The organism is Komagataeibacter intermedius TF2 (assembly GCF_000964425.1).
Lineage (GTDB): Bacteria > Pseudomonadota > Alphaproteobacteria > Acetobacterales > Acetobacteraceae > Komagataeibacter > Komagataeibacter intermedius.
The window spans coordinates 51,518-109,188 of record NZ_BANF01000027.1; the positions used below are offsets into that span (position 1 = coordinate 51,518).

48 protein-coding genes (2 of these 48 running past the window's edge) are annotated in these 57,671 nt (G+C 60.9%); 33 read left to right on the top strand and 15 right to left on the bottom strand.

Annotation, left to right across the window (positions count from 1 at the left end):
• Nucleotides 1–1,065, top strand: the 3' portion of a protein-coding gene (locus B7449_RS04820) for an aminotransferase-like domain-containing protein (protein ID WP_039734443.1). 327 nt of this gene lie to the left of the window's left edge; 1,065 of the gene's 1,392 nt are visible here — the last part of the coding sequence; its start codon lies off the left edge, out of view; its stop codon occupies nucleotides 1,063–1,065.
• Nucleotides 1,066–1,402: 337 nt separating this feature from the next.
• Nucleotides 1,403–2,887: an amino acid permease gene (locus B7449_RS04825; RefSeq protein ID WP_039734411.1), complete on the top strand. Its 1,485-nt coding sequence runs from the start codon at nucleotides 1,403–1,405 to the stop codon at nucleotides 2,885–2,887.
• A gap of 226 nt (nucleotides 2,888–3,113) precedes the next feature.
• Here the strand turns inward: B7449_RS04825 and B7449_RS04830 are convergent, their stop codons facing one another.
• The gene (locus tag B7449_RS04830; protein WP_039734410.1) at nucleotides 3,114–3,686 is read right to left on the bottom strand and encodes a phosphatase PAP2 family protein; all 573 of its coding nucleotides are present in this window, start codon (nucleotides 3,684–3,686) and stop codon (nucleotides 3,114–3,116) included.
• 322 nt (nucleotides 3,687–4,008) lie between these two features.
• Here B7449_RS04830 and B7449_RS04835 point away from each other — a divergent pair, with 322 nt between their 5' ends.
• Nucleotides 4,009–5,124 carry a PepSY-associated TM helix domain-containing protein gene (locus tag B7449_RS04835; RefSeq protein WP_082084763.1) on the top strand — a complete coding sequence of 372 codons (1,116 nt, stop codon included), beginning with the start codon at nucleotides 4,009–4,011 and terminating at the stop codon, nucleotides 5,122–5,124.
• Nucleotides 5,125–5,380: 256 nt separating this feature from the next.
• On the opposite strand, the gene B7449_RS04840 is transcribed toward B7449_RS04835, so the two are convergent.
• The 3 genes from B7449_RS04840 to B7449_RS04850 form a co-directional block, all read right to left on the bottom strand.
• Nucleotides 5,381–6,160, bottom strand: a complete 780-nt coding sequence (locus B7449_RS04840; protein ID WP_039734409.1) for an acetoin reductase — start codon at nucleotides 6,158–6,160, stop codon at nucleotides 5,381–5,383.
• Nucleotides 6,161–6,288: 128 nt separating this feature from the next.
• Complete coding sequence (locus tag B7449_RS04845) at nucleotides 6,289–7,845, bottom strand: carbohydrate porin (protein WP_039734408.1); 1,557 nt, start codon at nucleotides 7,843–7,845, stop codon at nucleotides 6,289–6,291.
• A 427-nt stretch (nucleotides 7,846–8,272) separates the two neighbouring features.
• Nucleotides 8,273–8,899: a glutathione S-transferase gene (locus B7449_RS04850; RefSeq protein ID WP_039734407.1), complete on the bottom strand. Its 627-nt coding sequence runs from the start codon at nucleotides 8,897–8,899 to the stop codon at nucleotides 8,273–8,275.
• A 314-nt stretch (nucleotides 8,900–9,213) separates the two neighbouring features.
• On the opposite strand from B7449_RS04850, the gene B7449_RS04855 reads away from it, so the two are divergent.
• From B7449_RS04855 to B7449_RS04925, 15 genes are read left to right on the top strand one after another with little or no spacing between them, the layout of a single operon-like run.
• Nucleotides 9,214–9,648: an NADH-quinone oxidoreductase subunit A gene (locus tag B7449_RS04855; protein ID WP_039734441.1), complete on the top strand. Its 435-nt coding sequence runs from the start codon at nucleotides 9,214–9,216 to the stop codon at nucleotides 9,646–9,648.
• The gene (locus B7449_RS04860) at nucleotides 9,645–10,280 is read left to right on the top strand and encodes a NuoB/complex I 20 kDa subunit family protein (protein ID WP_039734406.1); all 636 of its coding nucleotides are present in this window, start codon (nucleotides 9,645–9,647) and stop codon (nucleotides 10,278–10,280) included. Before B7449_RS04855 ends, B7449_RS04860 begins: the two co-directional genes overlap by 4 nt.
• A gap of 4 nt (nucleotides 10,281–10,284) precedes the next feature.
• Nucleotides 10,285–12,051, top strand: a complete 1,767-nt coding sequence (nuoC, locus tag B7449_RS04865; RefSeq protein ID WP_039734440.1) for an NADH-quinone oxidoreductase subunit C/D — start codon at nucleotides 10,285–10,287, stop codon at nucleotides 12,049–12,051.
• A complete protein-coding gene (gene nuoE / locus B7449_RS04870) occupies nucleotides 12,038–12,529 on the top strand; it encodes an NADH-quinone oxidoreductase subunit NuoE (protein ID WP_039734405.1) in 492 nt (163 codons plus the stop codon). The genes nuoC and nuoE overlap by 14 nt, the downstream gene beginning before the upstream one ends.
• Complete coding sequence (locus B7449_RS04875) at nucleotides 12,526–13,824, top strand: complex I 51 kDa subunit family protein (protein WP_039734404.1); 1,299 nt, start codon at nucleotides 12,526–12,528, stop codon at nucleotides 13,822–13,824. Before nuoE ends, B7449_RS04875 begins: the two co-directional genes overlap by 4 nt.
• Before the next feature lie 22 nt (nucleotides 13,825–13,846).
• Entirely contained in the window at nucleotides 13,847–16,579 is a 2,733-nt protein-coding gene (gene nuoG / locus B7449_RS04880; RefSeq protein ID WP_039734403.1) for an NADH-quinone oxidoreductase subunit NuoG, read from the top strand.
• Nucleotides 16,576–17,532, top strand: a complete 957-nt coding sequence (gene nuoH, locus B7449_RS04885) for an NADH-quinone oxidoreductase subunit NuoH (protein ID WP_039734402.1) — start codon at nucleotides 16,576–16,578, stop codon at nucleotides 17,530–17,532. The genes nuoG and nuoH overlap by 4 nt, the downstream gene beginning before the upstream one ends.
• 25 nt (nucleotides 17,533–17,557) lie before the next feature.
• Nucleotides 17,558–18,070 (top strand): NADH-quinone oxidoreductase subunit NuoI, encoded by a 513-nt coding sequence (gene nuoI / locus B7449_RS04890; RefSeq protein ID WP_039734401.1) that lies wholly within the window; start codon nucleotides 17,558–17,560, stop codon nucleotides 18,068–18,070.
• Between the two features lie 5 nt (nucleotides 18,071–18,075).
• Nucleotides 18,076–18,576 (top strand): NADH-quinone oxidoreductase subunit J, encoded by a 501-nt coding sequence (gene nuoJ / locus B7449_RS04895; RefSeq protein ID WP_039734400.1) that lies wholly within the window; start codon nucleotides 18,076–18,078, stop codon nucleotides 18,574–18,576.
• A gap of 1 nt (nucleotide 18,577) precedes the next feature.
• Nucleotides 18,578–18,889, top strand: a complete 312-nt coding sequence (gene nuoK / locus B7449_RS04900) for an NADH-quinone oxidoreductase subunit NuoK (protein WP_039734399.1) — start codon at nucleotides 18,578–18,580, stop codon at nucleotides 18,887–18,889.
• Between the two features lie 4 nt (nucleotides 18,890–18,893).
• Nucleotides 18,894–20,801 (top strand): NADH-quinone oxidoreductase subunit L, encoded by a 1,908-nt coding sequence (nuoL, locus tag B7449_RS04905; RefSeq protein WP_039734398.1) that lies wholly within the window; start codon nucleotides 18,894–18,896, stop codon nucleotides 20,799–20,801.
• Nucleotides 20,798–22,300 (top strand): complex I subunit 4 family protein, encoded by a 1,503-nt coding sequence (locus B7449_RS04910; RefSeq protein ID WP_039734397.1) that lies wholly within the window; start codon nucleotides 20,798–20,800, stop codon nucleotides 22,298–22,300. The genes nuoL and B7449_RS04910 overlap by 4 nt, the downstream gene beginning before the upstream one ends.
• Complete coding sequence (locus tag B7449_RS04915; protein ID WP_039734396.1) at nucleotides 22,297–23,772, top strand: NADH-quinone oxidoreductase subunit N; 1,476 nt, start codon at nucleotides 22,297–22,299, stop codon at nucleotides 23,770–23,772. The genes B7449_RS04910 and B7449_RS04915 overlap by 4 nt, the downstream gene beginning before the upstream one ends.
• A gap of 24 nt (nucleotides 23,773–23,796) precedes the next feature.
• A complete protein-coding gene (locus tag B7449_RS04920; protein WP_039734395.1) occupies nucleotides 23,797–24,297 on the top strand; it encodes a CBS domain-containing protein in 501 nt (166 codons plus the stop codon).
• Nucleotides 24,298–24,311: 14 nt separating this feature from the next.
• On the top strand, nucleotides 24,312–24,635 hold the full coding sequence (locus B7449_RS04925) for a Na+/H+ antiporter NhaA (RefSeq protein WP_235721062.1): 324 nt from the start codon (nucleotides 24,312–24,314) through the stop codon (nucleotides 24,633–24,635).
• Here B7449_RS04925 and B7449_RS04930 read toward each other — a convergent pair.
• From B7449_RS04930 to B7449_RS04940, 3 genes are all read right to left on the bottom strand, one after another.
• The gene (locus B7449_RS04930) at nucleotides 24,599–26,071 is read right to left on the bottom strand and encodes an NCS1 family nucleobase:cation symporter-1 (protein ID WP_039734393.1); all 1,473 of its coding nucleotides are present in this window, start codon (nucleotides 26,069–26,071) and stop codon (nucleotides 24,599–24,601) included. The genes B7449_RS04925 and B7449_RS04930 overlap by 37 nt on opposite strands.
• An 88-nt stretch (nucleotides 26,072–26,159) precedes the next feature.
• Nucleotides 26,160–28,655, bottom strand: coding sequence for a TonB-dependent receptor (locus B7449_RS04935; RefSeq protein WP_048883402.1), 2,496 nt, complete (start codon nucleotides 28,653–28,655; stop codon nucleotides 26,160–26,162).
• A 146-nt stretch (nucleotides 28,656–28,801) separates the two neighbouring features.
• Entirely contained in the window at nucleotides 28,802–29,557 is a 756-nt protein-coding gene (locus tag B7449_RS04940) for an aspartate/glutamate racemase family protein (RefSeq protein ID WP_235721063.1), read from the bottom strand.
• Nucleotides 29,558–29,734: 177 nt separating this feature from the next.
• Here B7449_RS04940 and B7449_RS04945 point away from each other — a divergent pair, with 177 nt between their 5' ends.
• The 4 genes from B7449_RS04945 to B7449_RS04960 all read left to right on the top strand — a co-directional run bounded on the left by B7449_RS04945 (nucleotide 29,735) and on the right by B7449_RS04960 (nucleotide 34,621).
• Nucleotides 29,735–30,421 carry a GntR family transcriptional regulator gene (locus tag B7449_RS04945; protein ID WP_039734390.1) on the top strand — a complete coding sequence of 229 codons (687 nt, stop codon included), beginning with the start codon at nucleotides 29,735–29,737 and terminating at the stop codon, nucleotides 30,419–30,421.
• Nucleotides 30,422–30,773: 352 nt separating this feature from the next.
• Complete coding sequence (add, locus tag B7449_RS04950) at nucleotides 30,774–31,814, top strand: adenosine deaminase (protein ID WP_082084764.1); 1,041 nt, start codon at nucleotides 30,774–30,776, stop codon at nucleotides 31,812–31,814.
• 218 nt (nucleotides 31,815–32,032) lie between these two features.
• The gene (locus B7449_RS04955) at nucleotides 32,033–33,490 is read left to right on the top strand and encodes an adenosine deaminase family protein (RefSeq protein ID WP_158003653.1); all 1,458 of its coding nucleotides are present in this window, start codon (nucleotides 32,033–32,035) and stop codon (nucleotides 33,488–33,490) included.
• A gap of 42 nt (nucleotides 33,491–33,532) precedes the next feature.
• The gene (locus B7449_RS04960) at nucleotides 33,533–34,621 is read left to right on the top strand and encodes a purine-nucleoside phosphorylase (protein WP_052279991.1); all 1,089 of its coding nucleotides are present in this window, start codon (nucleotides 33,533–33,535) and stop codon (nucleotides 34,619–34,621) included.
• Nucleotides 34,622–34,715: 94 nt separating this feature from the next.
• On the opposite strand, the gene B7449_RS04965 is transcribed toward B7449_RS04960, so the two are convergent.
• A complete protein-coding gene (locus tag B7449_RS04965; RefSeq protein WP_039734389.1) occupies nucleotides 34,716–35,411 on the bottom strand; it encodes a hypothetical protein in 696 nt (231 codons plus the stop codon).
• A 384-nt stretch (nucleotides 35,412–35,795) separates the two neighbouring features.
• Between B7449_RS04965 and B7449_RS04970 the strand changes: the two genes are divergently transcribed.
• A complete protein-coding gene (locus B7449_RS04970; RefSeq protein WP_039734387.1) occupies nucleotides 35,796–37,364 on the top strand; it encodes a glycoside hydrolase family 32 protein in 1,569 nt (522 codons plus the stop codon).
• Between the two features lie 405 nt (nucleotides 37,365–37,769).
• Nucleotides 37,770–38,825 carry an NAD(P)-dependent alcohol dehydrogenase gene (locus tag B7449_RS04975; protein WP_039734514.1) on the top strand — a complete coding sequence of 352 codons (1,056 nt, stop codon included), beginning with the start codon at nucleotides 37,770–37,772 and terminating at the stop codon, nucleotides 38,823–38,825.
• A gap of 135 nt (nucleotides 38,826–38,960) precedes the next feature.
• Here B7449_RS04975 and B7449_RS04980 read toward each other — a convergent pair whose 3' ends face one another.
• Nucleotides 38,961–40,199 carry a cation:dicarboxylate symporter family transporter gene (locus B7449_RS04980; RefSeq protein ID WP_039734516.1) on the bottom strand — a complete coding sequence of 413 codons (1,239 nt, stop codon included), beginning with the start codon at nucleotides 40,197–40,199 and terminating at the stop codon, nucleotides 38,961–38,963.
• A 476-nt stretch (nucleotides 40,200–40,675) separates the two neighbouring features.
• On the opposite strand from B7449_RS04980, the gene B7449_RS04985 reads away from it, so the two are divergent.
• From B7449_RS04985 to B7449_RS05020, 9 genes are all read left to right on the top strand, one after another.
• Entirely contained in the window at nucleotides 40,676–41,590 is a 915-nt protein-coding gene (locus tag B7449_RS04985) for a carbamate kinase (protein WP_039734517.1), read from the top strand.
• A 63-nt stretch (nucleotides 41,591–41,653) separates the two neighbouring features.
• A complete protein-coding gene (locus B7449_RS04990) occupies nucleotides 41,654–42,502 on the top strand; it encodes an oxamate carbamoyltransferase subunit AllH family protein (protein ID WP_048883406.1) in 849 nt (282 codons plus the stop codon).
• A 17-nt stretch (nucleotides 42,503–42,519) separates the two neighbouring features.
• Nucleotides 42,520–42,927 (top strand): heme-binding protein, encoded by a 408-nt coding sequence (locus tag B7449_RS04995; RefSeq protein ID WP_039734520.1) that lies wholly within the window; start codon nucleotides 42,520–42,522, stop codon nucleotides 42,925–42,927.
• 105 nt (nucleotides 42,928–43,032) lie between these two features.
• Nucleotides 43,033–43,818, top strand: a complete 786-nt coding sequence (locus B7449_RS05000; RefSeq protein ID WP_039734521.1) for an IclR family transcriptional regulator domain-containing protein — start codon at nucleotides 43,033–43,035, stop codon at nucleotides 43,816–43,818.
• Between the two features lie 191 nt (nucleotides 43,819–44,009).
• Nucleotides 44,010–45,536 carry an ABC transporter substrate-binding protein gene (locus B7449_RS05005; protein WP_039734522.1) on the top strand — a complete coding sequence of 509 codons (1,527 nt, stop codon included), beginning with the start codon at nucleotides 44,010–44,012 and terminating at the stop codon, nucleotides 45,534–45,536.
• A gap of 13 nt (nucleotides 45,537–45,549) precedes the next feature.
• Nucleotides 45,550–47,091 (top strand): acyl-CoA synthetase FdrA, encoded by a 1,542-nt coding sequence (gene fdrA, locus B7449_RS05010; RefSeq protein WP_039734523.1) that lies wholly within the window; start codon nucleotides 45,550–45,552, stop codon nucleotides 47,089–47,091.
• Nucleotides 47,084–47,260 carry a hypothetical protein gene (locus tag B7449_RS21235; RefSeq protein WP_167335738.1) on the top strand — a complete coding sequence of 59 codons (177 nt, stop codon included), beginning with the start codon at nucleotides 47,084–47,086 and terminating at the stop codon, nucleotides 47,258–47,260. The genes fdrA and B7449_RS21235 overlap by 8 nt, the downstream gene beginning before the upstream one ends.
• Nucleotides 47,261–47,281: 21 nt before the next feature.
• Nucleotides 47,282–48,547, top strand: a complete 1,266-nt coding sequence (locus B7449_RS05015; RefSeq protein ID WP_039734524.1) for a YlbE family protein — start codon at nucleotides 47,282–47,284, stop codon at nucleotides 48,545–48,547.
• Nucleotides 48,544–49,803: a YlbE family protein gene (locus B7449_RS05020; protein WP_039734525.1), complete on the top strand. Its 1,260-nt coding sequence runs from the start codon at nucleotides 48,544–48,546 to the stop codon at nucleotides 49,801–49,803. Before B7449_RS05015 ends, B7449_RS05020 begins: the two co-directional genes overlap by 4 nt.
• Nucleotides 49,804–49,843: 40 nt before the next feature.
• Here the strand turns inward: B7449_RS05020 and B7449_RS05025 are convergent, their stop codons facing one another.
• The 6 genes in view from B7449_RS05025 to B7449_RS05050 are tightly spaced (at most 14 nt apart) and all read right to left on the bottom strand, a layout consistent with a single transcriptional unit that may run on beyond the window.
• A complete protein-coding gene (locus tag B7449_RS05025; protein WP_039734526.1) occupies nucleotides 49,844–51,337 on the bottom strand; it encodes a gamma-glutamyltransferase family protein in 1,494 nt (497 codons plus the stop codon).
• Nucleotides 51,338–52,078 carry an SDR family NAD(P)-dependent oxidoreductase gene (locus tag B7449_RS05030; RefSeq protein WP_039734527.1) on the bottom strand — a complete coding sequence of 247 codons (741 nt, stop codon included), beginning with the start codon at nucleotides 52,076–52,078 and terminating at the stop codon, nucleotides 51,338–51,340.
• Nucleotides 52,079–52,092: 14 nt separating this feature from the next.
• Nucleotides 52,093–53,292: a cytochrome P450 gene (locus B7449_RS05035; RefSeq protein WP_039734528.1), complete on the bottom strand. Its 1,200-nt coding sequence runs from the start codon at nucleotides 53,290–53,292 to the stop codon at nucleotides 52,093–52,095.
• Complete coding sequence (locus B7449_RS05040; protein ID WP_039734529.1) at nucleotides 53,289–55,022, bottom strand: hydantoinase B/oxoprolinase family protein; 1,734 nt, start codon at nucleotides 55,020–55,022, stop codon at nucleotides 53,289–53,291. Before B7449_RS05040 ends, B7449_RS05035 begins: the two co-directional genes overlap by 4 nt.
• Nucleotides 55,022–57,124: a hydantoinase/oxoprolinase family protein gene (locus B7449_RS05045; RefSeq protein ID WP_039734530.1), complete on the bottom strand. Its 2,103-nt coding sequence runs from the start codon at nucleotides 57,122–57,124 to the stop codon at nucleotides 55,022–55,024. Before B7449_RS05045 ends, B7449_RS05040 begins: the two co-directional genes overlap by 1 nt.
• A protein-coding gene (locus tag B7449_RS05050; protein ID WP_039734531.1) for a mandelate racemase/muconate lactonizing enzyme family protein crosses the window boundary here: on the bottom strand, nucleotides 57,121–57,671 show its final stretch. It continues 607 nt past the right edge of the window; only the last 551 of its 1,158 coding nucleotides appear in the window; its start codon lies off the right edge, out of view; its stop codon occupies nucleotides 57,121–57,123. The genes B7449_RS05045 and B7449_RS05050 overlap by 4 nt, the downstream gene beginning before the upstream one ends.

Genomic DNA, 57,671 nt, shown 5'->3' on the forward strand with positions numbered 1-57,671 from the left:
GTCATCAAGGCAGGATGCGGGTGGCTGCCATCCGACATGCTGTTTACATCGGCCGCCCGGCGTGCGCTGACAGAACTGTCGCCACAGAAACTGGCGGCCATGCTGGAATACGGCAATCCCTACGGCCATGCCGGATTACGGCACAATATCCGCCAGATGCTGGCACGCCGGGACATTGCCTGCACCGAAAGCAGCATCATCCTGACCCATGGCGCAAGCCAGGCGCTGGAACTGGCGGTGCGCTGCCTTTCAACGCGGGGTGATACGATACTGGTGGAAGATCCGGGGTACTGCAATCTCTACCCGGCCCTGCAGGCGCTGGGCCTGCAGATCGCCAGCATTCCGCGCCTGCGCGACGGCCCATGCCCCGAACAGCTGGAGCGCATGGTGCGCCGGTACCAGCCACGCCTGTTCATAACGACCTCCATCCTGCACAATCCCACCGGCACCTGCAGCACGGCCCGGAACATGCATGACGTCCTGCGCATTGCCCGGCAGCATGATGTAACCGTGATTGAAGATGACATCTTTCTTGATCTTGCCCCTGATGGGCAGCAGACGCTGTCGCAACTGGGCGGGCTGAATGCGGTCATCCATATCGGCAGCTTTTCCAAAACCATCGGACCGGGGCTGCGCGTGGGATATGTCGCCTGCGCCCCGGATACCGCGCAGCGGATCCTGCGGCAGAAAATGGCCAGTAACCTGACCACCGCCCCCCTGAATGAGGAAATTGTCCATAACATTGTCAGTAGCGGACTGTACCGTCCCCATCTGGCGCATCTGCGTGAAAGCCTGATGCGGGCACAGGCACGGGTCTGCACCCGTCTGGAACAGGCGGGAATGCAGCTTTACTTCCACCCCGCCGGCGGCATGTTCGCCTGGGCCCGGTTTGGAACCGACAGGGATGTGCGCGCCCTGGCGGAACGTGCCTGTTCATATGACATCATGCTGGCGCCCGGTCACCTGTTCCGCCCGGATGAACAGCCCTCGCAATGGTTCAGGTTCAATGTGGCGCATTCGGACAACCCGCGCCTGTTTGATTTCCTTGGGCGCATGACGGGCTGATATACTGTCTGAATATGCACCACAAATAAGCCTGTATCTCCTTAATTATCTGTACAGGCATCAATAACACGAGGACCCGCTCCAGACGTTGACTGCCGCATCAGGATATATCTTTGGCCCTGTTGCGCCCGAAACAGGCCAGGCACCTTGCGGTCCGTCAGATCAATTCACATTTCACGATCAGGCAGACAGGGCATCCCCCTACCCTGCGGTCATTCGCATTAGCATAAATGCGGCATGCCCGTCCCATGCTTGCACATATCGCGTTTATCCATAGGTTCCTCCCTGCAGGGCAGGGTATAATGCCCGGCAGGGACAGGACGGGGAAACCGGGTGGATGAAGTTTGATCGCGTGAAATCGCTGGACGCAATCATTGCGACATCAAAAAATAAATCGCTGAACCGTTCGCTGGGGGCGTTCCAGCTTACGATGCTGGGAATTGGCGGGATCATCGGCACCGGCATTTTCGTGCTGACGTCCGAAGCCGCGCAGAAGGCGGGACCGGGCATGATGCTCAGTTTCATCCTTGCCGGTTTCATCTGCATGTGTGCTGCAATCTGCTATTGCGAACTGGCGTCCATGGTTCCGGCTGCCGGATCGGCCTACACCTATACCTATGCCGTAATGGGGGAACGGCAGGCATGGATGGTGGGGTGGGCACTGATCCTGGAATACGCCATCGGGGCGGCCGCCGTGGCGTCAAGCTGGTCGGGATATATGGTGGGACTGGTCCGGAACCTGTTTCATGTTGATATATCCCCCCTGTGGGTCAACAGCCCGCAGGCAGGGGGGTACGCCAACCTGCCTGCGGTCGTCATTATCCTCATGATCACATGGCTTCTTGTTCTGGGCACGACCGAAAGCGCACGCGCCAATGCCATTCTGGTCGGAATCAAGGTCATGGCCCTGACGCTGTTTGCCGTTCTGGCCATTCCGGTCATGAACACCAGCCACTTCACCCCGTTCATGCCAACCGGGATCACCGGCATGGCCGGGGCGGCCGCGTCCATATTCTTTGCCTATGTCGGTTTTGACGCCGTCTCCACTGCAGCGGAGGAAACGGAAAATCCACAACGCAATGTTCCGGTCGCGCTGATCGCCTCCCTTGGCTTCTGCACCGCATTCTATCTGCTGGTCGCCCTTGGGGCCATTGGTTCCCCCCTGGGCGCACAACCCGTCATGGCGGCGGATGGCAGCGTGCTGGCCCCCGGCACGCTGGCGCTGGCACATCGGTGCCAGGCAATCGTGGCAGGCGGGGCACCGACCCCGCTGCCGTGCTCACACGAAGCACTGGCCCATATCCTGCGGTCCATAGGGTGGAACCGGGTCGGGAACCTGATCGGCCTTGCCGCGACCATGGCCCTGCCATCCGTCGTGCTGATGATGATATTCGGTCAGACACGCATCTTTTTCACCATGGCGCGCGATGGCCTGCTGCCCGCAGGCCTTGCCCGTGTCCATTCCCGCTACCGCACGCCGCATGTCGTCACCATTGTCACCGGCATTGGCGCGGCCGCGGGTGCTGCTTTCCTGCCGGTGGGTACCCTGGCTGACTATTCCAATTCCGGCACGCTGTTCGCATTCGCCATGGTGGCGATATCCGTCCTGATCCTGCGCCGGACAGACCCCATGCGTGCGCGTCCGTTCCGCGCGCCCGCCATCTGGATCATCGCGCCACTTGCCATTCTTGGGTGTCTTTACCTGTATCTGTCGCTGGATCTGGTCGCCATACTGGTTTTGCCGGCATGGGGCATGATCGGATTGGCCATCTATTCCGGTTACGGTCGTGCGCGCAGCCATGTAGGCCAGCGGCCCCCCTAACCCCCGGAGCGATCAGGTACGATGCCGCGTCAGCGCGCGGAACCAGATCAGTATAGACGGCTGACTGAAAATCATGTCCTGAAAATACCATGTAATAATAAGACCGTTTTTTGTAAATATTTACAAGGCGCCGTCATTTTAACATAAATATATGCCAAAATTTTTATAATTTTATCAATGTATTATTTTAAACAATCCTAAAAGACAGAGAAACAGGTCCGGTCCATTACAGGTGATCGGGAAACAGCTCTTCTGGCGAAAAAACCCGACGGATCGTCGCTTCCGCCCCAAGATGGAACCCGTGGAACAGCAGGGCGACACCAGCGATACAGGGCAGCATATATCCCCATAGCGAACGGGGCACCGGACCACATTTCATTCCCAATACCAGTCCGGCAATACACCCGACGCATGTGCCGACCATGACTTCGGCCATGGTATGGGCCTGCAATCGCCAGCGGGTATATCCCACGACACCCGCAACCCCCAGCAGGGGGACAAGCATGGTAACCGGGTGACGGACAAGCACACGCCGCAGCAGCATGACCAGCAGACCGCCATATGTGACGCTGGCAGCGGCCACATGACCACTGGGGCTGAATACACGGGAGTGCATGAACCATGCATAATACAGCCCCGCGATCTTGAGCAGCAGCATCGTGCCCAGGGCCAGGCCGATAACAGTGCACCAGACCCACATGCCCCGCCACCATCCCCGCACGCCCATGATACAGGCAGCCGTCGCCACGACCGGCAGAATATCGGCCTGATCGGCAAAATCGGTAATGAAGCGCATCATGGGGACGTGGCCTGCCCTAGCCTGTTCACATCTGCCATATCATACGTTTGGCAGGGGCACCAAAAACCGCCCGTAACATGACCGATATCCCCATCCCGAAAGGGGCACCGCCTCTTTCCTCCCTGCCACGGACATGGGCCACGTGCGACACGGCCTGATCGCACGCCGGTTGCGCCAGATCGGTTCGGACCGGGTAACAGGAGGGAACTGAAAACCGGCAGGGCAGATGATACCTTTTTTTACTTCAAACCGGGAGACTGCATTATTGGTGCCCCCGATTATGTCATGATACCATTGCCACAGGCACGGACATATGGGGAAAATGAGCAGCGCATTTCGTAAAATCCATCGCTGGATGGGACTTTTCCTCATGCTGCCCCTTGCATTGCAGGGACTGACCGGGACACTGCTGATCATCCTTCCCCTGCTGTTGCCAGAACGCCCGCATGTTACGGATAGTGGTGCGCTGGCCGGGGCTGAAGCCATGGTCGCCGCCTCCCGCCCCCATGCGCCCGCGGGCATGATCCCGCTGCGCCTCAACCCCGCGCGCTGGAATGGCGATAGCGCCATGGTGACCTATGGACCGGCAGGGGAACGGCATCCGACCTTCGAGGTATTCGTCAATCCCTACCATCCGTCCGTCATCAACACCTACGTTGTGCCGACATATATCCGCTTCCTGCACAATGTGCATGCAGACCTGTTCCTGCTGCCCTATGGCCAGACGGCAACAGGCATCATGGGCGTTGTACTCAGCCTGCTGGCCTGTACGGGGCTGATCATATGGTGGCCACATCCCGCCCTGTGGCAGAACGGGAAATGGCGCAGGACCATGATCGTCAGCCGCCGCGCCCGTGGATTGCGCCTGTGGCGTGAAATACATGTCAGCCTGGGGTTCTGGCTTTCCTTCATTCTCCTTTTCCTGTCACTGAGCGGGGCCATTCTGGCATTTCCTTTCGCGCGCCCGCTATTTGGCATCAACGGCCCCGACCACCACCGGCACGGCCACCCTCACCATACGGCTCTTCCCTCCGTTGCAGGGGAAACGGGGCTGGATACCGGGCTGGCTGCGCTGAAACGCCAGATGCCTGAAGCAGCCCTGTTATCTGTCCAGCTGGGTGAACAGCCGGCACAGCAGGCATTTGAAGTGGTCCTGCCCGCGTATGGTCCCAATCACCCCGCCACCGTCCAGTATGATCCCCATACGGAGCACGTGCATATCAGCCGTGATCCGGGCCAGATACGCCGGGGGGAATGGACCTTCCAGTGGCTGCACATGATGCATGAAACGAAACTGGTGGCCCCAGCCCCCATTGCCGTCATCTGGAAAACGGTCGTTGGGACAGGCGGCATAGGCCTGATCATGCTTGCATGTTCGGGGGCAGGCCTGTGGGCCATGCGTCGTTATGGCGCAGCCCGGCGGGAAAGCAACAACTGACCCCGTCACTATGGCGGGAACGAGGGTCGCATGGTCCGGCGACCACTCTTCCTGCCATCCGCCTGATAATACACCCCTTTTTCTGTTCCCTGCACCATGCGCCCCGTTATGAAAGGACAGTGTCCTGAGGGCAGCTGAACAGGATATGGATCCGTTAAAATCTATTACGTGACATAATTCCGATCCCATATCCTCTCAGGGCGCCATACAACCAGCCACCCACCACAGATCCGGCACGAATAATCAGGGACCATGATCAGCGAAACACAAGCCCGCCATCAATCAGGACCGATTGGCCTGTCATATAATCTGAATCCGCGCAGGCAAGCCATGCGACAAAAGCGGCGACATCATCGGGAGTTTCCGCCCGACCAAGGGCGATGCCGTTAACATATTTCCGATAGGTTGCGCCGATTTCCGCGCCGGTCGCTTCCGCCATGCGCCTGTCTATCTCCACCCACATGTCGGTTCCCACCACGCCGGGGCAATAGGCGTTTACCGTAATGCCATGGGGGGCCAGTTCCTTTGCCGCCGCCTGCGTCAATCCCCTGACTGCAAACTTGGTGGCGGAATAGACGCCCAGAAAAGCATAGCCTTCATGTCCTGCAATGGAACAGGCATTGATGATCTTTCCCCTGCGCTCCAGTTTCCTGAATGCCTGGGCGGCTGCCTGAATTCCCCATAATGTTCCATTGACGTTGATCTGGAAAATCCGCCCCATATCCTCCGGCGTCACATCCACAAGTGCCCTGACCTGCGCCACGCCAGCATTATTGACCATGATGTCAACACCGCCAAAGTGCTGCACCGCCTGCTCAATCACGGCAAAGACCTGATCACGCACGCTGATATCAGCTGCAACCGCAATAACCTTGCGGCCAAGCGCCTGTATGTCTTCGCACACCCCGTCCAGCCGATCCTGCGCGATATCCACCACCACCAGATCCGCCCCGTCACGCGCCAGACGCAACGCAATGCCACGCCCGATACCCTGTGCCGCACCCGTGACAACAGCCACCTTACCGACAAGAGACATGAAAGCCCTCTTTCTTTTTCAGATCACACGCCACAGAATGCGGCAGGTCAGTAAAAAAATGCACAATTCAGGAAAAAGATTTAAAAAGTTATGTAATTTAATAAAAATATCAAATAAAAGTAAACCTGTCAGAAAGCAACATTCATGGCGGTGCTCAGCACCACGGCATCCCTGAACACCGTCGTCCCCCCGACATGATTGACATACTGGAAATCGGGCTTGATCGACAGGCCGTCCGCAATATGGAACCCATAATAGGCTTCATAGATCGTTTCATGCCCCTGAATGCCATACGGCACGCCGAAATTTCCCCCCGGCAGGGCAAGGCCGCGGCCTGCCGCCGCTTCCTGCGACAGGATGGCTGAACGGCTGAAACCAGCCCACAGGAACGCAATCCCCACGCTATCCAGCGGACGATGCCACAGGGCGCCCGTATCCATAAGGACCGCCATAAAGCTGTGGTTGATCTGTGATGTCTGCCCCGAAGCATAGGCATAGTATCCACCAAGTATCAGACCATTCATCTCCCCCGCCCCCCGCCGGACAAGCATCTGGTCCACGATGACCCAGACCGAGGTCTGACCGCTCTGCCTTCGGGCTGGCTGTCCCGTCAGCACCCATGAATTGCCGTGGATGTCTTCATACAGGTCATCGTAGCGCGCATTATCATACATGGCGCCCAGCTTGTAATGCCCCGCCAGGTGGTCCCGGCCAAAGGCGGGGATCCAGCCGATTTCAGCCTGTGTCGACAGCTTGCCCAACCCGTCCTGCGCCCATGACCAGCCCGAGATACCCCCGTTGTAGTTATGGGGGGATACGGCAAACAGTCCCCCCATGACATAAAGCTGCTTTATCGGCATGACACGCAGGACACCGCCAATATTTCCCGAAGGCCAGCCCCGTCCCCCGCGCAGGAACTTGGTCGGACTTTCCCCGCCACACAGCCACACGTTCATGAAGTTGCAGACCCATGGCGAATTCTGGAAAAACACCCCGGTAGGGATCCAGCCAACCGACAGGTCCACCCTGCGGTCAAGCCATCCCTTTTCAAAATACGCCCAGACAAGATGCGCGATCACATTGCCACGGCTGCCGTAAATCTGCTGGACCTGGTTACTGTTATCGCCAAACAGCCGGCTCAGGTTCCGGCCATGTCCGTTGACCACCAGCATGTGCAGCCACAGGTCCCGTGTCCATGCGCGGGAATGAAGCACCCTGTTCCAGTCGACATCCAGCGTGGCGCCAACCTGTCCCGCAACGGTATAATCCCGCTTTTTGCCACCTGCCACGTTACCGGCCAGATCTTCATAAACGTCAACCGCCAGATAAAGCCCACGGTTCTGCAGCCACGGCTGGACACCACCCCAATCCCCCAGCAGATGCGTGGTGCCAAACGGCGGACCGAATGATGGCGGCCCATAGGGCGCGTTCAGGAAGCCGGGGGTTGTTTCATAAAAGGGCGTCGTCGGCTGCGTTTCGGCATACGGCGTGGGGTTGGAGACTTCCGGCAGCTTGTGTGTATCCGCTTTTGTGCCCAGTATCCTGCGCACCCAGCCGGGATATTCATGCGGCTTGCTGTCCTGTACTACAGTTGTCCGGGTTGCATCCACATCCGCCGCCCGGGCGGGAACAGCAACGGACAGGAACAGCCCCAGACACACGACAGTGCGGACCAACACTATCATTGCCGTCCGACCGTACCTGCATATGACGAAATCAGAACACCAATAAAAATATGACAGTAAAAAAAATCCGGAGGGAACGCGCATGCCCAAGACCTCATGGCTTCAGGGGACGATCCAAGACACGTCATACGCACAGATGCGCATGACATATGAGTACGGCATGCGCCGCCACGCATGGCGCGTGACGATACAGGCGGCATTCATCATCATTTCAGTTTTATATGAAAGTGGGTTATTTTTACTTATTCATGAAAAAAACAAGGCGAGCATTTTTATCATTTTTATTGCCTTCATTTTTATCCATCGGCCAGTACGAAACCGTCCTCCCCTGTCCAGGATGACAAGAGAAGCGGCAGCATGGCCTGCGCCCGATAACGGATGTCGCCCGGCACGGGTTTCCCGTCAGCACATGGATATTTACAGTGGGTCAGTCAAACAGGACCGGCACATCCCCTGCCTGCCAGGGCGACAGGCGGCGCATGGCGCGATCAAATACCGGCAGGGCCACAAAGGCCCGCATCCATTCCTGCACCCCATCCGGGCAGGCTGTGGCAAACCAGTGCGGGTCTGTTGCAGCGAACTGCCGCACGAAGGGCGCCACGGCGGCATCGGTCAGGCCCGGCCGGTCACCATGCAGAAAACGGTTCGCCCCCATGGCGGCGTCAAGCTGCTCCAGTCCCTTCAGTGCCTCGGCCCGGTGATGCACGGGGTCGGAGTGATGACGGCTGGCATATTTGTAACGATCCAGATGGTATTTAAACGGACCATCGTTATACGCAATCAGGTCATTGCGGACATTGGCCAGCCAGTGCTGTGGATCATGCCGCCCCAGGGCCCATCGCATGATATCCAGACTTTCATCAATAATGGCCTGATCCGGCAGGACAAGGACAGGCACCGTTCCCTTGGGCGAAACCCGCAGCATGCAGGCAGGTTTCTGCGCCAGTTTTACTTCGCGTATTTCACATTTTACCCCGGCGGACAGCAGGGCCAGCCGCGCCCGCATGGCATAAGGACAGCGGCGGAAACTGTAAAGCACGGGGTATACGGTCATATCGTTCCTGTTGGCAGCCAGCGTCCTGATGCGGGCATGATACGGAGACACGGCATTCGCAGGCAAGACGACACGTCTGCCATATATCCCTGCACATGCATGAAAACTTGCATGACCTGACCGGAACTTCCCTTTCACCACAACGTATAGGCACTTGGCAGCATATTCTGGCGTACCATGCATCCGCGCCGGAATATCAGGGGGAACATAAGCCTGTTCCCGTGCGCCCGTGGCAATGAACGCCCGTCAATACGGATACCATTACACAAGACGACTTCCGGCCAAATAAAACAGACAGAAACGGAATGCCGTTCATGGAACATGCTTCCAATATATGGCCTGTCTTCACCTATGCAGCAGTCATAGCCATGCTATTGGCCTGCATGCTGGGCCTGTCCGCCATAACCGGCACCCGGCGCCGTGGCGCGGCACGTGGCCGCGCCATGTCCATGCCCTTTGAATCCGGTATCCGGCCAACAGGGTCGGCCCACCTGCGGCTGCCTGTGCAGTATTACCTGCTGGCCATGTTTTTTGTCATATTTGATGTTGAAACGGCCATTCTCATGACATGGGCAACGGTCGTGACCGAAACCGGATGGGTCGGTTATGGCGCGGCCGTTCTCTTTACCGTTTTCCTTGCCATATCCCTTGCCTATCTGTGGCGTGCCGGTGCGCTGAACTGGGGGCCACGGCAACGGCTGACCGCCTCCCGACCGATCGCCCATGGTGGAAAGGACCGTGCCCCATGAACTGGTTCCTGTCATCGCCCGACACCAAGGGGGCAACGCCGCCCGCGCCCAGCTTCAGCGAAACGGTCCGCCGCAACCTTGTCATGGGCCGGTTGCAGGATTTCGTGGCGTGGGGACAGAAGAACTCCATCTGGCCACTGAATTTCGGCCTGTCATGCTGTTATGTGGAAATGGCGACAGCGTTCACCAGCCGCTTCGACATTGCCCGCTTCGGCTCCGAAGTGCTGCGCGCGACACCACGCGAAGCCGACCTGATCGTCATTTCCGGCACCGTGTTCGTCAAGATGGCCCCGGTCATCCAGCATCTGTATGACCAGATGCTGGAACCACGATGGGTGATTTCCATGGGGTCATGCGCCAATTCCGGCGGCATGTACGATATTTACAGCGTCGTGCAGGGCGTGGACAGCTTCCTGCCGGTGGATGTGTATGTCCCCGGCTGCCCTCCCCGCCCCGAAGCCCTGCTGGAGGGGCTGCTGCTGCTGCAGAAATCCATCGGCGCGCGCCGCAGGCCGCTAAGCTGGCTGGTGGGACCACAGGGTGCCGAACCCGTCACGCCGCCCAGCCTGCGTGATGAAAAGCGCGCCCACCGCCAGGGCATGCGCGACCTGCGCACGCCCGACGGGATATGATGCCATGACCACCCTCGTGTCGCCAGCCCGTAACCGGGGCCTTGTGGAACAGATAACCGACCACCTGCCCAACGGGGCGATGGCCACACAATCCACATGCGATGGTGTCTGCACCATCTGGATTGCGGCGGTCGACCTGCGCCCGCTTCTGGCGGCGCTGAAGGCATCGTCCGCCGCCTGCCTCATGCTGCTGGACCTGACAGCCATAGACGAACGCGAACGCGCCCACCGCGCGGGACAGCCACAGGCCGCGTTCACGGTCGTCTATCACCTGATCTCGCTCGCCAGCAGCACGGATGAGGTACGGATCAAGGTGCCCCTTGGCGCGGATGCCCCTGCCGTACCCAGCATCTGTGACCTGTGGCCCAACGCCAACTGGTATGAACGCGAGGTATGGGACCTGTTCGGCATCCATTTCCATGACCATCCCTGCCTGCGCCGCATCCTGACCCCGCCCACATGGACCGGGCACCCGTTGCGCAGGGACCACCATGCCCGCGCCACCGAAATGCCGCCCTACAGCCTGACGGAAGACCATGAAGCACGCGAGCAGGACGCCCTGCGCTTCGACCCGTCCGCATGGGGCATGCGGCGGCATGGCGACCATAGCGACTTCATGTTCCTCAACCTCGGGCCCAACCATCCCAGCGTGCACGGGGTGTTCCGCATCATGCTGCAACTGGAGGGCGAGCGGATTGTCGATGCCGTGCCCGATATCGGCTTCCACCACCGTGGCGCGGAAAAAATGGGCGAACGCCAGACATGGCACAGCTATATCCCCTATACCGACCGGGTGGACTACCTTGGCGGGGTCATGAACAATTTCCCCTACGTCATGGCGGTCGAGACGCTGGCCGGGATCACCGTGCCGCCCCGCGCGCAGATGATCCGCGTCATGCTGGCGGAACTGTTCCGCATCGCCAGCCACCTCGTCTTCTACGGCACCATGGCGCAGGATGTGGGACAGCTTTCGCCGGTGTTCTACATGTTTACCGACCGCGAACGCGTATTCGGGATTATCGAGGCGATCTGCGGCTTCCGCATGCACCCCGCCTGGTTCCGCATTGGCGGCGTGGCCATGGACCTGCCCGAAGGGTGGGACGGACTGATCCGCGCCTTCCTTCATGACCTGCCGCGGCGGCTGGACGAATACGATGCGATGGTCATGCGCAACCCAATCTTCCGCGCCCGGACGAAGGGGATCGGCGCCTACACCACGGCGGAAGCCGTTGAATGGGGTGTCACCGGGCCGGGACTGCGCGCCACGGGGCGGGAGTGGGATTACCGCAGGCATGCGCCGTACGCCTGTTACGATCAACTTGAATTCGACATTCCCACCGGCACGCATGGCGACTGCCATGACCGGATTGCCGTGCATGTGGAAGAAATGCGCCAGAGCCTGCGCATCATCCGCCAGTGCGTGGACAACATGCCCGCAGGCCCGGTCAAGGCGGACCACCCGCTGACCACCCCGCCGCCAAAGGCGCAGACGATGCATGACATCGAAACCCTGATCCACCATTTCCTCAGCGTCAGCTGGGGGCCGGTCATTCCACCGGGGGAAGCCCGGGCCAGCATCGAAGCCACGAAAGGCGTGAATACCTATACGCTGATCAGCGATGGGGGCACCACATCGTACCGTACCCGCATCCGCACCCCGTCATTTGCCCACCTGCAGATGATCCCGCTGCTCAGTCGTGGCATCATGATCGCGGACCTGATCGCGATTTTGGGCAGCATTGATTTCGTGATGGCCGATGTCGACCGCTGACGCCTCCCTGCCCGCACGCCTGCGGGCGGAAATCCTGGGCCTCGCGGCGCAGGAACCACACCCGCGCGGGGCGGCTGTCGCGGCGCTGCGGCTGGTGCAGGCCCGCTTTGGCTGGGTCAGCACCGGACATCTGTGCGAGGTGGCTGGCCTGCTGGGCATGTCGGCCGATGATCTGGATGGCATTGCCACCTATTTCAACCTGCTGTTCCGCCGGCCGGTCGGGCGGCATGTCATCATGCTGTGTGACAGCGTGTCGTGCTGGATCATGGGTCGCGAACCGCTCTGCGCCCATCTATGCCGGGCACTGGGCATCCAGCCGGGGGAAACCACGGCGGACAACACCATCACCGTACTGCCCACCGTTTGTATCGGGCATTGTGACCATGCCCCGGCCATGCTGGTGGACAGCACCCTGCATGGCGATGTGGATACGGCCTGCCTCGACCACCTGATCGACATGCTGAGGAACACGCCATGACGCCCCCATCCGAACGGCCCCTGACCGCCATGATCGACCCCGCCGCCGGGCCACCGGACTGCGCGGCATACGGGCGCGCTGGCGGCTGGCAGGCAGCCCGCAGGGCGCTGGGTGGCCTTGCCCCGGCTGACATCATCGACATGGTGACACGCTCGAAACTGCGCGGGCGTGGGGGGGCCGGGTTCAGCACCGGGCAGAAATGGAGCTTCGTGCCAGAAGATCCCGCATCCGCACGCCGCAAATACCTGATCGCCAATGCCGATGAAATGGAACCGGGCACCTTCAAGGACCGCCTTTTGCTTGAGGGCAATCCGCTGCAACTGGTCGAGGGGATGATCCTTGCGGCTTATGGCGTGCAGGCGGGACATGGCATCGTCTTCCTGCGGGGGGAATACCATCTTGCCTGCACCCGCCTGCACCATGCAATCGGAGAGGCACGGCAGCAAGGCTGGCTGGGGGAGAATATCCTTGGCTCCGGCTTCAGTTTTGACATCCATGTCCATTCCAGCGCCGGGCGCTACATATGCGGCGAGGAAACCGCCCTGCTGACCGCGCTGGAAGGTCGCCGCGCCACGCCCCGCAGCAAGCCGCCCTTTCCCCAGACCGGCGGCCTGTGGGGCGCGCCAAGTGTCGTGAACAATGTCGAGACACTGTGCAACCTGCCCCATATCATCGCCAATGGGCCGGAATGGTTCGCGGGGCTCGGGCTGGGGGAGGATGGCGGCACCAAGATCTATGGCGCAAGCGGCCGGGTGGCGAAGCCGGGGGCATGGGAACTGCCGATCGGCACGCCGCTGCGCCAGATCATTGAGGAACATGCAGGCGGCATGCTGCCCGGCTACCGCCTGCGCGCCCTGCTGCCCGGCGGGGCATCCACCGCCTTCCTTGACGCCACGTCGCTTGATGTCGCCATGGATTACGGATCGGTGGAAAAGGCGGGCAGCCGGCTTGGGACCGGCATGGCCATCATTCTCGATGACCGGACTTGCCCCATCGGCATGATCCGTAACCTTGAACATTTCTTCGCACAGGAATCCTGCGGGTGGTGCACGCCATGCCGTGACGGGTTGCCGTGGGTGGAACGCCTGCTGTCCGCGATCGAGGACGGCATGGGACAGGCAGACGACATGGACCAGCTTGCCCGCCATGCCCGCATGCTGGGCGCGCCGGGCCGGACCTTCTGCGCCCATGCGCCGGGGGCGATGGCGCCACTGGCCAGCGGGCTGAAACTGTTTGCCGCGGATTTCACCGACCACATCCGGCACGGCCGCTGCCCGCTGCGCATGGCGGCGTAAGCACACGACAGGGAGCACTGTCATGACCCGCATCTACATAGACGGCAAAGAGTGCCCGACCCGTACCGGCATCAACCTGCTGCAGGCCTGCCTGGAAGCCGGGGCCAGCCTGCCTTACTTCTGCTGGCATCCCGAACTCGGTTCCGTCGGGGCATGCCGCCAGTGCGCCATCAGGCAGTTCAGTGGTCCCGATGATACGAAAGGCCGTATCGTGATGGCCTGCATGACCCCCGTTGGCGAAGATACCATCGTCTCCATTGACGATACCGAAGCCCGCGACTTCCGCGCCAGCGTGATCGAATGGATGATGGTCAACCACCCCCATGACTGCCCCGTGTGCGAGGAAGGCGGCGAATGCCACCTGCAGGACATGACGGTCATGACCGGGCACAACACCCGCCGCTACCGCTTCACGAAGCGGACCCACCGTAATCAGGACCTCGGTCCGTTCGTGAAGCACGAAATGAACCGCTGCATCGCCTGCTACCGCTGCGTACGTTTTTACCGTGATTACGCGGGCGGGGATGATCTGGCGGCCTTTGCCTCGCACGATCATGTGTATTTTGGCCGGGCGGCGGATGGCACGCTTGAAAACGCCTTCAGCGGCAACCTGGTGGAAATCTGCCCGACCGGCGTATTTACCGACAAGCCGTTTTCCTCCACCTATACCCGCAAGTGGGACATGCGGGGCGCGCCCTCGGTCTGCGTGCACTGCGCGGTGGGCTGCAACACCATTGTCAATGCGCGCGGGGAAACGGTCCGCCGTATCCTCAACCGCTACAATACGGACATCAACCGCTACGTGCTGTGTGACCGGGGGCGGTTCGGGCATGGCTTCGTCAATGCGCCGACGCGTATCCGCACGCCATTGCGCGCCACTGACGGCCAGCAGGTGTCCATTCCCGTAGCCGATGCCCTTGCACGTTTTGCACGCATGGCGGCGGATGGCCGGATCGTGGGCATCGCGTCCCCCCGCGCCGCGCTGGAAACCTGTTTCAGCCTGCATGCGCTGGTGGGACCGCAGCATTTTTCCACCGGCCAGACGCGGCAGGAACAGTCATGCGCGGAACTGGCCCGCGCCCTGCTTGGCCGCCACCCGGGCAGGCTGCCCACCATCCATGACATGGAAAGCGCCGACGCGGTGCTGGTACTGGGCGAGGACGTTTACGCCACCGCCCCCCGGCTGGGCCTTGCGCTGCGACAGTCGGTGCGCCAGCCATCCTTCCATACGGCGGATCAGGCAAAGGTACCACGCTGGATGGATGCGGCGGTGCGCACGCTGGGGGCTGAATGCCCATCCGCGCTGCATGTCCTGACACCCGCGCCAACCGCGCTGGATGACGTGGCGGCCGACAGCGTGCGCGCCGCCCCCGATGACATTGCACGGCTGGGCTTCGCCATCGCCCATGAAATCGATCCCGCCGCCCCGCCCGTCGCGGATATGATGCCAGATGACGCACGGCTTGCCGCCCGCATTGCCAGAACGCTTATGGGTGCCCGGACGCCGCTGGTCGTATCGGGCATGCAGTACGGGTCGCCTGCGCTCATGCAGGCCGCCGCCAGCATCGCTGCGGCCCTTGCGCGCGCCACGCCTTCTGCGGGCCTGTCGCTGGTCCTGCCGGAATGCAACAGCATGGGGCTGGCCATGATGGGAGGCCTGCCGCTGGAAACGGTAATGGAACAGGCCCGGACCGGCGCGATTTCCACGCTGGTCGTCGTGGAAAATGACCTGACCCGCCACCTGTCCCCGGCGGATGTCGCGGACCTTGTGGCGGCTGTCCCGGATATTGTCGTGATCGACCATACGGTGACACCGCTGTGCCAGCACGCAAGCCTTGTCCTGCCTGCCGCCACTTTCAGCGAATGCACCGGCACGTTCATCAGTCAGGAAGGCCGGGCGCAACGTTTCTTTCAGGCTGTCTTTCCCCCTGCCCCCATACAGGCCGGCTGGCGCTGGATACAGGCGCTGGGCCAAAGCCCTGAACGGATCACGCCGCATATGGCGGACCTGACCGTCTGGCGGGATCTGGATGATGTCCTTGCGGCACTGGCGGCAGCATTTCCCCACCTTGCCCCCGTAACCGGGGCCGCGCCGGACGCGCAGTACCGCATGGACGGCCAGAAACTGCGCAGCCAGACCTACCGCGCCAGCGGGCGGACCGTCATCCGTTCCTTCATCAGCGTCCGCGACCAGCCCCCACCCGCCAGCCCGGACAGTCCCTTCAGCAGTTCAATGGAGGGCGCATATGGGTCCGACATGCCAGCCGCACTGGTTTCGGGATATCAGGCATCGCCATGGAATTCGGTCCAGGCGCTGAACCGTTTCCAGCACGAAATCGGGGGGGACATGCGTGGCGGGGCATCCGGTATCCGGCTGTTTCCCCCCGTCGGACCGGATGACGCCAGGCGCCCCTACGTCTACGCCACGGATATTCCCATGCCGTATGCAGCACGGGCGGATACCGTGCTGGTGCTGCCCGATACGCGCCTGTTCGGCAGCGAGGAACTGAGCATGTCCTCGCCCCCCGTCATGGCGCGCGCCGCAGCCCCGGCGCTGGGGCTGCCTGCAGGCGTGGTCGGATCAGGCCACATGACGCTGCATCTGGAAGACGGCCCGCATGTCCTGCCGGTGCAGTCCGTGCCCGGACTGCCTGCGGGCATTGCCCTGTGCCCGGCGCATATGGTCGCACGGGCATTCCGTTTCCCGCGCATGGCCCGGCTGGAGACGGTGCCGGACGCAGGGGACGGGCCATGACATATCCGGTCATCCTCACCATCGTCCTGATGCCCGTTGTCCTGCTTGGCCTTGCCACCGTGCTGACATGGGTTGAACGGCGGCTGCTGGGATTATGGCAGGACCGGCATGGCCCCGACCGCGTGGGACCGGGCGGCATGCTGCAGGCGGTGGCGGACGGGACCAAGATCCTGTTCAAGCAGGACTGGGTTCCCCCCTTTGCCGACCGCGGCGTGTTTGTCGCGGCGCCCGCCATCGGCATGATGGCGGTACTGCTGTCCTTTGCCGTCATTCCCGTCACGGCGCACGCAGGCATTGCGGGCGACATGAATGTGGGGCTGCTGTTCATCCTCGGCATGATGGGGGTTGGGGTCTATGCCGTGGTGCTGGCCGGGTGGTCATCCAACAGCAAATACGCGCTGCTGGGAGGCATGCGGGCGGCGGCGCAGATGATCAGCTACGAGGTCTTCATGGGGCTTTCGCTGCTGGGCGTGGTCATGATGACCGGGTCATTCAGCCTGCGCGATATCGTGGCGGCACAGGCGGGGCTGTGGTTCATCGTCCCGCAATGCCTTGGCTTTGGCGTCTTCATGCTGGCGGGCATTGCGGAAACGCACCGCCTGCCCTTCGACCTGCCCGAAGGGGAGAATGAACTGGGCGCGGGATTCCATACCGAATATTCAGGCATGAAATTCGGCATGTTCTTCATTGCCGAATATGCCGGGATCGTCCTTGTCTCCTGCCTTGTGACCACGCTTTACCTTGGGGGCTGGCGCGGGCCGTGGCTGCCTGCTGGCGTGTGGTTCGCGCTCAAGACCTGTGGCGTGGTGGTATTTTTCATCCTGCTGCGGGCAAGCCTGCCCCGCCCGCGTTATGACCAGCTGATGGCGCTGGGCTGGAAGGTCCTGCTGCCGCTTTCGCTGTTCAATGTCATGGCGACCGGAACCATCCTCATGCTGCGCGCGTCCCTGTGACACGCCTGCTGCAAAGGCATATCCCATGCTTGATACCCTGCGCACCCTGTTCCTGACGGCGCTGCATGCCTTCCACCGGCGCGCAACCGTGCGGTATCCCGAACAGAAGCCTTACCTGCCGCCGCGTTATCGTGGGCGGATCATCCTGTCGCGCGATCCCGACGGGGCGGAGCGGTGCGTCGCGTGCAGCCTGTGCGCCGTCGCCTGCCCCGTGGACTGCATAAGCCTGCAGAAAACCGAAGCCGATGGCCGGTGGTATCCGGAATATTTCCGGATCAATTTCTCCCGCTGCATTTTCTGCGGCCTGTGTGAGGAAGCCTGCCCCACCTACGCCATACAGCTGACGCCCGATTTTGAAATGGGCGAATACGCACGTTCCAGCCTTGTCTATGAAAAGGAAGACCTGCTGATAAGCGGGACCGGGAAATATCCCGATTACAGTTTCTACGCTGTCGCGGGCATTCCCGTTCCCGGCAAGGCGCGCGGCATGGCCGAACGCGAACGCCCGCCGGTCGATCTCCACTCCCTGCTGCCGTAACCGCCATGCATGCCCTGGCCCTTCTTGCCGCTGGCATAACCGTCATGGGGGCGATCATGGTCATCACCCGGCGGGTGGCGGTGCATGCGGTGCTGTATCTGGTTGTGACGCTGCTGGCGCTTTCGGTCGTCCTGGTCATGCTGGGCGCATCGTTCGCGGCAATGCTGGAGGTCATCATCTATGCCGGGGCGATCATGGTGCTGTTCATCTTTGTCATCATGATGCTCAATCTGGGCCAGCCGGACAGCCAGCGTGAAAAGGAATGGCTGCGCCCGCGCGCGTGGCTGGGCCCGGGCGTTCTGGCCGCCATCGTGTGCATGGAACTTCTTTACTGCGCCAGTCCCCTTTCCGGGCCCGCGCGCCTGCCTGTCCCCATTACGGCACATGACGTGGGTCTCAGCCTGTTCGGCCGCTACGTGCTGATGGTCGAACTGGTGTCGTTCCTGCTGCTGGCCGGGCTGGTCACGGCATTTCATATCGGACGCCACCGGGAAGGAGGCCACTGAGATGCCCGCCTTTTCCTTCAACGACACGCTTGTGCTGGCGGCCACCATGTTTTCGGTCGGGCTGGCGGGCGTTCTGGTCCGGCGCAACATGGTGTTCATGCTGATGTCGCTGGACATCATGCTCAATGCGGCCGCCCTTGTATTCGTGGCGGCGGGCGCGCGCTGGCATGATGCGACAGGACAGGTGATGTTCGTGCTGATCCTTGCCCTTGCCGCCGTGGAAACGGCGGTCGGGCTGGCCATCATCCTGCGCCTGCACGCCCACGGACGCCCCACGCTGGATGCCGATGCCGGCAACCTTCTGGAAGGATAGGGCCATGGCCACGTTCCTGATCCCCCTTCTTGTCCTCTGCCCGCTTGCCGCGTCCCTGATCATATTCATCTCCACAGGCCGGATGGGCGCGCGCGGGGTCGGGACAGTCGCCTGCGCCGGGGTCGGGATGGCTGCTGTCCTGAGCATCATCGTATCCGTCATCCTTCTGTCAGGCCCGGCGACGGGAGAAGTGCAGGTGACGCTGTGGCCGTGGATGCATGTTGCGGGGTTTTCAGCGGATATCGCCTTCATGCTGGACCGGATTTCCCTGGTCATGATCCTTGTCGTCACGATCGTAGGACTGCTGATCCATGTCTATGCCGCGGGCTACATGCAGGACGATCCCGGGATCGCGCGTTTTTTCGGCTGCATGACCCTGTTCGTGGCCGCCATGCTGGTTCTGGTGCTGGCGTCCGACCTGCTGTGCCTGTTTATCGGGTGGGAAGGCGTGGGACTGTGTTCCTACCTGCTGATCGGGTTCTGGTATGACGATCCGGCCAATACCGCCGCTGCCCGCAAGGCCTTCTACATGACCCGCGTGGGGGACGTGGCACTGCTGTGTGGCCTGCTGCTGCTGGCGACCACGACGGGTTCCCTGCGCACTGGTGCGGTGCTGGCGGCGGTGACGAACGGGCAGGTATCCGCATCCGGCGTCAGCATGGCGGCATTCTTCATACTGGCGGGGGCATTGGCCAAATCGGCGCAGGTCCCGTTTCAGGCATGGCTGCCGGATGCCATGGCGGGGCCAACGCCGACCTCCGCCCTCATCCATGCGGCCACCATGGTAACCGCGGGCGTCTACCTGATCGCGCGGCTGCATGACCTGTTCGCCATGGCGGCCCCCGTCATGGCGCTGACGGCCGTGCTCGGGACGCTGACGCTGCTTGTGGGGGGCTGCGCGGCGCTGGTGCAGTCCGATCTCAAGCGGATCCTCGCATGGTCCACGATCAGCCAGGTTGGGTACATGTTCCTCGCCCTGGGGTGCGGGGTATGGCAGGCAGCCCTGTTCCACCTGATGACCCATGCCTTTTTCAAGGCGCTGCTGTTCCTTGCGGCGGGCGCCGTCATCATGCGCGCGCGCCATGAACAGGATATTTTCCGCCTTGGCGGCCTGCGCCACGCCATGCCGGGACTGACCGTGGCCTTTGTTGCGGGAGCGTCCGCGCTGGCTGGCCTGCCGCTGGTGACGGCAGGGTTCTACAGCAAGGAAATGATCCTGTCGGGTGTATGGCACGTGCGCTTTGGCCTGACGCGGGACTGGAGCGTGACGGGGCACCCGTTATGGGCAATGGCGCTGCTGGGGGCCTTCCTGACCGCGCTGTATATTTTCCGCTGCGTTTTCATCGTGTTTTTCGGGAAACCGGGAACCGTGGCGGCAGGCCGGACGTCACGCCTCATGACCATACCCCTTGGCTGCCTGTGCATTCTGTCCCTGTTTGGTGGAGTGATCGAAATGCCTGATACGCTTCCCTCCCTTCACCTGTTCAGCGCCCTTCTTGACCCGGCAACACCACTGTCGCATGCGGATGAGCCGGTCTGGCTTGTGCTGGCTGGCGCGATCGTTCCCCTTGCAGGGCTTGCGCTTGCATGGATGCTGTGGGGGCGTCCGTCATCCGTCATGCACGGTGCCCGCACCGGCGGGGGACTGGATGCGCGGCATGATCGTCTGGCCATATGGCAGCACATCCCTGACCGTGCCAGCACCGCAGCGGGGGGACTGATGCGGGCCGCCAGCGTCCGTGTTTTCACGATCCGGGCCGGTTTTCTGGACATGCTGGCCAGATGGGGGGGCAGCATCGGCGACCGGGGCGCGCTGCTGCTGGACCGGCTGCACAATGGCCGCATGCGGTGGTATGCAGCGTGGATTGCAGGCGGCCTGTGCGTTGCGCTTGCCGTGGCCGTACTGTCATGAACGCCCTGCCCGCCCTTGTGCTGCTGCCCATTCTGGGCGGTGGGGTGGCATGGGTGGCCGGACGCATCCGGCCTGTCCCCACACCCGCATCGCGCGATGCCGCATGGTGGGTGGTGCTTGCGACGCTGGTCATGGAAACGCTGCTGCTGGCGCTGGTCACGTTCGGCCACCAGCCCCATGCGGGACCATGGCTGGCGCATTTTTCCATGCCATGGCTTCCCGCCATGGGCATTGCGGTCAGGCTGGACATGGATGGGCTTTCGCTGTCGCTGATCTGGCTATCGCTCGTTCTGTGCTTTCCATGCGTATTCCTGTCCACCCGGCAGGTCACGGTGAATGCCGGGGCGTTCCACTTCCTTTTCCTTGCAACGCTTACGGGCGTCATCGGGACGTTCCTTGCCACCGACCTGTTCCTGTTCTTCTTTTTCTGGGAACTGATGCTGGTGCCCATGTTCGTGCTGATCGCCACATGGGGGCATGAAGACAGGCAGCGCGCGGCCATGACGTTTTTCATGTTCACGCAGGGCAGCGGGCTGCTCATGCTGGTGTCCATCCTGGGACTGGTCATGGCGCATTACCGGACAACGGGTGTGCTGACGTTTGACTATGTCACGCTGTCGCGCACGCCGCTGTCCCCCGCCCTGTCCATGCTGCTCATGGTCGGGTTCTTCATGGCCTTTGCCGTCAAGCTGCCTGTCGTGCCGGTTCATGTCTGGCTGCCTGCCGCCCATACGCAGGCCCCCACGGCGGCCAGCGTGCTGCTGGCGGGGATCCTGCTCAAGACCGGGGGATATGGCATGATCCGGTTCAACGTGATGCTGTTTCCCGATGCGGCCAGCCGTTTTGCGCCCATCGCCATGGGGCTGGGCGTGGCAGGTATCCTGTACGGCGCGTGGCTGTCGTTCGCGCAGGATGATGTCAAGCGCCTGATCGCCTATAGCAGCGTAAGCCACATGGGGTTTGTGCTGCTGGGCATCTTTTGCGGATCGCGCATGGGGATGCAGGGGGCAATCATGCAGATGCTGGCCCATGGGCTGAGCACGGCAGCGCTTTTCCTGATCGCGGGCGCCATACAGGACCGGCTGCATACACGTGACATGCGCCGTATTGGCGGATTGTGGGCGGCCATGCCACGCCTGTCCAGCGCGGGCGTGTTCTTTGCCGTGGCCGCACTTGGCATGCCGGGACTGGGTAATTTCACGGGCGAGTTCCTTGTCCTGCTGGCGGCGTGGCATGTCAGCCCGCCCCTCGCGACCGTGGCAGCCGCGGGGCTGGTGCCCGCCGCCATGTACGCGCTGCGGATGGTCAACCGCATATTTCTGGCCGCCCCCCGGGCGGGCCTGCGTCCCGGCCCGGATTTGCCCGCCCGGCAGATGGCGGTTCTGGCCTGCGTCATGGCCCTTGTGGTCATGCTGGGGCTGTATCCGCAGCCTTTCATGACATTTTCCCTGCCCCTGCCCGTTGCGGACATGACCGGTGGGGAGGATGGTGCGCCATGATCGGGCATGACGTTTTCCTGCCCGCACCGCTGCTGGTGCTGTCTTTCGGGATCATGATCGTGCTGGCAGCCACGGCATGCCGGCGTTCGGCGGGACGCAGCCTGCTGGGGGGAATGGTGACGCTGCTGCTGGCCCTAGCAGTCGTAGGGTTGCATACAGGCGGCGTGTCAGGGAGTGAAGGTGACACCCTGTTCATTCAGGATCGCTGGACGACCTACACAGCCGCCCTGAGCCTGTTTTCCAGTATGTGCATCCTGCTCATGTCATGGCGGGACACGGCGCATGAAGGGGCCGGGACGGGGGATGAATATGTCCTGCTGTTCATGCTGGGCACGCTTGGCGCGCTGGCCATGGTCTTCAGCGCAAATTACATGCCTTTTTTCATGGGGCTGGAACTACTGGGCGTCTCCCTCATGGGACTTGTGGCCTTTCGGCGGCGTCCTGCCACGGCAGGGCATGAAGCCGCGATGAAATACCTGATCCTGTCCGGGGTTTCGTCCGCCATTCTCCTGTTCGGGATTGGCCTGGCCTATGGCGTGACGGGATCGCTGCGCTTTGCGCCGCCCGTTGCAACCGGGGATATTCCCGCCGCATTGCCCATGGCTGCCACGGTCATGATCCTTGTCGGCATGTTCTTCAAGCTGTCCGCCGTGCCCTTTCACATGTGGCTTCCGGACGTGATGGAAGGCGCCCGCGTGCCTGTGGCGGCATTTCTGGCCGTGGTCTCGAAAATTGCGATATTTTCGTCACTTGTCCGCTATTTCGGCGCGGAAGAGCAGCCCCCGTTCCTTAATGACATCCTGTACGCCGTCATTGTCCTGACCATTCTGGGGGGCAACCTGCTTGCATTGCGCCAGACATCCCTTCCCCGGCTCATGGCCTGTTCATCCATTGCGCATGTCGGATATCTGCTGATCGCCTTCCTCTGTCCCGGCCTGCTGCAAGCGGGGGCCATAACCATTTATCTTGCGGCGTACAGCGCCAGTACGCTGGGCGTATTTGCGATCATGACCGCCTTTGCCCCCCCTGACGGGCCGGAAGGCACGGTTATCGCGCAATGGACCGGACTGTTTTCCAGCCGTCCCTTCCTGGCTTCGGCCATGACACTCATGCTGCTTTCGCTGGCAGGCATTCCGCCCGGCATCGGTTTCCTTGCCAAATTCCAGATCGCTGCAACCGGTGTCGCACACCAGCGTGACCTGCTGGTGTGTGTACTCGTCATCGGCAGCATTATCGGGCTGTATTATTACCTGAACATCATCCGCGTCATGCTGGCGGCTCCGTTATTCCCATCCGCCGGCCAGAACCGGGACAGTCGTCCGGAACTGACGGCGCTTGTCATCGTTCTGACCATAATCGTGGTCATCGGCGGGCTTTTTCCTGTCCGTGCCATCCACCCGATTCTTCCCATGCACCCTGCCCTGCCTGAAACACGGGACGAAACGGTGCATTGGCGGGCCGGCCTGCGATGACCCAAACATGGAAAGGATTTTCCCATGTCCTCTCGTGTCTTTCACATCCTGGCGCAAAAAGGCAACACGGTCATTACCGTCCGGGCGGACGACCCTGTGCTGGATGTCGCAACCACGCTGGCGCGACACAATATTGGCGGCGCACCCGTTCTGGGCGCCGATGACCAGCTGGTGGGCATGATATCGGAAAAAGTGATCGTTCATGCATTATCCCAGCGCGGCGCGGACATATCCACCCTGACCGCGAAAGATATCATGACAAGGGATACGCCAACCGCAACGCCCGATGACAGTATTTATGATATTGCCTGCCGCATGACATATTCGCGCAGCCGGCACGTGCCCGTTATGGAAAACGGCAAACTGGCGGGACTGGTCAGCATCGGGGACATTGTCAAACTACGTGCTGAAAATGCCGAACAGGAAGCGCGTGAACTACAGGATTATGTGACCGGCAGCGACCATGGCGCAGTCAAGTCCCCCAATGATGCTCCCCCCATGCAATGCGGGGACAAGGAAAGCTGATCCGCCGCTTTTTCATGTCTCCTTCCGCTGGTACGGCTGTCCTGCCGCTGGCGTTCATGCCGGGCCTGGCACTGGCCAATTCCCCCCAGGCCGCGCAATACCATCGACTGGTCACGCTGGCGCTGTTCGGGTTCATCAATATCGGGGTATCGCTGATGGACCTGCACGCCAGCATGCTGCTGGCCCCCGTGCTGCCTGGCATCATCCTTGCGCTGCGGGTTGGCAAACCGGCTGGGGTTTTCGGCGCGACAATGCTGGCTGTTCGACTGAAACTCTCTCCCCCGACCCTGACTGCCTGCAGTCAGCTTCCGCGCGCCAGTTTCATGAGGGCAAGGTAACTTCCCCCCCCTGTCAGACACCCCATGAACCATGCAAATCCGGACAGCGCCGATAACGCGGGTATGAACACGCCCGCGCTTCCCACCATGACGGCGATAAGGAGGGCGGCGACCGCAGCCGGGTTAACCCCGTTACGGTACCAGTAGCAGCCCTGCGGACTGGTTGTATAAAGTGCTGCCACATCGACCTGCCGACGGTGCACGATATAATAATCGCACACAAGAATACCGAATAAGGGACCGATAAACGTGGCCAGCACATCCAGCGTCAGGTGCATGAGCTGCGGACTGCCATACAGCTTCCATGGCATGATGAGGATGGAGCCTGCCGCTGCAATCATGCCGCCACCGCGCAGGCTGATATGCCGGGGCGAAAGATTGGAAAAATCAAACGAGGCCGAGACGAAATTGGCCACGATATTGATGCCTGCCGTGGCAATGATGAAGGTCAGCATGCCGAATATGACCGCTGTCAGGCTATCGATATGCGCCACCGTTTCCACCGGATCGATCATGACATGGCCAAAGGCCGGGGCCGTCAGCGCAATGGTACAGATCGTCAGGGCCGAAAACCCGACAAAATTGAACGGCAATCCCCAGAAATTACCACGCCGGATATCCACAACACTGCGGCCATACCGGGCAAAGTCGCCAAAATTGAGCATCGGCCCGGAAAAATAGGAAACCACAAGGGCCACGGCATTCACGCCCGTCCATACAAGTTCGCCCCCATGCAGGGGGGCGCCAACACCGGAAATCTGAAGGGAAAAATGGCGCCACCCCACACGATGGAGCAGATACAGGTCCAGCGCGATCATGACCGCATAGACGGCAGGCCCGGCCAGTTCGATAAACCGGCGGATTGTCTCGATCCCGCGCCAGAAAATGGCGGCCTGCACCAGCCATAACAGGGCGAACGCCCCCCACCCCACGACGGAAAGCCCCAGCATGCCATGCAGCCCGGCCTCCGCCCATGGCGTCAGGCCGGGAACAAGCCGCAGGGCCAGCACGACCAGCGCGTTTGACGCCAGCCATGTCTGTATCCCGTACCAGCATACAGCGATCACACCGCGTATCAGGGCCGGGATATTGGCCCCCAGCACGCCAAAGGACATACGGCACACAACCGGAAACGGCGTGCCCGTGCGCTGGCTGGGCACGGCGACAAGGTTACACAGGACGTTGACGATCAGCACACCAGCCAGCAGGGCGACAAACACCAGCCCCGAAGGCAGGCCAAGCGTAAACAGGTTTCCCGCTGTCACATAACCGCCAACGCTATGCACATCCGACATCCAGAAGGAGAGGTAATCGTACCAGCCCCAGTCCTGCCGTTCCGCAGGCAACAGGTCGCGATTGCGCAACCTGTCATCCTTCCCCCCTGGCTGCATGACCGGAGAACGTGAAACCTCTTCCGGTCGTATGTGCATGTTCATGCGCGTAACCTCCGCAGGACACTATGGTGGGGTGTGCCTGCCGTGTGAAGGTCATGCCCGTGTGCGTATCCCATTACATGATGCCCGCTCAGAACCCTGCTCGGAAGGTCACGACAGCCGAAAAACGACCCAGCGTATTATAGGTGGGCGCCGTACCCTGAACCTTGCCAATGGTTGTATTGGTCAGGCTGACGCTGTTGATGGCGGAATAGGCATGGGTATCGATCATGTTGTTGACCCACAGCATGATTTCCGGACTCTTGAGAAAGCTCAGCCCGCGCCCGACAAGGCTGTTGCGCGGCAGGCGCGCGCCCACGGTCGCATTCATGGTGTACAGCGACGGCAGGGCTTCCTGGTTCATGAAGGTCGAATACTGTTTGGAAAAGTAATTCAGGCCATAATTCCAGAAGAAAATCCCGTTATCCCAGTCCACCCCCAGCGAAGCCGCCCATGTGGGCGTATTGACCGCCATCTTGCCCTTGGTTGGCAGGCCCTGAATATCGTTATCGATGGTCGAATGCAGATACTGCATGGATGCATAGGGCCGGAAATGGTGAATGGGTCGCGTGCCGATTTCCGCGTCAAAGCCGTTGGTGGTCTGGTTGCCCGCGTCAATGACCTGCCCGATGGCCTCGTTCCCCAGGAACATGGACGTGGAAACCTGATGATGCGACAGGTTGTAATGGAAATAGGTAAAGGACCCGATGATGTATTTACCGGTATAGCGCACGCCCACTTCTTCCGTGATATTGTATTCATCATGGATGTGTGTCTCGCCCTGGTTGGCGATCTGCCCGGTATTGGGATTGATGGTGGTGATCATGGCGCTGTCAGGTGGCGCCTTGGCGCCGGTCGAGACCCCACCAAAGATCTGCACATACTTGTTCAGCTGGAAATGGCCGCCAAGGGTGGGAAGTGGCATGAACTCATTGGCGCTGACCTTGCGCTGCAGGCCGGGGATATTGTCGGTGCCATCACGATGGATCATGGTGACGCGCATGCCCCCGTCCAGAACCAGCCGCCCGTTCAGAAGTGTAACCGTATCGCCAGCATAGATTCCGTTGACAGTGGAAATATCGCTGTAATTCTGGGAATAGAAGATCTGGCCATTTGCCAGCCGCAGTGACTTGCTTGCCTTGCCCCATGATGTCGCCGGATCGCCACTGCTGCTGACACCGGTATAACCGACCAGGTTGGTCGAATTGTCATAATCGAACCAGTAGCCAAGGTAGATGTGGTGATGCCCGACCTTGTAACTCAGCTTGGCATTCACGCCGCCACGCATTTCGTTCAGGCTGCTGTACTGCTCCGTCACGCCATAGGACTGACCCGGCAGCTGATTGGGTATCGAAATGGACTGCGGGCTGCCGCCATATCCATAATAAACCTGATCGTTCAGGTCGAAGCCCGAACCATAGACCTTCTGATTGGCGGCCACGTAGGGGGTTACATCCAGCGCCAGACGCCCGAAATTGAAGTGCGACGGCGCTGCAATGTTGAAGGTCTTGGAATGAAGCCAGTTCAGCTTCCAGTAATCGGTGCCACCGTCGGCATTGTTCTGGTCGTAAGAACCGGACAGTTCATTCTTGAGGCCCTTCTGCTTCCAGCTGGCCATGGTCATGTCCCAGTACGGCTCGTTCCCGATAATGCCGCGCGTAAAGCCACCGACCAGCGACACCCGATTACCGTCCCCCCATTCCTTGAGGATCTTGAAATCGATGTGCTTGAAGTCTTCCTGACCCGGTCCATGATAGAACGTGTCATGCTGGTTGGAAAACGAGATGTAGGACCGGATGCCCGTCTTGCCCCATTCCCCCGTATCCACGCGCAGGAACTGGCGGGTATAGTCACGGTTGCCCACGCCCACGTCCCCCAGTCCGCCGAATTTCCTGGAGGGATCGCGGGTCTTGAACTCGAACATGCCGCCAGATCCGTTGATGGCGGGGGTATCGAGATTGGATGAACCGGGCTGCACGGATACGCTGCCGATATTCTCGCTGTCCGTTACCCATGCCACGTCAAGGTTGTAGCCACCGATACTGCTCAGCGGCATGCCTTCCCACACATTGGCGATCTGGTCCTGCGTCAGGCCACGCATGCTCAGGGCGGATTTTTCGTGGCCGGCGGGGTCGGTGTTCGCCACCACGATACCCGGCAGCAGCTTGACGGCGTTATAGGCATTCTGCGCAGGGGACTGCTTCATGATGTAGTCAGGCGTCACGGTGCTGCGCGCCTTGGGGGCGGTCTGTTTCTGGATCAGCCCGCCACCGGGCGCGCGTCCGGTCACGCCGTCGGCCGAATGGACAACAATCGCCCCCACCCGGATCTGTTCAGCCCCGCCCGTGGCGCGGACGCCCTGCGGCTGTGCTGCCGTACCGGTATGCTGGGCGGTCGCGGGGCGGGCATGTGCGGAATGGGTCTGGACCGTACGGGCCAGTGCGGCCCCGCGTGGTGCACTCAGTGCCAGCGCGGTGGTAATGACCAGGAAAACCCGGAGGCTGGCGGGCTGAACGGAAAAACGGGGCAGCGGCGCGGCCAACCTGGGGGAATACGATCCGATCAGGCTTTTTCCGTCAAGGCACATTGCCGGTGTCCTTCATTTTTTATCCCGCGCAACAGGGCCGGGATTGCGACGTGAAATGATACTTGAGAGAAATGTCTCTCGTTACAGATGTAAAATAATATGCGTACAAAATGCGTGTCAACGCATATTGTTTACAAAAATGGATTTCAATCCTGATACGCGCAGATATCCGTCCCGGATGCCAGATAACGCTGCAGTTCGGGGGACAGGCCCACTGTTTCCATAGGGGCATGATGGTGCACGGACGGCGCGGGGTGCGATAACAGGTTACGGACTTCCTGCAGGCTTTCGTGCAGGGAGCACATGACTGGTGCCGCGACATCCGGGGCAATTCGCGCGGCAAACCCTGCAAGCCCGGCCCCCCCAAGCAGCACGCGGGCCGCGCCGTCATGCCGCACGGCATCGTTACATGTCCGTACGATCTGGCGGCAGGCGGCGCCCCCCCCTTTCGCCAGCACGTTCCCCGCCGCGGGCAGTATCCGGATGGAGGCCAGCCGCGCGCCCAGCCCCATGGCCTGTACCAGCTCCGCCAGCATGGGCTTCCATTCCTGCCCACCCGTTACGATGGAAAAACGCCCCGGAAGCCGTGCCGCCCGCATAAGGGACGCCTGCGCCATGCCCGCAACCGGCACCGGGCAGATACTGGCCAGTGCCTCGCGGCCCGGATCACCAAAACAGGCCACCAGCACCCCGTCAAACGGTCCACGCGCACATGCCAGCGCATCCAGCACCGCATGGCCCGCAATCGTGACGGACACGCGGTTGGTAATGTAGCGCGCCCCGAAACGCGCGGTTACCGCTTCCACTGCAACAGCACCGTCAAACAGTGCTTTGGCATGGGCCACCATGCGGCGCGTCATGTCCGTATCGGTATTCGGATTGATAAGCAGCAGACGCGGCACGGGCAGGGCATCCAATCGTGATGAGACAGGTCATATCAGCGACCTTTGTCAGTCAGTATGATTTGGAAACGTATTTCGTCAACCATTATTGTTCACAATATCAAACCCCTTGACGGGAACAGCAGACTGTCCCAACAGAAATGCGTTTCAGCAAAACCGGGGGGGGGAACACGGGCCATGGGATCATCTGCCAGGGAAGAAGCACGCATAGCTGATGCCTTGCGCAAGGCGGTCCTTGAGCGCAAACTTGCGCCCGGCAGCAAGCTGCCCGAAGAAGAACTGGCCCAGATATTCCGCTCCAACCGCGCCAAGATCCGGCGGGTGCTGCTCTCGCTCTCGCGTTCCCATATCGTCACGCTGGAACCTGGCCGCGGGGCATTTGTCAGCCGCCCCTCCCCGCAGGAGGCACGTGACGTACTGGCCAGCCGCCGCCTGATCGAAGTCAGCCTGCTGGCCCGTCCTCACCGCAAGTTATCGACACAGGGTGTAACGCGGCTGCGCAGGATCATGACGCAGGAAGCCGAGGCGCATGAAAAGCACGACGCGATTGCCATGATCCATGTCTCCGGGCAGTTTCACCTGACGTTGATCGAGGAACTGGGCAACGAAGTCCTGAAAAGCATTACCGAGGAACTGATCCTGCGCATGTCGCTGATCATCACGATGTATGAACGGCATAATGCGACATGCTGCCTGTCTTCCGACCATCATGACCTGCTGGACCTGCTTCTGGCGAAAAAATATGCCGAGGCATCCATCCTTATGGCACGGCATCTGGAAGGCATTGAAAGCTGCCTCGATTTCCACCGAGATCCTGTCACCACGACCATACTGAGCCAGATCCTGCAGCCCGTGCAGGGCTGAGGGCCGCACATATCCCCATCACGTCCATTGCAGGCATGATACTGCACGGTCCTGGAGCTGTAACGGTTTTGTCCCGTTCCTCACCGTACCGGCCGTGACCGGCCAGTGATGGCCACAGGACGGGCAGGCCATCGCCGCCTCCAGCCATTCAGGTTCATATGGGATGTGAAATCAGCCTGCCCTGCTGCCTGCTGTCCCATAGTCATTCCCGGACGCCGGTCACGAAACCGTAGATGCCAGGCATCGGAACGGGGGACACCTGCCCGGTTCCAGTCATTACAATATCGTTTCATTTTCGTGACATACGTGTATGCTGGAACTTCCTGCATGACCCTCAGAAGGCTTTCACATCATGATGCCTGCTTCCGATACGTTTATTGAAGCACTCCCCAAGGCCGAGCTTCACGTCCATCTGGAAGGCACACTTGAACCGGGCCTGAAGATCATCCTGGCGCGCCGGAATGGCCATCCGCTTCAGGATGCGACGGAAGACGACATTCGGGCCGGCTACGGGTTTCATGACCTGCCATCGTTTCTGGCCCTGTACTATGAAGGCGTGGAACTGCTGCATACCGAGCAGGATTTTTATGATCTCTGCCATGCCTATCTTAAAAAAGCCGCATCACAGAATGTCCTTTATTCGGAAATGTTCTTTGACCCGCAGCTTCATACCCGTCGCGGCATTGCCTTCGAAACCGTCATCTCGGGCCTGAACCGGGCGCGCAAGGATGCACAGCGGGATTTCGGTATCCGTTCACAGCTTGTCATGTGCTTTATCCGGGAAATGAGTGCCCAGTCAGCGGAAGAAACCTTCACGCAGGCACTGCCCCACCTGTCGGACATTGTCGGCGTGGGGCTGGATTCTGATGAAAAAGGCAATCCACCCGCCAAATTCGCAAACGTATTCAAACGTGCGCGTGATGCGGGGCTGCATGTGACAATGCATTGCGACATCGATCAGGAAAATACACATGAACATATCCGGCAGGCGCTGGAAGACCTGGGCAGCGAGCGGCTTGACCACGGGCTGAACATTCTGGAAAAGCCGGACCTGCTGCGTCAGGCACGGGAGAGGCATATCCCCTTCACGGTCTGCCCGTTCCCCAACATGGCGATCCGCCCCAACAGTAACGAGAAGGATATCCGTGCCCTTCTGGACGCCGGGCTGACCATTACCATCAATTCCGATGATCCGGGATATATGCAGGGTGTCTATATGACGGAAGCAATGAAAATGGCGCGCGATGGCGCACATCTGACGCCAGATGAACTGCTGGCCATCAGCCGGAACGCCTTCCGTGCCGCCTGGATCGGGGAAAAAGAACGCCGGATCTATCTTGACCGGCTTGATGATTTCGCCCGGAAGGCCGGCATGATGGTACCCGCCATATAATGCAGGTTCCCAGTTACCCGGCAGATCACGCCGCCTGTCGGGCGGGAGGGAGGACGCGGCGCGCGGAAAGATGCCGGTCGAGACATGAAGAGACTGAAACCGTGCCGCAGCATCCGGTAACATATCATCATAACCTGTATTACCGGGTCCTTCCCTTCCTCGCTGCCATATGCGTCCTTCTGGCGGCATGGGGGGCCTGCGCGGATCCTGTTGTGTCCATGCAGGGACGCGAGGCGGCTGTCGCCAGCCGCCTGCACGACATTGCAGGAGACCGGGCACGGGTCAGGCTGTTCCTCCAGTCCATGCCCAAAGGTGGCGAACTGCATATCCATTCATGGGGAACCGCCTTTGCCGAGACCGATATCGACTGGGCGCAAGCCCGGAATTACTGCGTCACCCGCCACGGCGCGCCCCAGTTCGTGCCGCCACCATGTGGCAGGCATCATGCACTGCCAGTTGCGCGCATGGACGACGTCCGGCGCGCCGCCCTGGTTGCTGCCCTGAGCGAGGACGCGGTGAACGGTCCGGTCCTGCCGCGCCATGACCATTTTTTCGCAACATTTGATGTAGCGGCCCCCGTGGCCTCCCATTCGCTCATTGATGAACTGGCCCTGCTGCGCACGATACAGGCCCGGCAGAACAGTTCGTATGTCGAATTCATGTCCAGTCCCGCCAGCGTTGACGCCATGGGCGAGCGTGCCAGCACCATGCATATGGACCCTGCCCGGCTGGACATCATGCATGACAGGCTGGCCCCATCCCTGCCGACCATGCTGGATGCCGCCCGGCAGGAAATCGATGCATGGATGGCAGGTGCGGACCAGCGTCAGGCCTGCGCCACCCCCCTGCGCGAAACCACAGGTCCGTGCGGGGTTACGGTGCGCTTCCTTGCCACCGTGACCCGCACGGGCACGCCCGCCCGCGTGTTTGGCGAAATGCTGGCAGCCTTTGCCCTGGCCCATGCCGACCCGCGCGTGGTGGGGGTCAACATCCTTGCACCGGAGGACAATGTGACCGCCGTCCGGGACTATGCGCTGCATATGGCAATGTTCCGCTATCTTTCCGCACGGTATCCCGATGTCCGTTTCTCGCTTCATGCAGGCGAACTGACGCGGGCGGTCGCGCCACCGGCGGCACTGGCGTCACACATTGCCCAGGCGATCGAAGCCGGTGCATCGCGCATTGGCCATGGTGTCGATATCGCGATGGAAGACCAGGCGCGCGCAACCCTGACCCGGATGGCGCATCGCCCCGTGGCGATCGAGATCAACCTGACCAGCAACGATGTCATCCTTGGCGTGCATGGCCGCGCCCATCCGCTGCACCTCTATCTGGCCGCAGGCGTACCGGTGGTGCTTTCGACCGATGATCCCGGCGTACTGCGCACGGACCTGACGGAAGAATATGTCAGCGCCGTCGTCGATCAGCATCTTGATTATCACCAGATCAGGCAGATCGTGCGCAACGCGCTGGAATTCTCGTTCCTGCCGGGGGAAAGCCTGTGGCGCGATCACAGACCCGGCATGCCCGTTGCGACCTGCGCCCGGACAGATGCTCCGCAGCCGTCCCCCACCTGCGCCGAATTCCTGCACCGCAGCGAAAAAGCGGCCCTGCAGTGGCGGCTGGAGCACGATATTGCCCGGTTTGAAACACAGGTGCTGGCCCATCCTTTCTGATGGACCGGTCCCTCATCGCCCAACCATAAGGAAAAAAACATCATGCCCTTCCCTTTCATGACCAGGTTTCGCGCTGTCGGGCTGCTCATGGGCGCTTTATGCACGGTGTCATCGCTGGCGCGGGCGGCGGATGCGCCGTGGCCGGTCAAGGTTGTCATTGTCACGACATTCGAAAACGGCGCCGATACCGGCGACAGGCCCGGTGAACTCCAGCTATGGGCCGAACGCGAGCATCTGAGCGAAAAGCTGGACTTCCCAGGTGGCGTGCATCCCATCCTGTCCACGCCAGATCATTCGGTCATCGCGGTCGTAACCGGCATGTCACTGGTCAATGCGGGGGCTTCCGTCATGGCGCTGGGAACGGATCCCCGTTTCGACCTCCATCAGGCTTACTGGCTTGTTGCCGGCATTGCGGGGGTTGATCCGCAGGTTGCCTCGGTTGGGTCCGCCGCATGGGCGCGGTATGTCGTCAATGACGTTGCGCAGTCCATCGACATGCGCGAAGCCCCGAAAGACTGGCCATACGGGATATACGCCAACGGGGCGCAGCGTCCCGACACGCTGGACGGCACCGGCACGGACCACGGCGCCCTGGCGGATTACCCGATGGTCTTTCCACTCAATGCCGGACTGGCCCAGTGGGCATGGCGGACCACCCGCGCCACGCGCCTGATGGATACGCCGCAGATGCGTGATTTTTCCAAAGGGTGGGCAGATTATCCCGGTGCGCGTCACAAGCCGGCCGTCATCCTGGGGGACAGCTTTGCCTCTGACCAGTACTGGCACGGGATCCACCTGAACCAGTATGCCCGCGACTGGGTGCGCATGTTCACGGCGTCTCACGGCGTATTCGCCATGAGCAACATGGAAGATTCCGCCATTGCCACCGCGATGTTCCGGCTCGACCGGATGCATCGGGTCGACTATCAGCGCCTGATGGTGCTGCGTACCGCTTCAAACTATACCCTGCCGCCGCAGGGCCAGACGACCCTGCAATCCGTGACCGCCGAGTATCCCGATGAGGGAATGCCCGCCTATGAGGCGGCATGGCGCGTTGGCAGCACGATCACACATACCCTCACCGGGAACTGGGCCCGTTATGCAACCCATGTTCCGTCCGCCCACCCGTAAGAGGGCGGACACAACAGCAGGGCTGGCCACCATGCCATTCCGGTTCAGTCGTCCCCGCCATGCCGGGGACGACGCGGTTCGTGATATGAACCCGTCAGTGCTGTGGCATGCTTTCGTGGCCGTCCGGACCTGTTGCGCCGGTGACGGCCATATCCCCACCTGACTGCATGCCTCCGCCGCCGGCATTGCCGCCGCCCTCTTTTTTCCCGTCGTCCTTGCCACGGCTGCCAGTTGCCTGCATGCGGGCGGGCCCCTGCATGGGCAGGTCGAGATCGGACGGGACAGGTTCGAGATCAAGCGCCTTGCGGATAAAATCCCGCAGCGAGACAACCAGATCATGCGTATGCACGCGTTGTCCTGTAACCAGTTCCCGCGCCGCGTGGGTGGCCAGGCGCACCTGTTCGCCCGTTCCCAGCAAAATGATATCTGACAGGGCGGCTTCCACGGCATCACGGATACGCCGGGCACGGTCGGAACCCGCTGCGGCGCCAGTATCCGTTCCATCACTGGCGCCATCGGGGGACAGATCCGCCCCATTCCCGACCATCCGCAGGTCCCGTCGATGCCGGGGATCCACAGCCAGATCCCCGGTAAAGGAACCGCCCAGCGTGCGGTAGGCGGCAATCAGGGTGCGCAGACGTTCATTGATCTGGCGGTTCATACGCTCCCTGCGCTGCTGGACCACGACCATGACCAGCAGCCGGATACCCACGCCAATCAAGGTAATCAGGCACAGCCCGATCATAGTGGCCAGAAGGCTGTGCCATGAACTGAAATCAAGATTGCGCACGACTGGTTCCTTGCATACAGGCAGCCACCATAACCGATAAATCCGGATTGTCCGGCATGGCCTGACATGCCGCCATTTATGTCAAGCGGGTTCACTGCTGGTGGCAAGACCGGATCGGTTCCGCAGGCCCCGCGGGAAAGCGCCTGCGCCGACCATAAAACTCCGGATCGGTGGCGCATCAATACGGACCAGCCTGCGCCATGGTCTGAACGAACCGGGTGGGTCTGGCAATATGCTGGCAAACCGGTATGATTTGGACTGAAGAGGATGTGTACGGAACCCGCTGCGATCCGATAAGGTCGCCAGCCATGTTCGTACCACAGCGATACTGCAGGAACCGTCCGTCCCATAGCACCTGTATCCTGAAGGGGAGATATCAACACCATGCGACCAGATGCTCAGGCAACCGACAGTCTACAGCAGGCACTCCCCGTCCCATCACAGGATACAACCCCTCAGTGGCGCCCGCTCCTGCATTATACCCCCCGGCGGAACTGGATGAATGATCCCAATGGCCCGTTTTTTTACAAGGGGGTCTATCATCTTTTCTACCAGTACAATCCCCTTGGCGAGGAATGGGGAAACATGTCGTGGGGGCATGCGACCAGCCCGGACCTGCTGCACTGGCATGAACACGATGTGGCCGTGCCGTTCAGTGACACGAAGGATATTTTTTCCGGAACGGTTGTCGTGGATACACATAACACGTCCGGACTGGGCACGGCGGACAATCCGCCGCTGGTGGCATTATACACCAGTGTTTTCAAGGAAAACGCCCCCAGACCAGCAGGCGTGCAGGCCCAGTCCCTTGCATACAGTCTGGATGACGGGCGGACATGGAAGCCATACGGCAAGGACCCCGTGCTGACATTGTCACCGGACTCGCCCCATTTCCGCGATCCCAGCGTGTTCTGGTACGCACCCGGTGGGTACTGGGTCATGACGGCCGTCGTTGCCAATGAACAGATGGTCAAGCTGTACAAATCCACCAACCTGACGGAATGGACGTTCCTCAGCGATTTCGGGCCTGCCGGTTTTGTCCACCCGGACATGTTATGGGAAATGCCATCGCTGTTTGCCCTGCCACTGGATGGAAATCCGGAACGGCAGAAATGGGTTCTGATGCTGGGGATCAATCCGTGGAGCATCGCGGGTGGATCGGGCAGCATGTATTTCGTCGGCTCCTTCGATGGCACGACATTCCATGCCGAGGGACTGCCGCCCGATGGATCGGACCCTGCGGCATATGACTGGCTCGATTACGGCGCGGACCATTATGCCGCCCTTGTCTTTTCCGGCCTGCCTGACAGCGCGCCCGTAACCATTGGCTGGATGAGCAACTGGGACTATGCAGCCCAGATGCCGACATCACCATGGAAAGGCCAGATGACCCTGCCCATGACCATGGCCCTGCGGACCATTGATGGCCGCCCGCAATTATGCCTGAGCCCTGAAAAGCAGTACACTGCGCTGGTCGCCGACCGCCCGGCACTTTCTTTCGATGGGCTGCGGCTGTCATCGGAACGCCATCTGCTGCCCGATCATGCGCGTGGTCAGGTTCTGGATATTGACATGAGCATGCACATGCACGATGCGGACCGTGCCGGCCTGTTCGTGCGGGCCACGGCTGATGGCCAGATCAGCACCTGTATTGTTTATGATATGAAAAAGCATGAGCTGCGCATTGACCGGTCGCGTTCTGGCCTGACTGATTTCTCACCCAAATTCAGTCATGAACATGCCGTTTCCATGCCTGCCCCGAACGGGGAGATTTCATTGCATGTCATTATCGACCGTAATTCGGTCGAAGTGCTGTCCCAAAACGGTTCCATCGTCATAACGGACCTCATCTTCCCGCCTGTTGAAGCTGACCGCATCATCGCCTTTTCCGAAAACGGCATGACCGAATTCAGGCATATGAAGATAACCCGTCTGGACCAGAAGCCGGAATAAAGAGCCTGCGCCCGGTTTCCCGCGTGCGATGACCTGATCCATTGTCCAGACCACGGGAAACCGCCCCGGTCAGAATATACACATGGCGGCAGGCCCATCCTGTCCTGCCGCCGTCCCCGTCCCCGTCCTGCGACTGACTGATCAGGTTGCAGCCACGCGCATGGGGGCCACGGAGCCCCTTCCTGCCATGCGCCGCACAGGGTTATGAACCCGTGCCCGGACACCCGATCGGCAGATGCCAGCCACGAACGCGATCACATTATCACCACAGACGCCTGCCGCCCTTGACCGGGTTGGCGCCCTGCCCCCGAATACCCGGAATGGCTGATCGCACGCCTGCCGTGCGGATGCCATGGCGGACGCATCACCCAAATCCGCCTGAACAGGAACTGGAAGGATCCGAACATGTTTTCATGTGTTGGCTACGCCGCGACCGCAGCGGATGCGCCACTCAAGCCGTTTGCCTTTGACCGGCGCGATACCGGCCCTGATGACGTGCGCATCGATATCCTGTACTGCGGCGTCTGTCATTCCGACCTGCACCAGGCCCGCAATGAATGGCAGAATACGATCTATCCCTGCGTTCCGGGCCACGAAATCGTGGGCCGGGTGTCGGAAACCGGGGCGTCCGTAACCCGGTTCAAGGCAGGCGACATGGTCGGTGTAGGCTGCATGGTTGATTCATGCCGCGAATGCACAAGCTGCCGCGACGGGCTGGAGCAGTACTGCGAGGCCGGCTTTGTCGCCACCTATAATGGCGAGGACCGGCACGGCCGCGGCATCACTTTTGGCGGGTATTCACGCGCGGTTGTGGTTGACCAGAGCTTTGTGCTGCGCGTGCCGGATACGCTGGACCCGGCTGCCGCCAGTCCGCTGCTCTGCGCGGGTATTACCACATGGTCACCGCTACGGCACTGGAAGGTCGGTCCGGGACAGCGGGTTGGTATCGTGGGCCTTGGCGGGCTGGGCCATATGGGGGTCAAGTTTGCCCGCGCGCTGGGGGCGGAAGTCGTGCTGTTCACCACATCACCCGGCAAGGTGGCCGATGGCCTGCGGCTGGGCGCGCATGAGGTCGTGCTGTCAAAGGACGCTGGGGCCATGGCCAAGGAACGCGGGCGGTTCGACTTCATTCTCGATGCCGTCGCGGCGGAGCACGACATCAATGCCTATCTGGACCTGCTCAGGCGCGATGGCACGATGGTGCAGGTTGGCGCGCCGGAACAGCCACTGCCGGTTTCCGTGTTCAGCCTGCTCATGAAACGCCGCAGCTTTGCGGGGTCGCTGATTGGCGGCATTCCCGAAACACAGGAAATGCTGGATTTCTGTGGCAGGCACAACATCACGGCGGATATCGAAATGATCCGCATGGACGAAATCGAGACCGCATACGCCCGCATGCTACGCTCGGACGTCAAATACCGCTTCGTGATCGACATGGCGACCATGCCGCTGGCTGCATGATCCGGGCGGCCTGAGACACATCGCCCCTGTTCCCGCCATCCGTCCCACAGGGCCACATACGCGATGGCGGGAACAGACTACCATTGATCCGGCGCCCACGATGGCCCACCGGCCTGTCGACCGACTGGACACGGATCAGTCCCGCAACAGCGCATCCGCCATTTTTTCACGATCCAGCCGCCCTTCCCAGGCCCCGATCACGACTGGCGCCACGCAGTTCCCGGCCAGATTCCCAACCGCGCGCGCAATGCCGATGAACCAGTCCACCGCCAGCAGCATCACAAGGCTTGCAACCGGAATGGATGGAATGGCCGCAAGCGTCGCCGCGAGCACAACAATGGCGACACCCGGCACCCCATGCGCCCCCTTGGACGTCAGGAGCGCCGTGGCCAGCATGATGATCATCTGCCACGCGGAAAGGTGCGTCCCGGTCGCCTGCGCCAGAAAGACCACCGCCAGCCCCAGATAGATGGACAGGGCGTCAAGGTTCAGGGAATAGCCCGCCGGCACGACCAGTCCCACCACCTGTGGATCAACCCCCATGCGCCTGAGTTTTTCCATGACGCTGGGCAATACGGCATCCGATGTGGTGGTCGTGGACGTAATGACCAGTTCTTCACGGAAATAGCGCAGGAAACGCCACGGACTGACACCCGACAGACGCAGGCAGCCCCCCAGTGCGATGATGATGAACAGGGCGATGACCACAAAATACAACGCGACGAAAGCGGCAAGATGCATGATGGCGGTCATGCCATACCGTGCGGTTGTCGTGGCCATGGCGCCAAAGACACCCAAAGGCGCCAGGGCGATGATAAGCCGCATCATGCGCGCGAACAGGACCGACAGGGCATCGATCAGCCTGACCAAGGGGGCCCCGGCTTCCCCGATCAGGCTGAGGCAGCAGCCGAACAGAATGGCGAAAAACAGGATCTGCAGTACATTGGCCTGCGCGAACGCATCCGTCGGGGAACGGGGAACAAGCGAGAGGATGAATGCCGTAATCCCCCCTTCATGCAGGACCTGCGCATTGCGCGCATAGGATGCGACCATCTGCGCATCCTCCGCCGTTGGAGCGAACACGATGGAACGGCCCGGCTGCACCAGCATGCCAATGCCGACAGCCATAACCAGCGCGAAGGTCGTCATGATCTCGAAATACACCAGCGCCTTGACGCCCATGCGCCCGACGGCACGCAGGGAACCAGCCCCCACAATGCCCGTGACGACAATGCAGAATAACAGCGGCCCCACCGCCATGACGATCAGGCGCAGGAACAGGTCCGTAGCCCAGTGTGTCCGGCTGGCGAGACCAGGGTCCAGCAGCCCCAGTCCCAGCCCCGCCACACTGGCAATGACAACCTGCGTGAACATACCCGGAAGCCATTTATGGCGGTGCGACGGGGATGAAATATGACAATCGCTCAAGCCAGCATCCTTGCAGACAGACGGAAACAATCATGAACCGGACAAGTCATGACTTAATGGATATATGCACCCGCCGACCATCATACGATACCAGAACCCTGTCCGTAATCCGTAAGTATGGCAGGCAGAATGCCGCGACAGGCCGCCTGCGTTCCCGCACGCCGTTCCCGATGCACGTTTCCGCCTTCAGGGGTATGGGCGCCGGGTATGCCCATCGCAGGGCGGTACACCACTTCTGGCGCCACGTCCCACGCTTCGTGGCGACTTCATTACATGAAAATAATGGAACCGGTTGCGATGACACAGGACAGCATGCACATGTCCGCGCGCATCCGTTTCGATATCAGAAATATAATTTGCTCATTAAGAACATTTGTGCGCACAGTGACATCCGTGAGGGCTTCTCATCATAAGGAACCGCAATGAAATCCGTCATCGCCCTTGGGGGTAACGCGCTGATGCAGCGGGGGCAGCCCCTGAGCATATCCGTCCAGCGTGAAAATGCCCGAATGGCCGCATGCGCCCTGGCTGGCATTGCGCGCAGGCACCAGCTTGTCCTGACCCATGGCAACGGGCCACAGGTCGGCCTGCTGGCCATGCAGTCACAGGCATTCAGGCAGGCCCCGCCCTATCCGTTCGATATCATGGGGGCTGCGACCGAAGGCATGATCGGGTATATCCTGGAACAGGAACTGGGCAACGTGCTGGGTCGGGATGTACCCGTGGCAACATTGCTGACACGTGTTGAAGTGGACCCGGACGACCCGGAATTTACCAGTCCAAGCAAATATATCGGTCCCCATTTTGATGAAGCGCAGGCGCAGGCATTAATCGACCAGTATGGATGGACCTTCAAAAAGGATGGCCCGTCCTGGCGGCGCGTGATCGCATCCCCCCACCCGTTACGAATTCTGTGGCATCGGCCCATCCGCTGGCTGCTGGACAATGGCGCGGTCATCATCTGTGGCGGCGGCGGAGGCATTCCTGTCATTTCCACCCCGGATGGCAGCCTGCAGGGCATTGATGCAGTCATTGACAAGGATCGCGTCTCCAGCCTGCTTGCGGTTCACCTGTCGGCTGACCTGTTCATCATCGCGACGGATGTTCCGGGCATATACGAAAACTACGGCACGCCACAGCAGAAGCTCCTGACATCACTGACTGCGGGAGAACTGAAGCAGAAAGAGTTTTCCAAGGGGTCGATGGGGCCGAAAGTCGAAGCGATCATCAATTTCGTGCAGAAAACCGGACGTCCCGCCGCGATTGGCTGCCTGTCGGAAATCGAGAAGATCATCGCCCGGCAGGCGGGAACGTGGATCATGCCCGATGCGAACTGAAATCCCGTGCCAGACATAAAACCTGTCATTGCAGGTTCGTTCATCCGGTCACGATTGCTGGGCATGGAGGGTACCGTCACCGTCCTTGCCCGGTTTACCGGCTATATATATCTGGCTGTCGCGCATGCCGGGGATCCGGTCATTGTGGTCATTACACTGAGTGGAGGCCGGATCGGGCCACTATCCATCGTGCTGCCCGGGCACAGGACCCTGCCCCTGAACAGTTCTGCGCGGGGGCGCCTGCGGGGCGGTGTCATCGAAATTGATGCCCTGCGGATCAATCTGCATCAGGCCCGGATACATGAGTCGGCGCTGAAGGCGCGCATGGCCCCGGCCCGGGTACCATCATGGCTGGAAGGTGTGCTGCGTGACCTCGCTCCCCTGCCCCGGCGCACGGCCATCCTGCCATCGGTATCTGCCCCTGCGTCGCCATCGGCCGAAGCCCGCGCCCTTACCCGGCTGTTCCACGCCGGTCTTGCATCTGGACATGCACGCGACATTGCCATGGCTGCCGGCAGGCTTGCCGGACTGGGCCGGGGCCTGACACCCGGCGGGGACGATTTCCTGTGCGGATTTATGGTCGCGGTCTGGTTTTCAGCACCCGACCCGATACAGACCTGCATGCCCATCCTGACTGCGGCCCGCGGACAGACCACGTCATTGTCCCTGGCCTTTCTTGATGCAGCGGCCCACGGTCATGTCAGCGATACATGGCGGGACTTTCTGGAACCCGTATCGCATGACGCGCCACGGACCGGGGTACTGAAAAACGTCATGGCGCCCGGCTTCAGTTCGGGGGAAGATACGCTTGCAGGTTTTATCTGGGGAATGCAGGCCATGCATATGCCACCTGCCGCCCTTCCCCCCATACCACTGGACGCCCTGTCCGCCATGGGCGGCGCACCCGATTGAAGGATGGATCAGAAAACATGAATATTCAGCTTGAAGATGCACAGGCCGCGATGAAGGCCGCGATCGACAGGGCCCGCGCGCTTGATATCGAAATATGCGTTGCGGTCATGGATGGGGGCGGACGGCTTGTCACGTTCGCACGGATGGACCAGTCCAACTGGGCCAGCATTTTCGGAAGCCAGGGAAAGGCGGCCACATCTGCGGCAACACGGTGCAAAAGCGGCGTCATACCACCTGAATCCGTTGTCATGTCGCGCATTCGGGAAATGGAGGGCAACAACCTGATTTATGCGAAAGGCGCGGTTCCCCTGTTCCGCGATGGCATGCTGATCGGCGCCATTGGCGTGGGCGGGGCAAGCGCCGATCTGGATGAAGCCTGCGCCGGGGCGGGTGCTGCCGCCATTGGCTGCACAACGTCAGGCTGAGGTCGCCGTTTTCCGCCCGCGCCACATGATCCGTGGGGCCGCTTCCCCTTTGCATAAAGGGGGGATTTGTTTTTTAACGAATGGATCTTTTAATTCCATGCGGACATGACAGTGCAGAACTCTACGGAAGAAATAAAAAAAAACAGGGGACTGGTCGGGTCCCTGGCGCATGGTCTGAATGTGCTGATGGCTTTCGACAAGGACCATGCACAGATGACGCTGTCCGTTGTGTCCGAACGGACCGGCATGGACCGGGCCAGCGCGCGGCGCTACCTTCTGACGCTATGCCATCTGGGATTTGTGACCCAGTCCGGGCGTCTTTTCCGACTGACGTCAAAAGTCATGGATCTGGGCTACAGTTTTCTGTCATCCATTCCGCTTGCGCAGAAGGCGCAGCCCTATCTGAACATGATCCGCGACCAGACCGGGTTTCCTGTCGCCCTGGGCATCCGGGATGAACTGGACATCGTGCATGTCGCATCCGCCAATACGGATGAATTCGCCTCCCCCGCGCTGACGATCGGCAGGCGCTTCCCGCTGGCCTATGCATCCGCCGGGCGGTGCATCCTTGCATTCCTGCCCGGTGACGAACGTGATGCGATCCTCAGGCGGATCAGGCTTGCGCCCCTGTCGGAATATTCCATCACGACCATGGCGGGACTGCGCGCGAACCTGACGGATACGCAGAAAACCGGGTTTGCGCTGGTGGATCAGGAAATGCAGGTTGGCATCCGGTCGCTTGCCGTGCCGGTATTTGATCACAATGCCAATGTTGTCGCCTCGTTCAACACGTTTACATTCAGCAGCATCGTCCCCGAGGACGTACTGATCGAACGGGCGCTGCCGACAATGCTGGCTGTCGCCACGGAATTCGGCAAAACCATTATCTAGACGACGCATATTCCGCCATCCGACCGGGGGATGCCACATTCCATATGAGAAGCGGCGTCCACCTGCCACGAAATCTTTATTAAAATATTCCCCTGCGGAAAATTCATTTCGAATATGCACTTGCTTTCTCCGGTGCAAACCGTGTCTATTGTGAACATAAGTTTTCAATGTGATCATGGTGGGATGATGTGATGACGGGTTCTCCACGGCGGCTGCGCATTGGTGTGCATTACGAGCCCTCCAATATTGACCCTCATCTCGGGGCGGCCGAACTCGCACTGCAGATGACGAACGGGGTTTTCGATACGCTCGTCAACAAGACCGTCGAAGGTGATTATCTTCCCGGTCTGGCGGACAGTTTTTCAATATCGGACGACCAGTGCCGGTATATTTTTTCCCTTCGCAGGGATGTACGGTTCCACGACGGCACGCCGTTTGATGCGCAGGCCGTGCAGGCAAGCCTTGACCGGGCGCATGACCCGGCCAACCGCTCCCAGCTGGCCGGCGCCCTGCTGGGTCCCTACCGCCAGACGAACATTCTTGACGCGCATACGGTGGAAATCATTCTGGACCAGCCCTATGCCCTGTTCCTGGATGCGCTGAGCCAGGGCTGGCTTGCCCCTGTGTCACCGGCTTCCATTCGCGCGCTCGGTCCTGATTTCTGCAGGCATCCTGTCGGGACCGGCCCGTTCCGTTTTGAACGCTGGGATTCCGGGGACTGCCTGGTCATCACACGCAATGACGATTATGCATGGGCGCCGGCACTGGTCGAAAACAGGGGACCTGCCCATCTGGATGAAATCGTCTTCAAGTTCATTCCTGACGATGGTGCAAGAACCGAAGCCCTTCTGACCGGCGAGGTCGACGCCATTTTCGCAGCCAATCCGGCCGATGCGGCGGCACTGAGGAACCAGCCGGGGCTGTCCGTCGCCTGCTGGCCCATACGTGGCGTGCCGGTCAGCCTGATGATGAATACCAAACGGGCGCCAACCGATAATATCCATGTCCGCCAGGCCATTTCCTATGCGCTGGATGTAGACAGCCTTGTCACGGAAATATTCAGTGGTGAATTTACCCGCGCCTACGGGCCTGTGTCCCAGTATACCCTTGGTTATGAACCCCGGGTCGAAAAACTGTATCACCACGATATTGAAAAGGCCCGCACCCTGCTGGACGGGGAAGGATGGCTGACCGGCCCGGACCAGTTCCGCCACAAGGATGGCAGGCTGCTGGACGTCATCATTTATGTCCTGCCCGTCAATTTCTATCCTGAAATCGGCGCGTATGTGAAAAGACAGCTTGCGAAAGTCGGGATCGCGGTCAGGGTCGAACTATGTGATGCCCGGACATGGATCAGGGCGGGCATGGATGGCGCCCATAACCTGATCCCGCAGGGCAAATATGCCAGTTCGTCCCAGCTGCTCAGTTTTGTCTATCATTCACGGCAGAGCGGCCAGAACGGATATGGCTGGAGCAAGCGGGACGCTTCGGATTTTACCGTCATCGATAAACTGATTGATTCAGCGGAAACCTGCATAAAACCGGAAGACTACGTTCCGATTTTCAAGCAGGTCCAGATGGAAGTCATGGAAGCCGCCCTGTGCATTCCGGTCCATTGCAATACAAACATCGTGTCCCACAAGAACAGCGTGACGGGGTTCAGGTTTGACGCTATCGGCGCCTACCCGCTTTTTCACGATACCAACATAACCCCCTAAGGAGCAGCGGCCAATGCCATCGCGCATAGTTGTTCGTCCACGTGAATACCATGATTCCGTCAGGCTCATGCGCCTTTCCCAGCTTCTGCGCAAGGAAGCGGGCGTGTCTGAAGCCATGATCATGATGGCGACCCCCAATAACAGGAAAATACTCGACACCACGGGTTTCTGTTCCGAACAGGCGCGGAATGCAAATCCCGAAGACCTGATCGTGGCGGTGACGGCCCAGACGGAAGAAGAAGCCGACGCCGCCATTGCGACAGCAATCCATATGCTGCAGAAAAATATGGAAAATGCAGGGAATGCCGTTCAGGCCGGCACGCTGGATGAAGCGATTTCACTGCATCCGGACATCAACTTCGCCTGCATTTCCGTTCCTGGCTCCTTCGCCGCTGACGAAGCGGAACAGGCGCTGGAGCGGGGGCTGAATGTCTTCCTATTCAGTGACAACGTCACGATTGAAGATGAAAAGCGCCTCAAGCAAACAGCCCTGAAACAGAACAGGCTGCTCATGGGGCCAGACTGCGGCACCGCGATCATCAACGGCGCCGCCATCGGCTTCGCCAACGCCGTCGCACGTGGTCCCGTCGGGATCGTGGCCGCGTCCGGCACTGGCGCACAGGAAATATCCAGCCTGCTGGACTGGATGGATGTCGGCATAAGCCACATCATCGGCACGGGTGGCCGTGACCTGCATCAGGATATCGGGGGGGCAACAATGTGCCAGGCCCTCGAACTGATGGCGCAGGACCCGCAGACGGACATTATTGTCGTGACGTCCAAGCCGCCTTCGGCCATCGCGCAGGACCGTGTCTTTGCGACCACCGCCAGGATTGGCAAGCCGATCATTTTCAATTTCCTTGGCGCGACCCCGCCTGCCGATGCAGCGGGCGCGGAATTCTGCGCGACGCTGGCGGAAACGGCACTGGCAACCGCGCGGCATGTCAGACCGGAAGCCACCCTGCCCTGCGCCCCGCAGGCGGACAGGGACGACTTCATCCGCAATGCGCTCGACACCAGAACGCCTGTTCAGCGCTATGTCCGCGGCCTGTATGCGGGTGGGACGCTCTGTTATGAAGCGCTTCTCCTGCTGGGGGATATTCCGGGCGGGGTCTATTCCAACCTCAAGCACGACAGCCATGCCCTGACGGATATATTTACCAGCCAGGGTCATACCGTGATCGACATGGGGGACGACGCCTATACGCAGGGCCGTGCCCATCCCATGATCGATCCCGGCCTGCGGAACCAGCGGATATTGCATGAAGCCGCGGACCCCGAAGTCGCACTTCTGCTGCTTGATCTTGTCATCGGCTACGGCGCGCAGGACAACCCGGCGCGCAATCTGGCTGAAATCCTGCACACAGCGCGCAATATCGCCGGACAGGACGGACGTAGCCTGCCGGTCATCGTGACCATCTGCGGGACCAGGCATGATATCCAGAACTACAGTGACCAGGTTGAACAGCTTGAGCAGGCAGGTGTCATGGTGACACGCAGCAATGCAGAGGCCGTTACTTTGGCAAAGCGTTATGTTGAGGCAATCAATGTCTGAAAATCCCAATCCACTGCTTTCCGGCGCCCCCCTTCATATCGCCAATATTGGTATCGAACTGATCGGCGAAAATCTGGAACGGCAGGACGTCAAGGTGGTTCAGGTCCGCTGGCTTCCCCCGGTCAGGCATGACGCAGAACTGACAGCCCTGCTTGATACGTTGCTCTGACAGCGACCACGGAGAACAGATATGGTAGATATCAAGACCCGCATCGAAACGGCCAATGCCCGGACGATTGAAATCATGCGTACCGGCACGGCCCAGCTTGTCGACGTCGGGCCGGCGCTGGAAATCGTACCGGGCATGCAGAAGAACATCATTCTGCATTCCGGTCCGGCCATTCCATGGCGGGAAATGTGTGGCCCCCACCGCAACGGCGTCACGGGCGCCGCCCTGTGGGAAGGACTGGCGCAATCCCCCGAAGAGGCATGGCGCAAGCTTGATTCAGGCGAAATCCAGGTGGCGCCGTGTCACGACTACCTATGCGTCGGCGCTGGGGGAGGAATCATTTCCGCCTCCACCCCCGTGATGGTGGTCGAGAACACGACCTTCGGCAACCGCGCCTATAGCTGCATTTCGGAAGGGGGCGGCCTGCGCCTGCTGAAATGGGGGTATTATGACGACGCCATCCTGAAAAACCTGTCATGGCAGGCCGAAGTGTTCGCGCCAGTGTTCCAGAAGGCGCTGCGGGCATCCGGGCCAATTGACATCAAGGCGATCATCTCCCGCGCGGTGGAGATGGGCGACGAATGCCATAACCGCTCCATTGCGGCGACGCTTCTGTTCCTGAGGGAACTCTACCCCTCACTGCTGACGCTGGACATGCCGGGCGAGGATGTCAGGACTTCCCTGAAATTCCTGGTGGATTCCGAACATTTCCTCCTGCACGCCATCATGGCGGCGGCCAAGGCGGTGCTGGTGCCAGCCGAACGGATCCCGTACAGCACGATTGTCACGGCCATGGCCCGCAACGGGGTGGACTTCGGCATAAAGGTCAGCGCCTTGGGCGATACGTGGTTCACGGCCCCCGCCCGGATGGTGAAAGGGCTCTATTTCCGTGCGGAATGGGATGATAACTGCGCGGCACCCGATCTGGGGGACAGCGCCATTACCGAAACCGTCGGACTGGGCGGATTCATTCAGCCCTGCGCACCTACCGTCACCCAGTTCGTTCAGGGCAACATCCACTCCGCAATCGGCAATACGCGCAAAATGCAGGAAATATGCGCCAGCACCAATCCTGATGTCCGTATCCCGGTCATGGATTTCACGCCCGGCCCGATCGGTATTGACATCCGCAAGGTTGTCCGGACCGGCATTACTCCCCTGCTGGATACCGCCATCACCCACAAGGATGGCGGCCTGATTGGCGCAGGCGAAGTGCATGCCCCCCTGGAATGTTTCGAAAAGGCGCTCAGGGCGTTCGGTCAGCAGCTGGAAGGCATGTCGGCATGACACTGAAGGAAAAAATCGAAGCCGCCAACCAGGAAGCATTTTCCCGGCTGCACCTTGCAAAACCGGTCTGGGTAGATGTCAGGCCAGCCATTGACGCACTTCCGGGCATGACCCGTTCGACCATCCTGCATGCGGGGCCACCGATTGACTGGAACCGCATGTGCCCGCCCCAGAAAATGGGCGTGGTACAGGGAATCCTGCATGAAGGGCTGGCTGAAACGGAACAGGCTGCCGAGGCGCTGATCGCCTCCGGGGCCGTTACGGTCGCGCCCTGTCATGAATATGGCGCGGTCGGGGGCATGGCGGGCATCACGACAGCCTCCAGCCCCCTTGCCGTGGTCCATGACCCGGTCCATGACAGCTGGGGGTACTCCCAGCTGTTCCAGGGACCGGCGACCGGGCTGCAGGACCGGGCCGATTACAACCGCGAAGCCCGCAGGCGGTGGACATGGCTGGAACAGGTCTTTGGCCCCACGCTTGCGGCCGCCGTCCGCGCAACCCCTGGCATTCCCGTCAAGCCGGTCATGGCCCGCGCGCTGGAAATGGGCGATGAATGCCATAACCGCAACAGTGCCGGCAGCAGCGTGATCCTGAACGCCCTGATCATGGCGCTATATGATACATGCAAGGATCATGGCAGACTGCGCGAGATACTGGCTTACCTGAAAATCAATGACCAGTTCTCCCTGTGTGTCTCCATGGCGGCGGCCAAGGCCATGGCCAACGCCGTGGGAGGGATCGAGTATAGTACGGTTGTGTCCGCCATGTGCCGCAATGGCGTTGATTTTGGCATAAAGATCAGTGGCATGGGGGATCGCTGGTATACCGCGCCCGCCAACCGCATCCACGGGCTTTATTTCTCATCCGAATGGACCGATGCGGATGCCGTGCCCGATATCGGGGACAGCAGCATCATGGAAACCATCGGGCTTGGTGGTCATGTGCAGGCGGCCGCCCCGGTGCTGCAGCAGTTTGTGGACGGCTCATTCGCCCATGCCCAGTCCGTCGTGCACAAGATGGAGCAGATTACTGTCGGCGCCCTGAAGGAGTTCAAGATCACGACCATGGACTTTATCGGCGCACCCGCCGGTATCGACATACGCAAGGTCATGAAGACCGGCATCACCCCGGTCATAGATACGGCGATTGCCCATCGGCAGGGCGGCGTGGTCGGCGCGGGACAGACCACGGCCCCCATGGGATGCTTTGCCGAAGCACTCCGGGATTTTGGCCGACGTTATACGCAAACAGCCTGAAAGGGGCTGTTTGCGGAAAATCCGCCGGGCCGCAGCGGGGTCATATGACCCCGGCCCAGTTTTCTCGCCGCCAGTCGCCTACAGCATAAGGCATGCCTGCCCTGTCCACCCCGGCACAGGCGATGGCGCCAAAACACATTGCCCCGTCCGCCATCGGTTCGATGACATGCCCCATCCCGGCCAGGGCGGATCGGGCAGGATGCCTGTGTTCCATCAGCAGTTTACCCGCCTGACTGCGCCACCGGGGGGCGGCAATGGCAGTTGCCAGGTCTTCCCCGCGCCGGATGATACGGTCAATGAACTGCAGAAGGGTCTGGACCTGCCCATCAGCCCCCGGCGTCGCAATGGCAAGCGTGCCACGGTCCGTCCGCAACAGGGCTGGTGCCAGCGTATGGACCGGCCTTTTACCCGGTGCATAGGAATTGGCACCCTGTGTAAAACCGCCCGCCCTGTTGTTCAGGAAAATGCCCAGTTCGGGAACGAAAACACACGACCCGAAATCATCAAACACGCTGACAAGGGAAGATACCGCCATTCCCTGCGCATCGGTCACGCAGACGCCCGCGGTATGCAGGTACCCACGCGGGCCACCACGGTTTGCGGCGCGGGATACGTCAATCTCCAGCGGCTGATCCAGCAGCGCCATTCCTTCAAACGCGCGGTCGCGACAGGCAAAGGAAGCTTCGGTCAGTTCAACGGCAATGTGTTCCGCCGCAATATCATCGGCCGGCTGGAAATTCGCGAAATTGTTCAGGACCATTCCCAGCAGCACGCCCTGCGTCGGCGGTGGCTGGAGAAAAACGTCCACTCCATTATGGTTGACCTGCAGGGGATCGGTCAGCCCTGTCTGGTGAACGGCCATGTCATTCAGGTCAAGTGCGCCGCCCAGCGCGCGGACGCGGCTGACAATGGCGCGGGCCATGTCCCCTGTATAGAAACACGCAGGCCCCGTGCGGGCGAAAGCACGCAGCACTTCGGCCAGTTGCGGCTGGACATGTTTTTCACCTGCCTTCACATGCCGCCATGGGCACGCGGCAGATCCGTTCTGTCGCAGGCGTTCATCATGCCCCGCAAGGGTCCTGCCCAGACAGGCGGAGACCTCAAACCCGTTTTGCGCGATCAGCGTGGCGCGTTTCAGGCACGCTTCCAGCGGCAGGACGCCCCACCTGTCATGCATGACGGACCATGCGCCCGGCAGGCCCGGCACCGTGATGCTGTTCGCCCCGTCAATCGCGCAGTCATGACCGGATGCGGGGGCCGCCCCGGCACCGCTTATGGCCTTTACCGACTGACTGTCATCGATAATCGCGAACAGATCCCCCCCGATGCCACATGCATCGGGGGAAACCACGCAGAGAACGGCCTGCGCGGCGATGGCCGCATCCACGGCCGATCCCCCCTGCCCCAGTATTTCCTGTCCCGCCGCCACCGCCAGGGGATGGGCCGCGGACACCGCGCCCGTACAGCCTGAAAGGACGGGCATGACCGGTGACGAATAGCCATCGGCAACCCGCCAGTGCGAACCTGTTGTCATTTATACCGCCGTGTAACCGCCATCGATGACGATGGACGTACCCGCTATGTACCGCCCTGCTTCCGAACTCAGCAGCAGGATCAGGGATGAAACCTCGTCCGGCACACCGTGTCGGCCCAGCGGGATCTGCGCATCGATTTCCTTGCGCCGCCCCTGCGGATCCTGCTGGAAGGTCCAGAAGGGATCATTGAACGGCGTGTCGATCCAGCCTGGCAGGATGCAGTTGATCCGGATGCCCCTGGGGCCAAGTTCCGCAGTCAGGCTACGCGCCAGCCCCGGCAGGGCGGCCTTTGTCGCCTGATAGGCGGACATGCCTGCATGCCCCTTGATCGCCCCGGTGGAGGACGTGAAGATGATGCTGGGGTTATCGGACGCCGCAAGATGGGGTGCGGCTGCCTGCGTCATGAAGAACGGCATCTTGAGATTGAGGTCCGTCGTACGGTCCCACATCTCCTCGGTCCAGTCGGGCAATGTTGCCGACAGCATGAGGGCGGCGGTAATCAGGACGGTATCAAGCCCGCCAAACTGCCGGACTGCGGTCTCCACCACTTCCCTGGCCACACCTGGCGCGCCAAGGTCGCGCTGCATGAACATGCAGGCTCCCTTTCCCGGCTCATCCGCCACGGCCTGCGCCTGTTCACGATGGTCGACAAGGACGACATTATCCCCGCGTTCGCGAAACTTCCTTACGCTTGCCAGCCCGATACCTGTCGCACCGCCAGCAACGATTACGGTTCCCATTTTATCTGTTCTCCTTATCTGGGACCAATGGCCATGGGCAGCGTGAGCAGGCCACGCAGTCCGGGCGTCAGGCGCAGGGTTGCGTCCTGTGTCATGTCCAGCCTGCCAAACTTTTCCGCCAGCGTGCGGAAAAAGACCTCGCCTTCCAGACGCGCCATCATCTGCGCGACACAGCCATGGATGCCGGTGCCATAGCCGATCTGGTGCGTGATGCGGCGGCGGATATCGAACCGGTCGGGTTCCTCCCACACAGCCGGGTCGCGACCGGCCGAGCCGATCAGCACCAGTACCTTCTGGTGCCTGTCCAGCTTCTGGCCTTCGAACTCGAACGCCCCGGTCGTCGTGCGGAACAGGCTCTGGGAGGAACTGTCGTAACGCGTTGCTTCTTCAAACGCGGCACGGGCCAGGGTGGGATCTTCCTGCAGGATCTTCCACTGTTCGGGATGTTCCGCCAGCGCGCGCAGGCACAGGCCTATGGAATCAATGGTCGTATCCACCCCCGCCGAGAGGAAGGAGCGCACAAGCAGCTTGGCTTCCGCATGCGTGACTTCGCCGCGGTCAGCCGCAGCATAGATGGCCGCGCCCAGCCCGTCATCGGTCAGGGCGGACCGCTCGCACCTGGCATCGACCCACGCACTGACTTCATCAGCACGTTCCAGCAGCCTGTCATACCAGGCCGTACGCGGCCCGAAGGCGCCGAAGACCATACCACCGTAAATAAGCATCATGTCCCGGTCCAGCGGGGGCATGCCCACTGCGTCGGGAAAGACCTTCATGGGGAAGGGCTGCACCAGCTGCGAAATCGCCTCGATTTCCCGGTTTTCAAGCACCCGGTCCATCAGCGTGTTGGCTTCCTGCAGAAAAACCTTGCGCATTTTCTGAAGCGCGCCCGGCGTGAAAAGACGCATCAGCACACGGCGCGTGCGTTCATGTTCCGGTGGATCGACTTCAAGGATGATGCTTGGCTTGCGCCAGTTCGGTTCCTTGAAATAATTGGTCAGGCCACCGCCGCCCGCATTGGAAAACCGCTTCCAGTCGGTCAGGACTTCCTTGACCTGCGCATAGTGGTGCACAACCCATATGTCATAGCGTTCCAGCCACACAATGGGGCCCAGCGCCCGCAACTGCGCATAATGCCGATAGGGATCCGCGCGGAATTCTTCCGAAAAAGGGTCCAGGTCGGAACAGACCCGTCCATCCGTATGGTAAGTCACTGTTTCGCTCCGCTTAAAATCCGGCGCTGGTTGCGTGTTTCGTTTTCATCAATGACATGGTCCGGCGTAATGACCACCCCGTAATCCCGTGCCGCTGTCTGGATCGAGATCTTTTCGTCCAGCACGTCATCAAGGACCATCTGTGGGTCACGCTCGTGCGGCAGGCCATATCCCCCGCCCCCTGCCATGGTATGATGGAACACATCGCCGGTATTGAGGATGATGGGCTGTGTCGGCATCGCGGGCAGGACCTGCTCATGTCCGTCCACCTGCAGGATATTGACCGCAGGTGCCCCTGTTCCGCCGCCGAACAGCCCGTAAGGCGGATACTTCACCTTGTCCGAACGGACACCGAAATACACGTCATCATGCAGGATGCGGTAGGCACGGGTAATCCCCAGCCCGCCCCGGTAACGCCCCGCGCCCGCAGTATCGGGGGCGATGGCGTACTCCTCTATCCGGATCGGGTAATCCGCTTCGATGATTTCAATGGGCACATTGGCCTGGTTGGAGGCCATATGCGGCACCCCTTCCTGCCCGTCATGCTGGCTGGTGGCGCCCCATACGCCCATGATGCATTCGGAAAACACGAATGTTTTTCCCCGCTGGCGGCCACTGAAGCTGGGCAGGGTCGATCCACCCGCGCCATCGGCGGCGACACGGTCAGGCAGGCAGTCCGCCAGCGCACCGAACATGCAGTCCACAATCCGGTAGCCTGTGATCCCACGCCCGCCGCAGGCTGCGGGGTAGGTACAGTTCAGGACGGTCCCCTCCGGCGCGATGACCCTGATCGGACGTGTATAGCCATGGCAGTTGGGCACATCATCACCCATGACCGAACGCAGGGCCGCATACACATTCGATTTGCAGAAGGACAGCGGTGCATTGATGCCCCCCGCAACCTGGGCCGATGTCCCGGTCCAGTCGGCCACCACCTCATCACCGGAAATTTGCAGGCTGAGGCGGAACACAACCGGTTCGGGACACTCACCCAGCCCGTCGATATGGTCTTCGAAAGTGTAACATCCATCCGCTATGGCGCTGATGGCGGCACGGGCAAGCTTCTCGGCATAATCATGCAGGGCAATGGTGTACTGCTTTATGCGCTCCCTGCCATATCGGCGCAGCATTTCATGCAGGCTGCGCGTCCCGGCTTCGACCGCCGCGCACTGGGCCGCAATGTCGGGCAGCACAAGGTCGGGCGTGCGGACATTGGCGGCAATGATGCTATGGATGGCCCGATCCGGCGTTCCTGCACTGAAAAGCTTCAGGAACGGCAGACGCAGCCCCTCCTGATGGATGCTGGTCGCACTGAGCGAGTTGCTGCCGGGAACCAGTCCGCCCACATCGACATGATGGGCAATTGTTGCCGCCCATCCACACAGTTCGTCTTCAAAGAAAATGGGCCGGACAACATAAATGTCCGGCAGATGCTGCCCCGACGCAAGATAGGGGTCATTGCCGATAAAGACATCGCCATCGGCAATATCCCCCTCATACTGCTTCATGAGATGCTTCATCGCATCATAGAAGCTGCCAAGATGCATCGGCGTGGTCAGGCCCTGGGCGATATTTTCCCCGTTGGCGTCACACAGCGCCGTGGAAAAATCCATGGCGTCGCGCACGATTGGCGAATGGGCCGTCCGCATGAGGATGATCGCCATTTCGTCGGCAATGGCCTCAAAGCCATTCTTGATGATTTCGAGGAGAGCCAGATCACATTCAGCCATCAGGAGTCATCCCGCGTTTCAAGTTCGATTACAATATTGTTGTAATCATCAAGCCATGCGCGGCAGTCGGGCGGGACAACTGTCGTGCCTTCATATTCCTCAATGATCAGCGGCCCCTGCATGGGCTGCGTATCCAGCATGTCCCGCCGCAGGACCGGTGTTTCCACCAGCCCCCCCAGCGGGCCGAAATAGGCCATGCGCACGCTCGTGCATCCGTTCTCCGCCGCACGGCCTGGGCTCTGGATTTTTGTGGTTCCACGGGGGGCGATTGCGGCCACGACGCGGATGGCGGCCAGTTCGATGGGGGTATTTTCGTGGGAATATCCGTAGCTGCGCACATGCTCCGCCACGAAATCCTCGATCAGCCGGTTTACGATCCCGGCCGTAATATCCGACGTATCGACCGCGATCCCCAGTTCAGACCCCTGTCCGTGATAACGCAGGTGGACGGTCCTGCGGACCTGCACGCCGGACCTGGCCTGCATGTCGTCCATCACGGCGCGTTCAAGCGATTCCAGTGCGCCCTTCAGTTTCTGGCAATCTGCCTGTTCTGCTGACAGGAGACCGGACAGCGCAAGGCTGCGCCCGGATTCATAATCCGCGAACAGCAGTCCGACCGCGCTGAATACGCCCGCGCCCAGCGGCACGATGACCCGGCCCATATTGAGTTCACGCGCCAGCGCCGCGGCATGCATCCCGCCATTGCCGCCAAACGCAAGCATGGTGAAATCCTTCGGATTACGCCCACGATATGTCGAGACACCCTTGACGGCGCGCATCATCGCGGCATTCGCGACGCAGTGAATGCCATAGGCTGCGTCCAGCAGGCTGACATCGGTCTGGCTGCATACCGCGCGGCGGATCGCCTCTTCACCACGGGCCCTGTTCAGGCATACGCTGCCGGATGCAAGGGCTTCGGGATTAAGGTATCCCAGCACCAGATTGGCATCCGTTACCGTGGCTTTTTCACCGCCTGCGTCATAACAGGCGGGGCCGGGAACGGCACCGGCACTTTCCGGGCCGATCTTGATCACGCCGCCCGCATCCAGGCGGACGACACTGCCGCCCCCTGCCCCAACTTCGGATACGTCGATAATGGGCAGCTTGAGGGCATATCCGCCCCCCTTGGCCAGTGCGCTGGACATGGAAATCCCGCCGCCGACTTCGTAATCATCGGTTACGGTCAGGCCGCCGTCCTGAATCAGCGACGCCTTGGCAGTCGTGCCGCCCATGTCAAAGGTAATCAGATCCCGATACCCCGCAGCAGCCCCCAGCCGCGCGGCGCCAACCACGCCCGCCGCCGGGCCGCTTTCGACGACCGTTGCCGGTTTCGCCACGACCTTGTCCACATCCAGCAGGCCACCGCTGGACTGCATCATCAGGACATGCCCGTCAAAACCCGCATCCTTCAGCCGGGATTCCAGCGTTGTCAGGTAACGGCGGACCACCGGGCCGACATAGGCATTCACGACCGTGGTGCTGGTGCGTTCGTATTCACGCATTTCAGGCAGCACGTCGTAGCTGGTACAGACAAAGCAGCCTGCCGGCAGCACGTTGCGAAGCCGGGACAGGACAGCCTGTTCATGCGCAGGGTTCGCGTAGCTGTGCAGGAAGCAGACCGCGACCGCCTCAACCTGCAGGTCACGCAGCCGGACGGCCAGCGCGTCCACATCCGCAGTATCCAGCGGTGCAAGCACCTGCCCTTTCGGGTCCATGCGCTCGGTAATTTCAAAGCGCAGGCGCCGGGGCGCCAGCGGTGGTGGCTTGCAGTACAGCGGTTCATACAGCCGCGGCACGCGGATACGCCGCAGTTCCAGCACGTCCCGGAAACCGCGGGTCGTAACCAGCGCGGTCTTCGCCCCCTTGCTTTCCAGTATGGTGTTGGTCGCGATTGTCGATGCGTGAAGCAGATTCGCGAAATGCGACATCGGCACGTCCACGCGTTCAATAATCTGGCGAATACCGTTCAGGATGCCTTCGCTATAATCATGCGGCGTGGACGGCACCTTGGCCGTCAGCAGGATACCGTCGCCCGAAAGACATGCGATATCGGTGAACGTCCCGCCAATATCCGCCGCGATACGATAAGTCGTCATGCTCATTTATCAGACCGGAAAGACTGAAGCTTTTCTTCATCAACAACGATTCCGAGCCCCGGCGCATCAGGCGGCAGGAGGGCCCCGTCCTTAACAGCCATTGGCTCCGCCAGGACATCATCATCATAATAATGGCCGGCCACACGATACGGATGGGTGCCCGATGGCGCGCTGATCGCGATGACCGCCGCCAGGGAAACACTCGGCCGCGCCAACGCGAAATGCACATTGGCCGCCGTGCCGATCGCTGACTCAATGGAACCATTGACGTCACAGGCCATGAGATGTGATTCCGCAAAGTCCGCCACCTTGCACGCCCCGCCAAAACCGCCGGCCTTGGCAAGGTAGATGGAGAAGCAGTCGGCTGCCCGTTCACGGACGACATCGTAGGCGTCATGAATGTCCCAGCAGCTTTCATCCGCCACGATGGGCACGGACGACGATGCCGTGACTTCCGACATGTAACGCAGGCCCTGCGACGGCTGTTCCACCAGTGACACACCGGCATCCGTCAGCTGCCTTACGACACGCGACGCATTCTTGCCGTGGCCAT

Bases quoted from the DNA above. Each gene is read 5' to 3' on its own strand.
- B7449_RS05000 (WP_039734521.1), top strand. From the start codon at position 43,033: ATGACAGTGCAGAACTCTACGGAAGAAATAAAAAAAAACAGGGGACTG.
- B7449_RS04915 (WP_039734396.1), top strand. From the start codon at position 22,297: ATGATCGGGCATGACGTTTTCCTGCCCGCACCGCTGCTGGTGCTGTCT.
- B7449_RS05020 (WP_039734525.1), top strand. From the start codon at position 48,544: ATGACACTGAAGGAAAAAATCGAAGCCGCCAACCAGGAAGCATTTTCC.
- B7449_RS05005 (WP_039734522.1), top strand. From the start codon at position 44,010: ATGACGGGTTCTCCACGGCGGCTGCGCATTGGTGTGCATTACGAGCCC.
- nuoJ (WP_039734400.1), top strand. From the start codon at position 18,076: ATGCATGCCCTGGCCCTTCTTGCCGCTGGCATAACCGTCATGGGGGCG.
- B7449_RS04910 (WP_039734397.1), top strand. From the start codon at position 20,798: ATGAACGCCCTGCCCGCCCTTGTGCTGCTGCCCATTCTGGGCGGTGGG.
- B7449_RS04830 (WP_039734410.1), bottom strand. From the start codon at position 3,686: ATGATGCGCTTCATTACCGATTTTGCCGATCAGGCCGATATTCTGCCG.
- nuoH (WP_039734402.1), top strand. From the start codon at position 16,576: ATGACATATCCGGTCATCCTCACCATCGTCCTGATGCCCGTTGTCCTG.
- B7449_RS04930 (WP_039734393.1), bottom strand. From the start codon at position 26,071: ATGAACATGCACATACGACCGGAAGAGGTTTCACGTTCTCCGGTCATG.
- B7449_RS04935 (WP_048883402.1), bottom strand. From the start codon at position 28,655: ATGTGCCTTGACGGAAAAAGCCTGATCGGATCGTATTCCCCCAGGTTG.
- nuoI (WP_039734401.1), top strand. From the start codon at position 17,558: ATGCTTGATACCCTGCGCACCCTGTTCCTGACGGCGCTGCATGCCTTC.
- nuoG (WP_039734403.1), top strand. From the start codon at position 13,847: ATGACCCGCATCTACATAGACGGCAAAGAGTGCCCGACCCGTACCGGC.
- B7449_RS05045 (WP_039734530.1), bottom strand. From the start codon at position 57,124: ATGAGCATGACGACTTATCGTATCGCGGCGGATATTGGCGGGACGTTC.
- B7449_RS04920 (WP_039734395.1), top strand. From the start codon at position 23,797: ATGTCCTCTCGTGTCTTTCACATCCTGGCGCAAAAAGGCAACACGGTC.
- B7449_RS04875 (WP_039734404.1), top strand. From the start codon at position 12,526: ATGACGCCCCCATCCGAACGGCCCCTGACCGCCATGATCGACCCCGCC.
- B7449_RS04860 (WP_039734406.1), top strand. From the start codon at position 9,645: ATGAACTGGTTCCTGTCATCGCCCGACACCAAGGGGGCAACGCCGCCC.
- B7449_RS04985 (WP_039734517.1), top strand. From the start codon at position 40,676: ATGAAATCCGTCATCGCCCTTGGGGGTAACGCGCTGATGCAGCGGGGG.
- B7449_RS04990 (WP_048883406.1), top strand. From the start codon at position 41,654: ATGGAGGGTACCGTCACCGTCCTTGCCCGGTTTACCGGCTATATATAT.
- B7449_RS04925 (WP_235721062.1), top strand. From the start codon at position 24,312: ATGTCTCCTTCCGCTGGTACGGCTGTCCTGCCGCTGGCGTTCATGCCG.
- B7449_RS04980 (WP_039734516.1), bottom strand. From the start codon at position 40,199: ATGTTCACGCAGGTTGTCATTGCCAGTGTGGCGGGGCTGGGACTGGGG.
- nuoE (WP_039734405.1), top strand. From the start codon at position 12,038: ATGTCGACCGCTGACGCCTCCCTGCCCGCACGCCTGCGGGCGGAAATC.
- B7449_RS05030 (WP_039734527.1), bottom strand. From the start codon at position 52,078: ATGGGAACCGTAATCGTTGCTGGCGGTGCGACAGGTATCGGGCTGGCA.
- B7449_RS04960 (WP_052279991.1), top strand. From the start codon at position 33,533: ATGCCCTTCCCTTTCATGACCAGGTTTCGCGCTGTCGGGCTGCTCATG.
- B7449_RS05025 (WP_039734526.1), bottom strand. From the start codon at position 51,337: ATGACAACAGGTTCGCACTGGCGGGTTGCCGATGGCTATTCGTCACCG.
- B7449_RS04845 (WP_039734408.1), bottom strand. From the start codon at position 7,845: ATGATAGTGTTGGTCCGCACTGTCGTGTGTCTGGGGCTGTTCCTGTCC.
- B7449_RS04955 (WP_158003653.1), top strand. From the start codon at position 32,033: ATGCAGGGACGCGAGGCGGCTGTCGCCAGCCGCCTGCACGACATTGCA.
- B7449_RS04975 (WP_039734514.1), top strand. From the start codon at position 37,770: ATGTTTTCATGTGTTGGCTACGCCGCGACCGCAGCGGATGCGCCACTC.
- B7449_RS04995 (WP_039734520.1), top strand. From the start codon at position 42,520: ATGAATATTCAGCTTGAAGATGCACAGGCCGCGATGAAGGCCGCGATC.
- B7449_RS04835 (WP_082084763.1), top strand. From the start codon at position 4,009: ATGAGCAGCGCATTTCGTAAAATCCATCGCTGGATGGGACTTTTCCTC.
- B7449_RS04825 (WP_039734411.1), top strand. From the start codon at position 1,403: ATGAAGTTTGATCGCGTGAAATCGCTGGACGCAATCATTGCGACATCA.
- nuoL (WP_039734398.1), top strand. From the start codon at position 18,894: ATGGCCACGTTCCTGATCCCCCTTCTTGTCCTCTGCCCGCTTGCCGCG.
- add (WP_082084764.1), top strand. From the start codon at position 30,774: ATGATGCCTGCTTCCGATACGTTTATTGAAGCACTCCCCAAGGCCGAG.
- nuoC (WP_039734440.1), top strand. From the start codon at position 10,285: ATGACCACCCTCGTGTCGCCAGCCCGTAACCGGGGCCTTGTGGAACAG.
- B7449_RS04855 (WP_039734441.1), top strand. From the start codon at position 9,214: ATGGAACATGCTTCCAATATATGGCCTGTCTTCACCTATGCAGCAGTC.
- B7449_RS04945 (WP_039734390.1), top strand. From the start codon at position 29,735: ATGGGATCATCTGCCAGGGAAGAAGCACGCATAGCTGATGCCTTGCGC.
- B7449_RS21235 (WP_167335738.1), top strand. From the start codon at position 47,084: ATGTCTGAAAATCCCAATCCACTGCTTTCCGGCGCCCCCCTTCATATC.
- B7449_RS04850 (WP_039734407.1), bottom strand. From the start codon at position 8,899: ATGACCGTATACCCCGTGCTTTACAGTTTCCGCCGCTGTCCTTATGCC.
- B7449_RS05040 (WP_039734529.1), bottom strand. From the start codon at position 55,022: ATGGCTGAATGTGATCTGGCTCTCCTCGAAATCATCAAGAATGGCTTT.
- B7449_RS04970 (WP_039734387.1), top strand. From the start codon at position 35,796: ATGCGACCAGATGCTCAGGCAACCGACAGTCTACAGCAGGCACTCCCC.
- B7449_RS04840 (WP_039734409.1), bottom strand. From the start codon at position 6,160: ATGTCTCTTGTCGGTAAGGTGGCTGTTGTCACGGGTGCGGCACAGGGT.
- nuoK (WP_039734399.1), top strand. From the start codon at position 18,578: ATGCCCGCCTTTTCCTTCAACGACACGCTTGTGCTGGCGGCCACCATG.
- B7449_RS05015 (WP_039734524.1), top strand. From the start codon at position 47,282: ATGGTAGATATCAAGACCCGCATCGAAACGGCCAATGCCCGGACGATT.
- fdrA (WP_039734523.1), top strand. From the start codon at position 45,550: ATGCCATCGCGCATAGTTGTTCGTCCACGTGAATACCATGATTCCGTC.